The organism is Niallia sp. HCP3S3_B10, assembly GCF_052064465.1.
Lineage (GTDB): Bacteria > Bacillota > Bacilli > Bacillales > Cytobacillaceae > Niallia > Niallia hominis.
In genome coordinates this window covers 1-51,172 of the sequence record NZ_JBQHVO010000039.1, presented here as the reverse complement: position 1 = coordinate 51,172, position 51,172 = coordinate 1, and the positions used below count along the sequence as shown (strand labels likewise).

The following is a 51,172-nucleotide window of genomic DNA, read 5'->3' as shown; positions in this document are numbered from 1 at the left end:
CCTGAGCCAGGATCAAACTCTCCAATAAAGAGTTGATTAGCTCATTGCTAAACTCTAGCTTTTTTGTTACTTGTTGTCATTCTATAACATTTGTTATAAAAAAACGATTATTGTTGACGTTTGTTTGTTCAGTTTTCAAAGAGCAATTTGTTTGTTGCTATCAGAAGCAACTTTTATATCATACCAACCTTTGATGAATAAGTCAATTACTTTTTCAAAATAATTTTCTTTCTTGCTATCAATCAAAGTAACCAATAGCTTTCATAAGGCTGTTTTTATATAATAACATCTGTTTACATTTTCGTCAACAAAAAACGAATAAAATTATATCTTTTTAAATTAACTTTGTTAATATAGCTATTCCCTCTATATCTATCATCTATCCAAATTATTATTTCAATAAAGTGAAACTTCCATCAGTTGGTGCTTTTTCCCCCATACTGAAGTTTAAGAGTAGGATAAAATTAAGTATTACTTAACAAGTTATTACAATCCTTTAAACTCCAAGTAACCTTACTTCTCATTATTCCGTTTAACAATCGCTTTTTTCCCACAATCCCCCCCTTATATATAGAAAAAACCCGATCAAAAGACCGAGTTTCTTCTATATATATAATTACTTAGTAATCTTTACTACATCTTCTTCTTTTAGTTCCACATTACCAAGTTTATTAATTTGTACAGATTCACCCTCAGCTAAATTTGTAAATACAACAGGCGTAATAGTTGAAGTTGCATTTTCTTTAATATAGTCAAGGTTTACTTTCAATAGAGGTTGTCCTTGTTTCACTTGATCATTTTCCGAAACAAGCGTTTCAAAACCTTCCCCTTTTAACTTAACAGTATCAATACCAAAGTGAATAAGAATTTCTCGACCATTATCAGCCAAGATTCCAAGGGCATGTTTTGTTGGGAATAAGTTAACAATTTTCCCGTCAACAGGTGAAACAACTGTACCTTCTGAAGGAATAATCGCAAAACCGTCTCCCATCATTTTCCCCGCAAAAACTGCGTCAGGTACATCTGTTATAGCTACTAGCTCCCCTTTGATAGGAGCAACGAAAGAATCTTCACCAGTTACATTACCTTGTAATGCACTTGGGTTTACATCTTCAATTTGCTCTTTCACTTCTTTATCCATAGATGGTTGAGCAGTTGGGCGTGGTCTTTTCCCACTCATAATATCTCTCATTTGGCCTTTAATCGTTTCAGAACGAGGACCAAATATTGCTTGAATATTATTTCCAACTTCCAGTACTCCTGCTGCACCTAGTTTTTTCAGACGATCTTTATCAACAGATTTAATATCATTAACTGATACACGAAGACGCGTAATACATGCATCTAAATGCGCAATATTTTCTTGTCCACCCATCGCTTCTAATACATCATACGGAAGATCACTAGTTGTACCTTTAGCACTGCTTTCTGTTTCATCTGATTCATCTTCTCTACCTGGTGTTTTCAGGTTGAATTTTCGAATTGCAAAACGGAAACCGAAATAGTAGATTACAGCAAATACTAAACCAACAGGGATAATAATCCATGCATTTGTTTGTGGGTTAATAAGACCGAATAATACATAGTCGATTAAACCACCAGAGAATGTCATACCTACTTTTACATTTAATAAATGCATTGTCATAAATGATAAACCTGCAAAAACAGCATGAATACCGAACAATATTGGAGCTACGAATAAGAATGAGAATTCTAATGGCTCTGTAATACCTGTTAAGAAAGAAGTTAATGCTGCTGAAGCCATCAACCCACCAACAATCGCCTTTTTCTCAGGACGAGCCTCATGGTAAATAGCAAGAGCCGCAGCAGGTAATCCAAACATCATGAACGGGAATTTACCAGTCATAAATGTACCTGCAGTTAAGTTTTGAACACCATCTTTAATTTGGTTCATAAAGATAGCTTGGTCCCCTTTAACAATTGTTCCAGCATTCGTTGTATAACTACCAAACTCGAACCAGAAAGGAGAATAGAATATATGATGTAAACCAAATGGAATTAACGATCTTTCAATTAACCCGAAAATAAACGCAGATATTGTTAAATTAGCACCCAACATATTTTCAGAGAATACATTTAGACCATGTTGAATCGGCGGCCAAATAACAATCATAATTAAACCTAAAATAACAGCACATGCAGCTGTCACAATCGGAACAAAGCGTTTACCTGCAAAGAAACCTAAATAAGAAGGTAACTCAATTTCAAAGAAGCGATTATACATCGCGGCGGCGATAATACCGACAATGATACCACCGAACACACCCGTTTGAAGAGTAGGAATTCCTAAAACAGCTGCATATTCAGTACTTCCAACTAATGCATCAGCATCAATCCCTAAAACTGTTCCCATAGTAACGTTCATAATAAGGAATCCAATAATAGCAGCTAGACCTGCTACACCTTCACCGCCAGCTAAACCAACAGCAACCCCAACAGCAAATAGTAAGGAAAGGTTACCAAAGATGATATTTCCTGCATCCTCCATAACGGACGCAACCATTTCCACTCCACTATTATTCAAAAATGGAGCAATATCAAGAAGCGTTGGATTTTGCAACGCATTACCAAATGCAAGCAAGATACCCGCAGCTGGAAGAATAGCAACTGGTAACATAAGTGCTTTACCAACTTTTTGTAAAACACCAAACAACTTTTTAAACATTTTGTTGACCTCCTAAAGCAATTTTTCGGCTCAAAAAAGCGTTCTCAAACAAGAGTAAAAAACAAAAAAGGCATGAGCGTAGATAGATTGAAATAAACGCTAAGGTTAGGTTACCCTAAAACATTTAAATCAATCATCTTTTTCACTCATGCCTGATCGTATCAGTAACACGTTTATAAGATAATAACTATTTAATTTTTTTCTGAAGTCTTTGTAGATGCATCGTCAGATAAACTGCTTCTGCTTCAAAGACTGGCTTTTTCAATGCTTGTTGCATCACTTTTATGAGCTTCCATGCAAGATTATAGCACAGTGGATACTCACTCTTCAATAGCAAAATTATATTTTCTGGTTCTTCTACTTTTTCTCCTGAATTAACCCGTTCTATCGTAAAACGCAAATGTCTAACAAGACGCATATAGTCGATGCTATCTTTATCAATTTTTGTATCTAGTTGTTCCTCTATGAGATTCACAAGATGTGTAACTAATTGTGAATGCTGATTGACCTCTGATAAACTTTTGTTCATCATTGCACTATGAATATGCAATGCGATGAAACCGATTTCACCTACTGGTAATTGAAGCCCTGTTTGTTCTCCGATTAATTTCACAACCTCTTCAGCGATTGCATACTCAAACGGGTACAATGCCTTTGTTTCAATCAGAAATGGATTATTCAATACTAGCCCGTTTGTAACACGAGAGGCAGCAAACATAATATGATCCGTTAACGCTATATGGATATGCTCGTTAAGCTTTGTATTTGTCTTATTTTTAATTAACTCTATTGATGAAATAATTACATCCAACAACTCATTATCCACTTGTGGAAGAAGCTTCAAGTAATTGCTTTGTTCCTTTTCATCTTTTAGGACAAACAACTTTTCTACAACATTAACATCAATATAATCTCCACTTTTCTGATTAAAGCCTATTCCTTTCCCTATAAGCACTACTTCCCCATAGGATGGATGGTCTCCAATAAGCACATTATTATTCAGCGCTTTCTTTATTAGTAAATTAGGCATACTTATTTCCCCACTTCGACAGACTTCTCGGTACCTCAATGTTATTAAAGTCTTTATAGGAAGTCAACGAAAAAATGAGAAAAAGGACATCCAAAATGGACATCCCTTTTCTTCTTAGCAAAAAGACTTTTTCTCGCAACCCCAAAATAATACAATATAATATCGTTAACCCTTTATCACAATGAGTTATGAATCATCTTCCCTTCTATTGTAAGAAGATAAAGTACAATGCGAAGATGACAAAGAATATATACATAATTGGATTAATATCTTTAATACGACCTTTAACAATCATAACAATCGGGTAGAAGATAAACCCAACAGCTATACCTGTTGCAATACTATAAGTCAAAGGCATCGCAACGATAGTAAGGAATGCTGGAACGGCCACTTCAAACTTAGCCCACTCAATTTTCCCAAGGGATGAAACCATCAAAATACCAACCACAACTAAAGCTGGTGTTGTAACAGCTGATGTTACTACTTCCAACAGTGGGAAGAAGAATAAGGATAACAAGAAGAACCCTGCTGTAACAACTGCAGCAAATCCAGTACGAGCTCCAGCAGCAACACCTGCTGATGACTCAATATAAGAAGTCGTTGTAGATGTACCGAAAATAGAACCTACCATGGATGCAATAGAATCGGCAAATAACGCTTTTCCTGCTCTCGGTAATTTATTTTCTTTCATTAATCCAGCTTGGTTTGCAACTGCTACTAATGTACCAGCGTTATCAAAGAAATCAACAAACAAGAAAGTTAAAACAACAACTAACATACTTTGTGTATAAAATCCAGGATCCCCAAGCGCGGAGAACAATGATCCAAAAGTTGGCTCAATACTAGGAACGGTAGAAACCACTTTAGAAGGCGTATCAATTACTCCAAAAATCATTCCTACTACTGCTGTGATGATCATTCCGTAGAATACTCCACCGTGTATTCCTCTAACCATTAAAATAATCGTAACGAAAATACCAAAAATGGCTAGTAATGTACTTGGCTTGGTTAAATCACCAATATGAACAAGTGTCGCAGCGTTACCAACAATAATTTCGGAATTCTGCAATCCAATAAATGTTATAAATAATCCAATACCTGCGCCGACCGCAAGCTTTAATTCAACTGGTATCGCATTAATTAGTTTTTCACGAAGACCAGAAAGTGTTAGTAGTAAGAAAAATACACTTGAAATAAATACAGCTGCTAAAGCATATTGCCACGGATGTCCTTGTGTTAAAACAACGGTATATGCAAAGTATGCATTTAATCCTAAACCTGGAGCTAACGCAATTGGATAATTAGCAAATATCCCCATAATTAGAGATCCTACTGCTGCAGCAAGTGCTGTCGCCACAAACACCGCTCCATAATCCATTCTTAATGCATCCGGAAGATCAGCTACATCTCCTAATGTTAATGTAAATGGGTTTACTGCTAAAATATAAGCCATCGCAAGGAATGTAGTGAAACCACCTAAAAACTCTCTGCGGTAATTTGTGCCTAGTTCTTCAAATTTGAAAAACTTCTTCATTGATCTTTCCCCTCTCATAAATGCTTTAATAATCGACTAAAACAAAAAAACACTCCTACGATTAAAGGAGCGTTGACTAGGGTTTGTGAATACGAATAGGGAAACTTTCTCTTAAAATAAATATATAAATGAGTTCTCATTATTCCCTATTTACACTTACCTCGTAGTCAAGCTATTTACGGTAGCTCGGTAGAAACTTTTGGGCCGTATTCCCCAATATTATACGAGTAAAAAATATCTATCTCAGTTGTAAATCTAGTTTAACAGTTTAAAGAAAGCTCGTCAATACAAAAAGCGAACAATCGATAATAAAAATATACGATCGTTCGCTTTTTCTATAGAACTTATCTTTATAAAAGGAAAAGCTACTATTTTTTTCCTTTTACTCCCACTCAATCGTAGCAGGTGGCTTACTCGTAATGTCATACACTACGCGGTTAATATGGGCTACTTCATTAACGATTCTTGTAGAAATCACTTCTAGTACATCCCAAGGAAGTCTTGCCCAGTCAGAGGTCATTCCATCTATTGAAGTAACTGCGCGAATTCCGATAGTATAATCATAAGTACGCGCATCCCCCATTACCCCAACACTTCGGATATCAGGAAGAACTGTAAAGTATTGCCATACATCACGTTCTAAGCCCGCCTTTTTAATTTCTTCGCGTAAAATTGCGTCGGATTCACGCACAATTTCTAATTTTTCTTCTGAAATAGCACCTAATACCCGAATCCCTAAACCAGGACCTGGGAATGGTTGTCTCCATACGATATCATCAGCTATTCCTAATTCAGAACCTAGAGCACGTACTTCATCTTTAAATAGCGTATTTAAAGGTTCAATTAATTGGAATTGCATATCTTCAGGAAGCCCGCCAACATTATGATGGGACTTAATTGTTTGCGCAGTAGCTGTTCCACTCTCAATAATATCAGTGTAAAGAGTACCTTGTGCTAAGAAATCAATACCTTCTAGTTTAGCTGCTTCATCATCAAACACATAGATGAACTCATTTCCGATAATCTTACGTTTTTTCTCCGGATCACTTACGCCTTCTAGCTTAGACATAAAACGCTCTTTTGCATCAACTTTAATTACATTCATATTGAAGCCTTCTGTGAAAGTCTTCATAACCCCTTCCGCTTCCCCTTTACGAAGAAGTCCATGGTCTACAAAGATACATGTTAATTGGTCACCAATTGCTTTATGAATCAAAACAGCAACAACAGAAGAATCTACACCGCCACTAAGAGCACATAAAACTTTTTTGTCGCCAACTGTCTGACGAATTTTTTCCATTTCAATTTCAATGAAGTTTTCCATAGACCAGTCACCTTTGCATCCACAAACCCCAAACACAAAGTTTTTTAACAATTCGTTTCCATATACAGAATGACGAACCTCTGGATGGAATTGAACTGCATATAATCCTTTTTCTCCATTACTCATTGAAGCGATAGGACAAGAAGCACTTGTTGCATCAATTGTAAATCCAGCAGGAGCTTCTACAACTAAATCACCATGACTCATCCAAACGATTTGTTCTGTTGGAAGGTCAGCAAATAATTTCGAGTTATTTTCAATATTAATCGCTGCTTTTCCATATTCACGATGCTTTGCTTTTTCCACTTTTCCTGCAAAATGCTGTGTCATCAATTGCATACCATAACAAATACCAAAGATAGGAAGCCCTAAATCAAATATTTTCTCATCAACACCAAATGCATTTTCATCGTAAACACTGTTAGGGCCACCTGAGAAAATTATTCCTGAAGGGTTTAATTCCTTAATCTCTTCAGCAGTAATGGTATGTGGATGCAACTCACTGTATACTCCAAATTCTCTTATTCTTCTTGTAATCAATTGATTGTATTGACTACCAAAGTCTAGAACAACAATCATTTCCTGACCTTCTATATGCGCTTTCCCCATTCCTATTCACCCCAATTAATCTATTTGAATTTCTCTTATTACTATTGCCAAACACCTTCATCATTCATGCCTCTTATCTCCATTTCACCATCTTTTTTTAAGAAAAAAAGACTAGAATCGGCCTCAAATAAAAACGAAGGCAGAATTCTAGTCTTTTGGATTCCATGAAGAAGCTAAATTGGAAAGACTTATCTGCCTTCATAGTCAGATCATTTAAGGCGACCCGGTAGAGACTCTCGAACCATATCATCGAGGATATATGAAGGAATTATATATAGATGAGAATATTGTAACAACATGTCGAATCGATGGTCAAGCTGTTGTTTTTTTAATTAAATTTTCCCATAATTCCCTCAAATCTTCCCAGCTGCCTTTTTGCAATTGACCTTTATACAGATATTCCTCATATTTAGCAGTCAACAAGCTCATTTCATCACTTGAATAGATGTGATCAATTTGCTTCGCATACTCTCTTAAGGTAACTTCTTCCTTTTTCTTAAGGCCTGCTATTTCTAATAAATGCAACAATACGATATACGCTTTTGGAAAGTTATTTTCGCCAGTTGCATGTTTGAATTTCCAAATATAATAATAAGGCAACCATTTATATCGAAATTTATAAATAGCAACTCCTAACAACCCGATTAAAGCTAGTACAAAAGCAACCCATTGCCAGTTTCCTTTGACTGCAGCTGGATAATTACTCCACCCCTCCGTAGTTTGGGATGTTGGTTCTAACGTTTGTTCTTGCTCTTCCGGTTTGTTTTCAGGAGTTTCTTGCTGTTGTTCTTGTGCATCTGGTGTTTCGGATTCTGTATTATTAGAATTTGATTGATTTTCTATATCATTCATATACGTATTCGCATTGGAGAATCCTTGTGTTGGTTCAAAGGAAACCCAACCAACCTCTGGAAAATACACCTCTACCCAAGAATGGGTATTATTATTTGTTACTTCATAACGACGAATTTCACCATCTGTCTCTACAAAATCCCCTTCTGTAAAGCCCTTAACCCATCGAGAGGGAATGCCAATAGAACGCAGCAAGGTAACCATAGAAGTAGAATAGTTATCACAATACCCTAGTTTTGTTTCAAATAAGAATTGATCTACATAATCCTCCTCCCCATTCGGAATGGCAACATTACTTTGACTATAAACAAATCCATTAGAGGAGAAATAGGTTTCTATCGATCTTACTTTCGCAAACACATTTTCATCATTTTTCGTTATATCAACAGCAAGATCCTTCACTCTTTGCGGCAATGAATCTGGAAGTTGAAGATAACGATTCGCAATAGCTGGATTATCCATCACAAAGGCTTCCATGTCCGCCGTTGTTAATGCATCTAAGCTGTATTCCGGTATATCATATGTTACGGAATAACTTTCAACATAGCCATTAAATACCCCGCGCTCATTCCCACTTTCAATTTCCATATAAGAATTCGCAGCAGTCATTTCTTTTACTCCTAACGGATATAGGAAGTATGAAAAACCATTTGTAAATTGAACCGTGCTTTGCGATTCTGTCCGCTTCACATTTTCTCCATCAACAAAAGAAATAAACGGAATCTCTCCACCGTGATCTAATACTTCAAAGTTATCTCGGCTCAATTGCAAAGATTCCTCTGACTGCACCCAGCCTTTTCCTGTATACGTATCTTTTGTTTCTACTTTCCAATAATGGGGCTCTTCCACTTCTGCGACAAAAACCATGGAGGAATCACCAATAAAGTCCCCTCCTAATCTAGAATCATCTACACTATATCCAACCCGATGAACACCATCTTCTCCGGTGCTGCCTCCTTCGTTCTCTCCACCTTTATTCCCCATCGTTTGAATAAAAGGAACTGGATCTGGCCAAATAGGATCTGCCTTTGGTAATAAGTAGCCAATTCCAGCACTCCCTATTACAAATACGAGCAACGGGATCATCCATTTTATAGTTGAACGATGGTTATTCTCAGAGCCTTCTTTGTCATTTAATCGAAAGAATGTTAACATCCCCATTACTGTAAAACCAATGATTACCGTCCGAATAATAGCACTAGTAGCACTATATATTGTAAAGGTATCTAATACTGTAATATAGATAATCGTCAACAAAAAGAAAGTAAAAATCTTTCTTCGTTTAATTAGCCAGTAATCGATTAGGTAGGCCATTAGCCATAGTAAAATAAAGCAGAGACAGCTTTTAAACATATTGGTCATTTCCGACCAATTTGTATCAAACACTAATACTAGATTATCAATAAATTCAGTAACAAAAGGCTGGATCCATTGGAAGGTTAAAAAGGACTCCTCAAAATATAAAGATTGAAGAACAAAGATAATATAAACAGTCTTTAATGTTCCGCTTAACAAGCTTGGTGCTCTAAAAAAGGCTAGTAATAAAGAAAGCGCAAGAAATAGATTAAATACAATCACATTCTCTGTATTCGTCAACGCTTCCAGCGGTCTAAGCCATTCCCAAATTAATAAAAATCCTAAGATATACAATAGAAAATTGGATATTGTGATGTGCTTTTTGCTAAAAGATGAACTCATTTAAGCCATCACCTCCAAAAAAGCCTCTTTATATCTTCCTTCAGAAACATGGATAACGCGAATCCCTCTTTTTACAGCAAAAGCACTTAATGTTTTTTCCCCACTAGATAAGCCTTCATTTTTACCTGTAATGACAAACACCGCTATATTATACCTTTTGCTAGAAAGCCAGCCTGCTTTATCTACTAGCTCTTTCGTTAACATGGATGTAATCAGCATAACTGTAGCTTGTTGCTGCAACTGACTGCTTTCATTATCCAAAACCTCTGCAAGTGTTATCTCCTTTGTAGTGCGAATCTTTGCTAAATGATAGAGTAATAGTTGTTGTTGACTTTCTCCTCCTCTTATTGGAAAAATTGTTCGATCTGTATCAACTGATAAAAGCCCTACCTGAGCACCTTTTTTTAAAATGGCACGAATTACTGAAGCCGTAAAAGAAACTACTCCTTCAAATCTCTTATTCTCTTCGCAATCCACAACAATCATAATGTCATGGGTCTGCTTTTGTTCAAACTCTTTTGTCATCATATTATTCCGCCTTGCACTTGCCTTCCAGTTAATCCATGAGAAGCGGTCACCAGGCTGATACTCTCTTATTCCAACTGCCATTGTCGTATCTCTTTGCACTCGTTCCTTCGAAGAAGTCATCCCTTGTTCAAAATGATTTTCCAAAGGCTTGTAAACCATCTCTTCAAAAGGAGGATAGACAAGTATCCGATCAACTTGAATATAAACTTTCTCCTTTTCAACAAGACCTAAAGGATCTCCTATTTGCAGGAAAATCTGATCAAATACATGCTCTCCTCTCGACAACTCTTTTACCGTATATTTATAAGTAAGAGTACGTCTGAACCCAGGCATTAACAGCTTCTTTCCCATTATCTTTTCCCCTACAGTCGAGCTAAACGAATCTTCCACCATGACATAGAAAATAGGGAAGAATGTCTTTCTTTTTAATTCAATTTCTACATGCATTTCTTCTTTTGCACTGTACTCATATTTTTGAATTTTTCGTTTTACCTGCCAGTCTCTAATTGGGTAACCAGCAATCAGTAGTCCATATAAAGCAAAAGGTAAAAAACTATAGAATAAAAACCAGCTAACAAATCCTCCTTGGAACATAGCATAAGAAAAAACCATCGCTATTAATAAAAATAATAAAATTAGTTTCCAAATCCGATTTAATTTTTGCAAAAGTCTTTTCATTACTTCACTAACCTTTGCACCGGTACAGAGACTTCCCCAACAATTCGATTGATAATTTCCTCTGGCGATATTCCATCAAATTTTGTCTCTGATTTTAAAATAATTCGATGGGCAAATACAGCTTTCACTAAAAATTGAACATCATCAGGAATAACATAATTTCTTCCTTGAATAAAGGCATAGCTTTGTGATGCTCTCATTAATGCAATCGAACCTCTAGGGCTGACTCCTAAATAAATTCCCGCATGTTCTCTTGTTGCAGTAGCAAGCTCCACTATATATTTCTTTATTGTGTCATCCACATACACCTGTCTAACTTCATATTGAAGAGTAAGCAGTTCATCCAAGGTCACAACTGACTCTAACTTTTCAATAGGAGCAGCTACTTGGACTCTAGTTAACACTTCCATTTCTTCTGCCACGGTTGGATATCCCATCTGCATTTTTAATAAAAATCGATCTAGCTGAGCTTCAGGGAGAGGGTATGTTCCTTCATATTCAATTGGATTCTGGGTTGCCATAACAAAGAACGGCTTTTGTAAATGATGGGTAATTCCATCAATTGTTACACTACTCTCTTCCATCGCCTCCAAAAGGGCTGACTGTGTTTTGGGCGATGTTCGATTAATTTCATCTGCAAGAATGATATTTCCCATGATCGGCCCTGGCACAAATTGAAATTCCAGCTCTTTCGGATTATAAATGGAGACTCCTGTTACATCAGATGGTAAAAGGTCTGGGGTGAATTGAATTCTACGGAAATTAGCACCAACTGATTTCGCCAAAGCTCTTACCATCATTGTTTTCCCGACTCCAGGGACATCTTCTAATAAAACATGACCTTGGGCAAGTAATGCAATTAAACTAAGTTCTGCTACGTCTCTTTTCCCAATCATTACTTTTTCGATATTACCGATTATTCTGTCAATTACTAAACTATGATTTCCTGCCATCCTTCTCCTCCTGTTGTATTTCTATTAAAATGCACCTATACTCACCCGAGCAATGGGAGTTACTGATTTGACGGAATACAATAAAGAAAAACTTCCATCAGTAGAGAATTTCATCCCCTCCACTGATGATATGTTAAACCATTCCGACATTACGAAAAAGTAATCTCCCGCCTATCTTTCTTGTATACATATTTGCAAGAGATTTCTTTTAGACATTCTCTCCCAAACTATTCTATTAAAACTGGTCTTCTATTCTATTATGTCCTATTCTTAAGATAAAAATTCCTGTGGATTCAATCCTAATTCTCGGCATATTTCTGTCACTACTTGTTTTTCTCTGTGATCAAAATGACCGTCTGCATAGCCAATAGCAATGCAATACCGTGCTACTAGTCTTGCAACCTCTGGCTTTGATCGCACTTTCCCTAACGCTCGAAAACACTCTGTCTGACCAATAATTTGATCGTATTCTATTTTGCGAACAAAGTGATTAAATTGCTGAACGACTTTATTTGTATCAAAAACACGCAATTCTTCACTTTGATGGATAAACTCCATCATTTTTCGTTCTTCTGAAGGATCTAATCTTCCATCTGCCATCCCTACTAATGCACATGCAGCCACAACAGCGTCTAAAACTTCCGGATTTTTATATCGCATGAAGAGGTCCTTTGCCCGTTGCTTCTGCTGTCTCCCCCATTCAGCATAATCTGTCTGAGATGGAGACCAATTATAACCACAACTATTGCAGCTAATTTTTAATTGGCCTTTTCCAATAAAGCCACCCAGTAGTCCAACTGGTCCTAAAATTAACCCGCCTATAGCCGCTTTTCCAATTCCAAATCCTTTTTCACCTGTACGGACATTCGTGCTATGGCACCTAATACACTGGAAATGGTCACTAGAATGATGATTATGCTGAGAAGCTTGTCCATACATTTGCGGATTATTTGAATAAGCCGAATGACCGGTTGGCTGGTATGCCTCTCTATTAGAAGTGGGATACGTTTGTGTTTCAAACGACTGGAAAGGAGGTCTATTTGGTTCTTGATAGCCTTGTTGAATAGATGGAACAGGTGCTGTTGGTTCATCATCAACAGTTACCCCAAAATTGCGGCATAATGCAGCTAAACCACCTTGAAAGCCACTGCCAACAGCATTAAACTTCCATTCTCCATTATGGCGATATAGCTCTGCTGCGACTATTGCCGTTTCAATTGTATAGTCTCTTCCAAGATTAAAACGAAGAAGTTCTACTTGCTCTTCCTCATTATATACTCTGACATAGGCATTAGATATTTGTCCAAAATTTTGTCCTTTTTCATAAGCATCATGGATGGTAATGGTAAAAGCAATACGTTGAATACTGGATGGTACTTGAGATAAATTCACTCTAATTTGTTCATCGTCCAATCTACCATGACCCGTCCGGTTATCTCCACTGTATATTACAGATCCATTAGGACCAGATGGATTATTGTAAAAAATAAAATCATTATCGCTCCATACTTTATGATTTTCTCCCAACAAAAAAGCAGAAGCATCTAAATCATAGTTGGCACCCTGTTGATTGATATCCCAGCCTAAACCAATTACAACATTGCTTAATCCAGGATGAGCTTTTGTTAAATCTACCTTTTGACCTTTGCTTAGCATGACCCCCACAAAGAATCTCTCCTTTTACATTCATATTCTTCCAACCATGTATTACCTATTATTTTACAGCATTATCTAGGCATTTGTACGGATATTCATTTACATTTGTATTACAACTATACCTATTACGATACAGCACATCAAAAAGTTTCTAGTTTTCACCATTTTCTCTTTCCATTCCTTTCTATATTCACCTATTCCTCTAGCAAGCTGTAATGTTTTTTTGGTGATTGTCATAAAAAAGATAAAGAAGACATCTTTGTAATAGATTTGGTAGGTTCGTAACGGTTATTTAACCAAATATTACTGACCACTATTGTAGAATGGATAAGTAAAGGAGTTGTTACTTTTGTTATTTGGTTCACTTATATGCAAAATACGAAAATATCATAAATATAATTATTATTACAGTGGGATATGCATCACTTGTGGAGATGTAAGAAAAGAGTATGAGAGAAAACAAGAAGATACAGAAGCGGAACAAGTAGAGGAGAAAGATTCTACAGATCAATCAATTAACCAGTAATCATTTATTATATAAAAGTTTTCCAACTACTTCATTTTAATTATAAGGAGTCTAAAAACTTATTAGAGGAAAAAGAAGAGGCCGTTTAGATAGGCTTCTTCTTTTCTTTTGAAAAAAATAGTAGAGGAAAAGTTCTCGAAGAAATAGTGGCTGAAACGTAGATAGTATGGAATAGAATTCGTGATTCATAATATTTCCATATATATTTCTAGTCCTTGATGATGATGCTCATTCGTTTCTATAGGCAACTCATCATTTTTCAGCATATAAGAAAATCCTGTTAAAAGGATGAGTCCAAGACTTAAGGTAGCTGAAACGATTAAAAGATTGGAAGTGAATCTTCTTTTACTAGACTGATACTTCTTCACAATATGATAGATAACGAAACTACTTAGCAGAAAAATAGCATCTACCATAATTATTATTAAGACCGCATCTCCTTCATTCAGCATAACTCCTAACATTGCTCCCATTAAAGCCCCCATTAAACTGGCTGCCCCTGCTTCTATCATTGCAACTATTGTGCTTTTAATAAAAAGAAAAAGAATGAAGGAGAAACTTACAATGATGGAAAGAATTGTGGCCATTCCTAATTCATTGTGCATAATGGTACCAAATAAAACGCCGATGGCCACACTAGAAGACATACCATACAGCATAGGCAAGCATTTCGCTGTTATTTGATTTTCGGGTAGGTCTTGTATCTGTGAATAAATAAAGAAGCTAAAGCCAATAAGGATGAGTGCACTAAGAATCCAAAGCATATACTGCCTCCTCTATTCAGTTATTGATTTCCTTAACCTAAGGAATTACACATTGTATACCATATGACAATAGGGAATGATATATAACTAGTTCCAATAGATATGTTGATTAGGATGGGTGCGTTTAGAAGTATCTACCAAATCCCCCTAACTTTGCTACTACACCAATAACCACGAACCCAATTGTTGCAAATCAGCTTTATTCCTGGTTATAAACTGAATATTTGTTTTGCAGAATGTGATAGCTGTGCTGCTGTACTACCCATTACAGCTTCATTGAAAATAATTCGTGTCATTTTTTAAATTTTCAGCTTTTTTCACATAGAATCTTACCTAAACTTGAGGTATAATTATATAAACTATATCGTCTCACGATATATCGCAAGAAGATATAATAAAAAAGGGAAGTGATTTCTATTTCAGGACATAACACGAACCATGCATTATCAGAATCAACTTACTATATTCTACTCTCTCTTCTTGCTCCTCAACATGGTTATGGAATTATGCAGGATGTAAAAAAAATGAGTAATGGCCGTTTAACACTAGCTCCCGGCACACTTTATGGTGCCCTTAAAGCTCTCTTAGATAAAGGATGGATTGAATTTACGAATAATGATGTCTTGGAGAAAAGGAAGAAAGTATATATCCTGACTAACGAAGGCTATCAAGTAGTTCAATCTGAAATCGTCAGACTAAAGGAGTTGTATCAAAATGGATTAATAAGAATGGGGGACAACTAAATGATTAAAAAAGTAAAAAGAAGTGTATTTAAAGATTTCTTTATCAATATTGAAAAAGAAGAGGCTTGGATAAACAATATGTGTAAACAAGGCTATGCCCTACAAGAAATTACTGATGGATACTATGTTTTCGAAACAAGTACACCAAGTAAATATATATACCGTATTGAATTTCTTAAACAAGATGTTTTTCAAAAAGAAAAGGATGACTATTTAGCACTAATGAAGGAGTTTAGCGTGGATCAAGTTGCATCTATTAAAAGATGGCATTACTTTAGAAGAGATGCTTCCTTAGGTGAATTTAAAATCTATTCTGATATTGATTCCCAAATTGAACATTACCAAAGAATTAATTTCATCTGGTATATCATGGCTATTATCTTTATTTCTTCCGGGCTTTCTCAAGTCTTTCTCTTTAGAGACATCCATACTTTTGAAGTGATCCTAAATGCTGTTTTAGTTATAATAGGAATCTTCTTTCTTATTCTTGGATTTCCACTTACTAAAAAAATTTATGCATTAAAAAAGAGAAAAAAATTGTTTTAATGATTTTCTAAATCGCAAGGATTAGAGAGAGCGTCCATCCTGTTACAGCTTAAGTTTTCGATATATCAGCCAAAGCTATTGGGGTTTCAGCCAATCTTCTGCTTTATCAGCCAATACTGTTGGGGTTCCAGCCAATCTTCTGTTTATCAGCCAATACTGTTGGGGTTCCAGCCAATCTTCTATTTTATCAGCCAAACATACTAGGATATCAGCCAAACCAACCTGCATACCTAGACGCTTCTTCTCTAATTAATCTTTATAATCCCCCACTGCCTCCGCAATCGTCGTTTCACCAGAAACTATATCAAAAGCTTTATTAAACACGTTCGACTCCTGTAGTGAGGCAATTACCGTCTTTGCTACATCCTCTCGCGGAATCATCCCTCTTTCAAGATTCTCCCCAATCGTTACCTTTCCAGTTCCATCTTCATTCAAAAGGCCACCTGGACGAATAATCGTATACGTTAATCCGCTTTCCATGAGGATTCGATCTGCATAATGCTTTGCTACATAGTAGGGCTTAAGTTGTTCATTCCAGTTTTTTCGATTATGTGCTTGTAGTGCGCTAACCATTACAAATCGCTTGATTCCCATATTTTTTGATGCTTCGATCATTTTAACCGCACCATCAAGATCAATTAGCAACGTTTTATCATACCCGGTTTTCCCGCCTGAACCTGCAGTAAAAATGACTGCCTCACAGTCTCGAACAACACTCTCTAGCTGCTCAACCGTCTCCTCCAAATTGCCCATCACTGCCTCTACTCCGCTTTGTTCAAATGCTTTTAGCTGATCTTCTGTTCTGACTAATGCCCTAACAGAGTATACATGGCTCGCTTGTAATAACATTACTAACTGTTTGCCTATTTGCCCATTCGCTCCAACCACTAATACCTTCATTGTAAAAACTCCTTTCCGTTCCATCTTCTCCTACTATTATTTCATTTAAGAATATCTATTTCAAATAAGGCGCCTAACTAAAAAAGGCTTTCGCTCGACATAAGAACGAGCGAAAACCTTTATATATTTAATCAAAGTATCTTTCTATCTCCATTATTACTTCTTTTATCTCATTTACTATCCGATTTCGTTGTCTAATGAAAAAGGTACTGATAAACAGGAAATCTTCTTGTGTTGTATTGCTTCGATAGACGTCCTTCACTTTGGCTAAGCCAGGATAAGGCTGAAAAGGATACGTGTTATCATAATCATATCTACTGGAATAAGAGAACTTAAGTCTATTGAGTTTTCCACCAATCGATTTTAAAAGCTTATTATAGGAAGTTTTATCTGATTCTTCCTTTTCCAAAAGCTCTCCCGCCATTATCGAAACCCTTTCAAAGATTTGATGAATTTTAGTGAAATCGAAAGCTTCATCAGAATGATTGTCTAGATCTTTTATAATCTCCTTACTTTTTGCTAAAAAGCGAAGAAGGTTAATTGGCAAGATCGGTACATTCACCAAGTGATTCACTAGATCTATGTGCATCCCTGTATCTCTCTTCAATAAATCACAATCCACTTTATCAACGAGATCCTCTTCTGTATGCCACCACCAGTTCCCTCCTGGTGTTTGATATCTTTTTTCTTGATCGAGTGGTTCATACTTTAGCATTAGATGGATAGGAATATTCGTTCCCCAAAAGGATTGATCCGCTCCCCGAGGCAAATAATCTGTTCGAGATGGTTCCTTCTTTGTATAATCTCGAATAATATCGGTTAAAAGTTCTTCCTTTTCCATCGCTGTTGATCTTGGAACTACTTGAACATTTCCTTTTGTCCCTGGAAAATCAATATTAATATGTGCTACACACTTCTCATTGATTTCCTCCCAAAATTGATCACAATACCAGGCAGACCCTGCATATCTACCATTTGAATGTCCTGGCCACCAAGCTATTTTAATGCTTCGTTTACTTTGTTGAGTAGAAAATATCCGGGCCATCTCCAGCATCAAAGAATTGGCTGTTGCATTATCTGTTGCCCCTTTATGCCAGGAATCATAATGTCCAGATACCAAAATATACTCTTCTAGTTCCCCGCGAATAGTAGCAACTGGTAAACTAGTCTTTTTAACAGAATTTCTCACCTCTGTTTTCAATACGACTTCTACAGAATGCTCCTCTTTTATCCACTTAAGCAACTTGCTCCCATCTTCATGGTTTATGCCAACGACAGGAATTTTCGTCAGTTGGTCCACAGTTCCCATCGTAGGGGTACCCCAAATTGTTCCCACCGTTTCTTCATGAAGCGCCTTTTCCTTAGATGGCCATATATGAATAAGCCCTATTGCTCCTGCACTTTCTATTTTTTTCACATAATCCTCGTAATAGTTCCAGCTGATAATAATTTTGTCTTTCATCTTTTCATAACGCTCGACTGGTCCGCTTATCCCTGTTGAGTGTTCACTAAAGAAATCATATAGAAGATTTCCCTTTACCCCATTCGGAAGATTGGCACCAAATGATCTTGCTTTTGCGCGAATAGCCAGTTTCATAGGTGCTGTTACAAACACTGCCCCATGAATAGGATCACTAAAGTATCCATCGAATTGGTAACGATTATATGAAATATGATGCTGTTGCAAATTTCCCACTATATAATCTACCGCTCTTTCAGCTTCTTCCTCTCCTGTTAACCGTTCATATGCAGAAAGTTCCTTAACATGTTGATTTAAAAGTTCCTTATCCATTAATTCAATAAGCTGGGGGTTCATCATTACTCATCCTCTTCATCAATAGTGAATAATATCTGCGACGATGACAAAAACTCCGCCAATAACAAGCCATATCACCAATAATGGCCAGAAAAACTTTACCCATTCTTGATACTTTATTTTTGACACCGCTAAGCTTCCCATTAACATGGCAGAGGTAGGCAGGATACAATTAGATAACCCATCTCCTAGCTGATAGGCTAGAACAGCTGTTTGTCTAGTAACATCAATTAAATCAGCTAATGGAACCATAATCGGCATTGTTGTTGCAGCAAGTCCTGTTCCAGAAGTGATAAAGACATTCATAATCGTTTGAAAGAAGTACATGCCGAGAACCTGAATGTAACTTGGCAGATGGTCAACCATTATCGCTAATCCATTTACAACCGAATCAATAACATGTCCTTGCTCTAAAACAATAACGATTCCTTTTGCTAATCCGACAATAAAGGCACCAAAAGTGATATCTTTTGCCCCTGCCACAAATTCACTTGCAATTTTGCTAGGCCCATATTTAGATAGAAACCCTACTATAATACCTAACGCTAGAAAAAACGCAGCTAATTCTTGCATCCACCATCCCTTTTCTGAAACTCCCCAGATAAGGAAACCAAATCCTGCTAATATAGCAATGATTGTTAAATAGTGATTGACCTTCATGGATGATAATGAAGTCATATCGATATTTTTATGCCCTTCTTCTTTTTCAAGCTGGACAACAATACTTGATGATGGATTCTTTTTCACCTTTTTTGCATAACGTATAATATAAAAACTAGTAGCGATTAGCAGCACAACTAAAATAATCGCACGTAGCCACATTCCTGAAAACATTGGAATTTCAGCAATTGATTGGGCAATTCCAACATTAAAAGGATTTAGTAACCCTGCTGTAAAACCTGTCGCTGCACCTAACATAACCATGGCTGTCCCAGTTAACGCATCATATCCTAATGCTCTAGCAATCGCGATTCCAATAGGTACAAACGCCATTACCTCTGCTGACATCCCAATTGTAAAGCCACCGAATGAAAACAGGGTCAAGAAAATTGGAATAATAACTAGACCACGGTTCATAAAGGTTTTTCCAACTCTTCCAGCAACTGCTTCAATCGTTCCTGTAGAATTGATAATTTGGAAAACACCACCAACGATAAAGATAAAAAAGACTGTATCGCTTGCACTTACCAAACCTTGTACAACTGCTAGTGGCAGATTAAATAGACTAATAGGATTTTGTTCAACATGTTGGTAAGAATCCTGTACTACTACTGTATTTCCTGAGTTTGCATCTTCTACCCGTTCAAATTCTCCTGCCGGGAGTATGTAAGTAAGTACAGCTGCAAATAACACCATACATAAAATGATGACAAATGTATGTGGCATTCGAAGTTTCTTTCCCTTATTTGTTACTGGAGATGCCACATTGGACGCTAGCTTATTCGTTTTCAACCTATTCACCCTTTACTTTTTTATTCATCTATTATTTCACTTGCTGTTTGCTTCTTTTCCATTCCTCGAACTCACTGCGAATCGCTTTTAGGGATTGTTCGTTTGTGCATAGATCAAACGCTGTGAGCGCCAATGCTTTTGCAGCTTTATTTAGTCCTTTCATCCCTTCTTCTGAACCAGCAGCATCTACAAACTCTGGAGTGTGTGTATTGGCTGAATCCGTGATTTTAATATAAGGATGAATGGTTGCTGTCACTTGACCAACATTGCCAATATCAGAGGAACCGATTCCGCCTTTTTTAGGAGGATCACTTACTTCTTCATCCAAAAGCTCCAAATTGTCTTTGAATAAATGGGCAAGGGCATGATTATTGTTTCTTTCGGCATAGATAAGTCCCTCTTCAATCTCTAAAGCGGCCCCTACTGCCTCTGCAGAATATCGAGCAGCAGCATATACTTTTTCTCGAACTAATTCCAGCTGCTCTACGTTTTCCGCCCTTAGTAAAAATTCGGCTTCACAGTAAGCGGGCACTACATTTGTAGCCTCTCCACCTTTTGTGATAATCCCGTGAATTCTCACATCATCCTTAAAAAACTGACGCAAAGAGTTAACCGCAACAAATGTATGGATGACTGCATCCAATGCACTGATTCCTTGTTCAGGACTAGCAGCTGCATGGGCTGCCTTGCCATAATATTTAAATGTTGCATCTACACAAGCCAATCCTCCCCGCAAAACCATCGATTTCTTATGGGGATGACACATCATGGCAGCATCCACTTGATCAAAAACACCTTGTTCCACCATTATAATTTTTCCGCCACCTAGCTCTTCTGCCGGTGTTCCAAGAACAACGATTTTTCCTTTTAAATTTGGCATTGTCTCCTTTAGCGCTATTGCCGCACCTACAGCTGAGGTTCCGATAATATTGTGTCCACAGCCATGCCCTAATCCTGCCAACGCATCATATTCTGCAAGTAACGCAATCGTTGGACCACCAGGTGTACCTTCCCAAGTCGCTCTAAACGACGTTTCTAATGTCGCAATCCCTTTTTCTATGACAAACCCCGCCTCTTCAAGTGGTTCTGTCAACCAGTTCATCGCTTGTTGTTCTTGAAAACTCACTTCTGGATTCTGATGAATCTTTAATGCTAATTCGCGTAATTGGTTATCCATCGCATCTACCTTATCGATAAGTGCTAGTTTTTCTCCCGCCTTCTCCACATACATAAATATACAACCTCCGAAATATTCTGAACAATGATAATTATATTCACCATTGTAATACCCCTGTATAAATAAGTAAAATCAAGCTTTTTTTCGTTATTCATAAAAATTTTTTATGGATAACAGCTATTTTTCATAAACAAAAATTTATAATTATACAAATATGACAAAAAAAAGAGAATCACATAGTCATTCTCTTTCTACGATTTTTTCATATACCGAACAAACTCAGCTACTGTCGCGAGACTCATCGATTCTTCTCTATAATACATCCACGTTCTTCTTTTCATTTCCTGACCATTTTTAAAAATAAGCGGAGCATTATATAAATCGTCCGTCTGCTTTAAAAAAACACTAGGGATAATCGCATAACCAAGCCCTTTTTTCACCATTTCCTTACACGTTTCATAGCTATCCACTTGCATCGTTACTATAGGTGGTTCAATAAACCTTTGATTCCACCAATATTCAACGCTTTGCTCGAAAGGATTATATGGACTTGTCTTATACTTCAGAAGTACTTTAGGCTCTTTTCTATTAATCATCGGCATCTGAGGAAGCTTTTTTACATCAATCGGTTCGTTTGCAATAATACAGACATTTTCTTCGCTAAGTAGGTATTTCCCATCTGACCAGTTATAATCTCCTCTTACAATCGCCACATCAATTTGCCCATCTACTAGTAAATCCATCATTTCCGTACTAAATCCAGTATCTACATTCAATTCGACTTTCGGAAACATCTTTATATAATCCTTTAAAATCGACGGCAAATTATACAAACCAAAGTGACTATTCACACCAATTTTCAAACTTCCAATCAGTTCATTTTCCAAATTTAGCAGAAATTCTTTCGTCTTGCGCAAATCGCTAAGAATTCTTTTTGCATACTCTACTAAATGTTCGCCAGCTGGTGTCAGTCTTATATTTTTCCCATTTTTAGAGAGGATTTCAACCTGAAATTCCTTTTCAAGTTGCCGTATGCGATAGGTCAAGGCAGGCTGTGTCATAAACAGATGTTCCGCTGCTTTCGTTATATTTTGCTCCTTCTGTAAATAGAAGAGCAGCAAGCAATCCTTCTCATTCATTTCGTTTCCCCACCTGTTTCTTAGATTATCTCCTATTTAAGCATAGAGGAATAATATTGACTAGACCCTCTTTCTCCTCATTAAAACAAACTTGTTTTCCCATAACTCTATTTTCTTTCTTATAATAGAGAAACTAAATATGATAAAATGGATGAATGACTAAAAATGAGTGCATACATTTAGCTAACGCTTAATATAACATCCATCTTTTACTTATAGTAACTTAGGAGTGTACTTAGAATGAACAAAAAAGATATAGCAAACATTCGAAAACAATTCAAAATGAACAACGATCTACTTAGAATTACAGACATGTTTAATGTCTATGTCATGAAAGAATCGAGTGATATATTCCATTATCAAAGCCAACCATTCGGAATGCTTGACCAAGACCAACAAGAGTTATTTTTGCATAACTTTAAAAAATTACTTGCCGGCAATTTAGATGAAAAACTCTTTGAATTAAAGTTTCAAAGGGATGCAGAGAATAATAGCCAGCTTATTTTACATAAAGGATTACTTAGCTCTGAAGTAGAAGATTGGAAAGACCAAATGCTGCAGATAGTGGAAAAGATGCTTAATAGCAGGCAATATGAAAAAGATATTGTCATTACATTCATTCGCGGAGAATATTTAAAGCCAAAGAAACGCCGCAATGCAGAGTCCGAAGAAAGTGAAAGAGATACGGTTTTCTCCCATCCTTTCATTTTATGCAGCATCAATAACACACAAGAGCCAAAAAAAGAATTGCTATTTGATTATGTAGAGAAAGAATTTAAATACAATATTGTTGTTGACCCCATTATTAATCTGAATGCACCCATGGGGGGATTTCTTTTCCCAAGCTTCACAGATAATGCGGCAGATGTTAATCATATTCTCTATGCTGCGGGCAAGATTCATGAGCCGGATTATCAATTTATCGAAGAAGTGCTCAACGGCGAAGAAATGATGACTGCTCAAGATGATAAAATCGTGTTTGAAGAAATAATTAAGGACGTAACTGGAGATCAGCTAAGCACCTCTACTCTTTCCAATGTTTATGAAGAAATTAACCGGATGATTGTAGAAAATGAAGAGGAAGAAGTTCCAAAATTAGATTCCAAAGACGTCGAACAAGTCTTAAAAATGAGTGGCGTGGAGGATATTAATCCAGAAAAAGTTGAATTTGCTTTCAAAAAGATCATTGATGATGATAAGTACGAGTTAAAAGCAAGTAATATCTTGCCAAAATTCACATCAAAGTCGATTAAAATCAGCACAAAAATTGCCAATATCGCAATAAGTCCACCAGACTTACGATATGTAAAACAAATCGAATTTAGCGGAAAAAGGTACTTGATGATCGAAGTCGAAGAAGACACCGTAATCGAAGGATTTACAATGATTCCCGAAGCTTTTGGCGGAAGTTCAGAAGAAGAATAAGATTCAAAGAGAGGTTGGGACAAAAGCATTTCAACCAACAACAAACACGAACTATAATGTAATTAATTTACAAAAAGTTCGTGTTTGTTTTTTAGAAAAAGGTTTAAAAACGAAGTGTAATGGAGCGGAAGACGCTCGACTCCTGCGGGAAATAGAGGAAAGACTGAGACCCCGCAGCGCATGCGAGGAGGCTCAGCTTCCTCCCCGCGGAAAGCGAGCATCTGTAGCGCAATGGAACGACTTAGTTTTTAAACTTAACTATATTAAAAAACATAGATAACCATCATGAGAAAGTAGCTTTATTTAAGAGCTAAATTAAAGATTGTTCGTCTTTAAAGACTAGTTATTTACTTATGTCCCAGCCTCAATATATCTTCCATACCAATTTTCAACTTACTGCTCTAGTCGCCACTAACACCTTTATTGACTAGGTTATTTACTTTTATGTTTTTCGCGAATAATCCTGTATAAATAAGAACAGTCCCCACCATCACAATAATGCCAATGTAGACAGACATCATCGTTGGAATTAAAAATGCCCCGATAATAATACTAGCTCTTGCAATTAAATCTGCTCCACTAAATGACAAGTTGGAAAAAGCAGAGTAAGATCCACGTTTATCGCTTGGAATCATATTCGCCTGCTCTGCATTTCGAATCGGTGAATAAATTAATTCGCCTATCGTTGCTATCAAATTAAATAAAACAAGCATATACCACGTGTTTGACGAAGTAACAGTCGCATATCCAATTCCATATAGAATAAGACCTGTTATTAAAGCATTCTTTTTATTCATCTTATCTGTGAACCGATTGATAATAAAAGTAAAACAAACTACAAGCAGCATATTTTCTATATTTAATATACTTAGCATTCGTACCCCAACAATTTCAAAGCTTCCAATACGAACTGCTTCAAAAGTTTCAGCAAGGCGAATCCCAATATAACTATTTAATGAAAATTCAGCTGCAAAAATAAAGGTGGAGCCTGCAACCACTTTTACAAAGGCTACATCTTTAAACGCCACTTTATAATTGCTAATTAAGTCAACCAAGACATTCTTGTGCTTTTTGTGTAACTGATTTGTGAACTTGTCCTGCAGCCAAATCCCATAGGCAATTGGAATCATTGTAGATGTACAAGTCAGCATGATGAATAATTCTTTCTGATGATTCAAATATAAAAGTCCTCCAATTGCTGCCCCAATAGCCATCGATAAATTCACTAGCCAGTAATCCAGTGTATAAACGGCCTTTCTATTTTCTGGTGTTGTGGAATCAATAATAATCGCATGCATTGCAGGTCTCCCTAGACTGCTTGTAATAATAAATCCAACATACGCCAAAGCAAACAAGACAATTACTTTATTGGTCGGAAATAGACTGATCGTCATGATTAAAAAGAAGAGTGCATTCAGCCAGGATGTTATCATTAAAACCTTTTTTCTGGGAAAGCGGTCAGAAATGTATCCTCCAACTAAATTAATCATAAATCCGATAACCACAGTACTAATCAAAAATAACCCCGCCCAAATTTTGTTTAATTCCTGTGCAAAGAATAAAGCCATAAATGGCATAACAGCTGATGAAACCGCCCGATTAAAGAAAGAGGTAATCATCCTAACTTTGATATTTCTCGGTAATTCCTTCCATTTCATGTTGTCTCCCCCTTGTTATTACTGTATATTAAACTAGACGAATAATTCTAAAAATAGACAATTAATAAAACAACGTCCCCTTTTAGGAGGAAAAAGGATGGATAACAAATTACTTACACTTTGGAGATATTATCCTTCAGGCAGTATTCGAATGGAGGAAATTTCTGAAACCTTGCAATTGAGCTCGAAACAAACAACACGTTATTTAAAAAAATGGATGGAGGAAGGCTGGCTATCCTTTACACCCGGACGAGGACGCGGAAACATTTCAACATTGGTATGGAAAAAAGAGGTGGAAAGTTCTTACGAAAAAGAGGTTTTAAAGCGAATTGATCTGGAACCAGTAGAACAAACAAGCAAATACTTAATGTATAATTGGTCCACAAACAGCAAAATGAGGTTAATGAATAAATTTCATACAAAACTTGGCTTTGTCCAAGAGTCGAATGATAAATTAATCGTACCAAAAAGATATCCATTCCATTCCACCCATCCACTTGAAGCTGGGGATGTCTTCAGTGCCCATTTAGTGGCAAACGTGTTTAATCGGCTTGTCACTCATACAGAAGAAGGGAAAGTATTACCTGAAATTGCCCATAGTTGGGATAGCACCACTTCTAAACTAAGACTCTATTTAAAAAAGGATATTAAATTTCATGACGGTTCCGTTTTGACAGCAAATGATGTGGCCGAATGCCTTGAAAAACTTCGGACACATGCTTATTACAAAGATTTATGGACACCTGTCAAAAGTATCGAAGTAAAGTCTCCACTTATACTGGATATTATCCATCCCAATGGATGCACCTATATCCTTCCTATGCTTAGTATGATGTGTGCAAGCATCTATAGAGAGACGAATGAAAAAATATTGGGCACCGGTTACTTCATCCTTCAACAAAACATCGATAAAAAAACAACTTTAACTGCTTTTCAAGATCATTTTCGAGAGAGGCCATTAATTGATGTAGTAGAATTCATTCAAGTTCCTGAGGATTTTAAAGGAATCTATCATTCTCCTATGGAAAAGGATACCTCTTCCTCCATCGAAGTAGAAAGCGACTCGGGGTTTGGTATCATCGTAATGAACTCCTGTAGAAATTCTGCTATTAGACAGAAGCGAGTAAGAGATTACCTCCATTGGATTATCGCTAAAAATCGTCACACAATTGGTGACCTAAGTTCAAGACTAATACCGAATGATAAGAGTATAATAGTCGGTCAAAATCAACAGCTGACTATTTCTGAAGTAGAACGGCCAACATTTTCTAAACCCATTGTGATAAGAGGTGCTAGACATACTGCTAATACCACACAATGGCTTGCAGAAATATTCGCAAAAGAAAAAATCCCTATAGATATTCAATGGTTTTCCTTTGCTGATATATTAACAAAGCATCCTAAGACATTAGATGTAGATCTTTTCGTACATGGAGAAGTTTTTGAATTCAATCAAGATTTTTCCTTTTACTATTTTTTAATGAATGGGTTTTCTCCTCTTTCCCAAATGATAGCAAACAATGGAACACTTACAAACTTAATGGGAAAATATAAGGATACACCATTTGAACAATGGACAGCTTTAAACCTAGAAATCGAAAAAAAATTGATTAATCAATCGATTATGATTCCACTTTATTATCAAAAGCGATATATTCCATTTTCAACCGATATAAGCAATATTAAAATTAGCCATTTTGGCTATGTAGATTTTTCAAAAGTATGGGTTCGGCCGAAAGAATGAGTGGTATAGGAAAGACACAATCTCAGGATTTTTTTAATGAAATGCATTATTAACTTAGTAAAACAGCACATAGAGTTCCAGAAGATATGGCAATATAAAAAGATACACTGCTGGACTCTATGGAAAGGAACTAAACAGATGAAGATTCGCTTTGGCTATGTGGCAAATGCATTAGGATTATGGGATGCAAGTCCTTCAAAGGCTTTAACCTTCTCTCGATATTCAGCCCTTCCTAAACAGGAAGCCACAGAAAAGCTACTTGCTGTTACGGCTCAAAATTTAAAAAATACGAAAAGAATTCTCTACTATAATGCCGCCAATGAGATTTCATTGTATCGGTTATCCAGTTCGTTAGTGCCATTAGCAACTCATCCAGAGTTAGAATGGGATTTCATTACTCCCTTTAAAGAGCAATGGAGAGAACTTGGCCAATTAATTAGACAATTTAAACTTCGGGTTAGTTTTCATCCCAATCAATTTACACTTTTTACTAGCCCTAGAGAAGAAGTAACCATAAATGCTGTAAAGGATATGGAATTTCATTATAAAATGCTAAAAGCCATGGATGTACTCGATACTAGTATCATTAATATTCATATTGGTGGGGCATATGGAGATAAAAATACTTCTTTACGTCGATTTCATCAGAATATAAAACAATTGCCTGTAGAAATCAAAAATCAAATGACGCTTGAAAATGACGATAAAACGTATAACGTGAAAGAAACACTGATAACTTGTGAACAAGAAAACATTCCGATGATTCTTGATTATCATCATCATATGGCAAATAACGAGGATATAGATTTATCTCTTTATTTAGAAAGAATTTTTAACACATGGAATAACAAAAAAATGGTCCCTAAAGTACATATTTCTTCACCAAAATCGATCCAAGCCTTTCGTTCTCATGCTGACTTTGTTTCCATTGACTTTGTACTCCCCTTTTTAAAAATGGCAAAAAATCTTAAACAGGATTTTGACATTATGATAGAAGCAAAACAAAAAAACCTTGCCATGTTGAAGCTGATTGAGGACATCGCATCTATTAGAGGAGTAAAACAGACTTCTGGTGGAACGATAGAATGGTAGGAATGACTTTTGAATTATATATTAAGAGGTGACATCTATTGACCATTGTCCGACTTGGATACGTTGCGATGAGCATGATTGTAAAAAATTCATCCCCATCAAAAACAATGACATATACTCAATTTCAGAAAATCGAGGATCGGGAAGCAGCACTCCGTAAGTTAGAACGGATTGCCTTACAAAACCTCCAGAATACCCTTCGCCTCTTAAGGCACACTGCAGCTTCCGATATACATTTTTATCGTTTAACTTCAAGGCTTATTCCGTTGGCAAACCATGAGGAACTTCTTGATTGGGATTATATGAAACCACTAAAGGAACCTATAGGAGAATTGGGGGCATTTGCAAGAAAACACAAAATGAGAATCGATTTTCATCCTGATCACTTTGTTCTCCTTAATTCGCCTCAGAAGCATATTTTGAAAAACTCGATTAAAACGTTAAAATTGCACTATTTATTATTAAAAGGGATGGGCATAGATACAATGCATCGATGTGTCATGCATGTTGGAGGAAATTACAAGGACACAGAAGAGTCTTTAGAACGCTTTATCGAAAATTGGATGCTTGTCCCAAGATCACTTCAAACCATGATTATGCTTGAAAATGATGATACCTCCTTCACTTTTGAGAATACACTTTACTTATGTGAAAAATTAGGAATTCCGCTTGTATTTGATTATCACCACCATCTTGCTCACCATTCTAATAATCCCCATTGGGAAAGTAACTGGGACCGGGTCATCCAAACATGGAGAGATTCTCCTCTCCCCATTAAAATGCATATTTCGAGCCCAAAAAGTGATAAACTTTTTCGGTACCATGCCGATTATATCGATATAAATATGTTCTTCAATTTTCTAAAAAAGATTAACGGAAGTGTAAGCCAAATCGACTGTATGATTGAAGCGAAAAAGAAGGATGTGGCACTTTTTAAACTTATGGAAGAAGTTAAATTACGAGGGGACGTGGAGATTATGGATGGCTCTTCTTTCCGACTAAAATAAAAGGAAAGAAGAGTCTGTTGAGTGATTCATTCATTTTCTAACAATAACTCTTGGGGCGGTTCACCGTGCATATTTAAAATCCGAACCACTTCAGGAGTTATTTGGAGATATACATAGTTTGGATCTTCAGGCCCTTCAAACCATTCTTGAAAAGAGTCATCCCAAAACTGTTTTTTTAATGTTTCTGTATTGTTAATAGCAGACTTCCCAGTTATTTCAATATACGTATCACTTTGTCCCTTTTCTTCATATCCTAACAATACAGAAACGTACGGATTTTTTTCGATTTCCTCTATCTTTTCTGTGTCCATTTGAGTTGGTGTATATAATGTTAAATCATCATTGTAATATGTCATATATCGTGAGTGGGGTTTATTATTTTCAACAGATGAAAGTATTCCTGTCCTATGACCTGAGATAATTTTAATAGCCTGATTTTTTATGTCTTGATTTGTCATATTCTGTTCTGCTCCTATTTTATTGTTAATTTTCTACTTCTATTAGTGCTCTAATCGATTTAATTCCTGAATGCATTCTTGAACTAGTGTAACCCCTTGACTCATAGTTGCTCCGCCTCCAAATGCAGCAGTTACGCCCACAGCTTCTAAGATTTCCTGTTCGGAACAGCCTTGATCCAAACATCCCTTTGTATGATAAATAATACAGTACTCATCCTGCGAATAAAGGCTGATTCCTAAAGCAATTAATTGCTTTTGTTTTTGAGATAAAGCTCCTTCTCCAAAACATGCTTCTGTAAAAGCATTAAATCTACTTGCAAATTCAGGCATCTTCCCAGTAAAATCACCAAGCCCTTTTTTATACGTTAACAGTGTAGTTTCGATTGAATTTCTAGCTTCCATTTCTTAAACGCTCCTTTTTGTCATAGTGTACATCAGCATTATTATGAGCAAAAATAGAACGATTATAAGCGGATTTCACTTCCCATCACTTCCAAAAAAAGTAATACATAATTAAAGAATCCAAGGTGAAAAATCTTAATAGATTGAATGTAGAAAGTGAGTGAATGACACTGTATAGCGAAAACCAAACTTTTCAAGCCGGAGACATCGTCTATGTATTTTATAGAAACCCACATACCCAAGATGTAGCTAATATTCAAGCTGCAGCTATAGTTAAAAATCCTGACGATTCCAATCAATTATCTTTATTTTTATATGAAAATTACTATCCTCTCTCAAACGAAGTCGCGGTATACACGACAGAAGAAGAAGCTCAACAAGCTTATTCTTACTATTATGGAGATGATTCGGAAGGGAGATTGGAATGATTAAGCCCTTCACTCCAAAGCTGGTCTATTTTGAACCAGAAGCATTAGAGTATCCATTAGGAAAAGAACTGCTCGAAAAGTTTGAAAAAATGAATGTAGAAATTCGGCACACTACTTCCCATAATCAAGTTAGAAACCTTCCTGGAGACAATGATTTCCAGCGTTACCGGGTAGCAAAATCAACCCTTGTTGTCGGTATTCGCAAGACGCTCAAATTTGACACCTCCAAGCCTTCTGCTGAATACGCCATTCCTTTTGCAACCGGCTGTATGGGACATTGTCACTATTGCTATTTGCAAACAACGATGGGAAGTAAACCTTACATCCGTACCTATGTAAATGTTGACGAAATTTTAGAAGCTGCCGATAAATACATGCAAGAGCGCGCTCCAGAATTTACTCGATTCGAAGCATCCTGTACATCCGATATTGTCGGCATTGATCATTTAACCCATACCCTTAAACGTGCGATTGAGTATTTTGGACAATCAGAGTACGGAAAATTGAGGTTCGTAACAAAGTTTCATCATGTTGATCACTTACTTGATGCCAAACATAATGGAAAAACCCGCTTTCGTTTTAGTGTAAATGCTGATTATGTCATCAAGCATTTCGAGCCTGGGACCTCTCCTCTAGTAAAAAGAATCGAAGCTGCTGGAAAAGTCGCAAGAGCTGGATATCCCCTTGGATTTATTGTGGCACCAATTTATCTCCATGAAGGCTGGGAAGAAGGATATCTTCACATGTTCGAACGACTAGATGCTGAGTTGCCTGCCGAAGCAAAAAAAGATTTAACATTCGAGTTTATCCAGCACCGTTTTACAAAACCAGCCAAAAGAGTCATTCAAAAAAATTATCCGATGACAAAATTAGAGCTAGATGAAGATAAACGAAGGTATAAATGGGGTAAATACGGGATTGGAAAATATATTTATCAAAAAGAGGAAGAAGAAGATATTAAAGATCATCTTCATTCCTATATGAAAAAATTCTTTCCTGATGCTAAACTAGAATATTTCACGTAACTAGTGTTACTGAAATGGTTACTTGATATAAAGATGTTTAAAGTTGCCACTTCACTTTAAACATAGCGGCAACTTTCTAAATATTTTATTCAAAAATAAGCAATTCTTTTTAAATGGCTGTTTTCTAAAAGAGTGTTTCTTTTTCTTAGAAATAACAAATTAAATAGAAATGCTGAACTTTTGACTCCATATGGTAAGCAAAGTGGATTCATAGTAACAAACTTTACGAAAACAGCCTTTTAAATAGATTACTTTTTCTTATTCCATCTCATTCATCTTCTTCCAGCCAATCTAAAGAATAATAAATAGCACAAATATCATCATGATAACCCCATCCAATTCCATCTGTTTCACTGACAATCAAATAAAGACGATCTTTAAAAATGTTGTAAAATTCCTCGCTCTTATTGCATTCATTCACTACTTTGTTATACATTGAAACCATACTATTATAGAATTTTTCCTCTATATCACCATATGTATTGGTAAATTCTGTTCCAGTTTCAACAAAGTACAACATCAAATCTATTGTTTTACCATCATCAGAGGAAAGTTTCTTAAAATTTGAAATCGCATCTCTTGCTACTCCCAATCGCATTTTCGCAAAACCGCGCTCTGGAAAGAATTCATCTCTCACTATCTTTTTGGTTCTCTCATACAAGTCTTTAATGGCTTCTTCTCCTATAAACTTATTGGACAAATACTGCTGAACATCTTTATTAATTTTATACATCTCTGAAATTAACTGAATTAATTCATTTTGTTCCAACTGTTTTAGTTCTTTTTTTAGTTGATTTAGTTTTAATAATGCCATTTGTCCACCGTTCCTTTTCTATAAATTATTGCAAATGCAAATAGAATTTTCCAAAAGTGTTCTTCCTAAAAAACGTAAAAAGCTTTACTTTTATTTAAAGCAAAGCTTCACTAAAATGCAATTAAATTTCTCTATAAACAACACTATAATTTATCTAGATGCTAAGGAACCATATTACCAAACCACGCTAGAATCTGAGGATCTTCTATCTCCACACTCCCAATCGGAAAAGGATTTCGTGATTCTGGACCATGAAAATCACTTCCTCCAGAAATAAGAAGATTCCTTTCGACCGCTAATTTTCTCCAACAGTCTTGATCCTCCTTAGAATGTTTGGAGTGATAGACTTCGATTCCATCCAATCCAGAATCGATCAAGTGCTGAACATTAAATTCATGCTTATAAATTCCAGGATGAGCAAGAAAGGCAAGACCACCAGCCTCATGGATTAGCTTAATGGCATCCACTGCGGAAAAACTCCCTCTTTCCTCAAAGCCAGGTTTCCCCTTTTTTAAAAGTTCTTCATACGCCTGTTTACTGCTGTGAAAGTATCCTGCTTCCACTAACTCATCTGCAATATGTGTTCTAACAAGAACTCCCTTTCCCACACGTGCAAGGCAATTTTCAAAAGAAATGTTAAATCCAAGCGTCTTTAATTTTGCTACAATTCTTTTTCCCCATTGCAACCGATCTGCCACTCTCCAAGAGACATGTTCTCTTAAGCTTGGATTCTCTGGATCAAAGTTGTAGCCTAAAATATGAAGTTCTCCTAAAAGACCATCTGTATTTAGTTCAATGCCCGGAATAATTTTCAAGCTATTAACATTATGGGATATTGCCTCTTCATATCCAACTAAAACATCATGATCGGTAATCGAAATGATTTTTATTCCCTTTTTTATACTATCTTCTACTATCTCACGAGGGGTCCAGGCACCATCTGAGTATTCAGAGTGAATATGTAAATCAATCATTCTATTTCCTCCCTACCTGCTACCTACTAAAACAGCTTTTTGGGCTGTGCCAGTATATATTTTTAATGAAACAGAGTCACCTGGTAGAAACCTTTTTTCAAAAACAGAAGCATAAACATTAATCGTCTCTTCACCTGATTGAATACTATAATGAATTTCATTCCCTTGGAACTGGGCAAATTGAACAATTCCTATCATCTGATTCTGCTCCACCTCCCCAAGCTTCCATTGCTCCGGGCGAACAGGATAAAGATTTTGAGCTTTTAATTCCTTTGAAATGCCTATGTCTGACCAAGAAACAGCAGGGAAATCAGCTGGAATAAATCTATCCTCATCCACCCACTCCCCTTTTATTAGATTGCTTTTCCCAACAAAAGTGGACACAAATACAGACTCCGGAGCGTTATAAATACTTTCAGGTGTACCTATCTGCTCTATCTTCCCATGATTCATCACAACAATTCTATCAGCCATCGCCAATGCTTCCCCTTGATCATGGGTGACATAGATAATCGTTGTACCCATTTTTCGGTGAATCGCGCCAATCTCTCTTCTCATTTCCATGCGAAGCTCTGCATCAAGCGCACTTAACGGCTCATCCATCAAGAGAAGAGATGGCTTTGGAACGATTGCCCGAGCTAATGCAACACGTTGTTTTTGCCCACCGGAAAGTTCAGCAGGATAACGATCTTTCAAATGAGAAAGGCCGACCAATGCCAATGCATCAGAGACCCTTTTTGCCTGCTCCTCCTTGGCATTTGTTTTGCCAAATCGATGATGCTTAAGCGGAAATCGAATATGCTCTTCTACTGTCATATGTGGCCATAATGCAAAGGATTGAAACACCATACTAATATTTCGTTTTTCGGGTGGCACGAGTTTACTGGAGCTTGCTGCTATTTCATCGTCTATGGAGATTGTTCCTTCTGTTGGTTTCATAAATCCTGCCAAAAGCCGTAGCAATGTCGTCTTCCCGCATCCAGAAGGACCAAGAATAGCGATAAATTCTCCGTTCAATAGTTCCAAATCAATATTCTCTAGAGCTGTATAATTGCCATAATTCTTTTTTAACCCATCAATTCGAATCACTCTTCATCACCTTCTTCTTCCATATTTTTTCAAATAGAACAAACAGAATCCCCATTGTTATTACAGCTGTTACGATTAATGTTGAAAATGCAGTGGAATAAGTGGAGTATCCAGCTTGCTCAAAACTAAAGATGACAACACCAATCGTTTCCGAACCACTTGACCATAAAAGACTTGAAACAGTAAGCTCCGTAAGGGCAGTCAAAAACACCAGAGCGGCACCACTTAATACTCCCGGCAAAAGCAGCGGAAAAAGAATGCTTTTCCATTTAACATAGGCCCTTGCTCCAGAAGTTCTTGCTGCTTCCTCCATAGAAGGATCTATTTGCGAAAAGGCAGTCAGACTTCCTCGCATTTGCAGCACGGTAAAACGGGTTATATAAGCAATCAGTAAAATCCATATCGTTCCATAAACTCCTGGTTGAAAGCCTGGGAACGGCTGAAGCCACATTAAAATAATAGCCAAAGCAAATACCGTTCCTGGCAAAGCATACGGAATGGTGACAATGATTTCCGAAGCCTTCACAAAAAAGGATGGCTTTTTAAAGCGAATATAGGCAATCGCTGTTCCGATAACCATACAGATCAACATAGTAGCAAGTGCGAGGGTTACACTATTTCCTATTGCTGAACCGGTTTTAGCATCTTCAAATAGCAGGTAGCGGTAATTTTTCAAAGAAAGATTTTCCCATGAAAGCGATAATCCATATGCCCTGATAAAGGAGGTAGAAGCCATAACAATCAACGGCACAAGGGTTGTGAGCAATAAGAAGACCCATAATGCCAGCTCTGCTACATTCCTCCAGCCTCTCGTGAGATAATATCTTGGCTCTGTATCTCTTGCAGTTGTTTCACTTACATTGCTTTTTCTAATTATTGCCCACTGAACTACAGTACCAATTAACGCAATCACGCCAAGAATAACCGAAAGTACAGCTGCTCTGGAAAAGGCAGATGGTCCATATCCAATGATTTGTTCATAAATATACGTACTTAATACGCGAATATTTGCAGGAATACCAAGGAAAGCTGGAATGCCAAAGTTATCAATATTAGATAGAAAAGCAAGAATACCACCACTAGCGATTCCTGGCAGTGCCATTGGAAGAATAACTTTTCGAAAAACAACTCGACCAGATGCTCCGGAAGTGCTAGCAGCATATTTGAGTTCTCTTGGAATACGACGAAATACCTCCACACTCATCAAATAAACAAGAGGATAATGAGAAAGCCCAAGTACAAAAATGATTCCTCCCATGCTGTACAAATTAACAGATTCATTAAATAGAAACTGAATGGGACCATTTCCTCCAAAAAACTGAACCCAAGCAAGTGTTGATATATAGGAGGGGATTAAAAACGGTAAAAAGATAAGCAGTTGCAGCCATTTTTTTGCCCGGATATTTACATAAGCCATTGTAAAGGCAAGCCCTACTCCTAAAACTAAGGAAAGCAATGTACTGGCAATTGTAATAATAATCGTATTTTGAATCGTCCTCCATGTTGCCTTTTCTAACAGTACTTCCTGATAAAGCATAAGACCAACTTCTTCTCCATTGGCTACACTCAGCCAAACAAGACGACAAACAGGAAGTAAAAATACAAAGATAAGCAACAGAAAACCGGAAACGCCCCACCAATTACGGGTAAAATAAGAAAAGGAGAACGGAGATAAAGCGTCCGTTTTCCTTTCTGAACTCTGAACTTGTGAGTTCATTCTGTCCACTCCTTCTTAAAAAGTGTTCTATTCGCTGATAACTGTTTCAAATTCCTTTTTATCAGCATCTCTTGTCTTATACAATTCCTGAACATTTGCCGAAATGACCTTTATTTCATCAATCGTTTTTAGTCCTTCAGGAGCTTCTACCCCTTTGCGAATTGGAGTATAGCCAAGCTCTGAAGCAAGCTTTTGCCCCTCTTCAGAAAGAACAAAGTCAACAAAAGCCTTTGCTGCCTCTAGATTTTGAGCATCCTTCATGATTCCAATTGGTTCCGTAATAACTGGCACACCCTCATCAGGATAAACAAGTTCAACTGGAGATCCTTCTGCCTTAGCACGTGTAACAAGATAATCAACAATCATTCCATAGTCTGCTTCTCCACCAGCAACTCCTTTAAGTACATCTCCATTTCCTTTAGTTACCGTTACATCGTTTGCAGCAATATTGTTGTAGAAATCCCAGCCAAATGTATCTTGACGCGTAAACACGCCTAAATTATAAGCAGCAGCACCTGAGTATAACGGACTTGGCATAATAATTTTCCCTTTTGCCTCTTTAGAAGTCAGTACATTCCAGCTCGTAGGCATATCTTTTACATTTTCGGTATTTACAACTAAGCCGGTTGCCATAACCTTTGTTCCAAAGTAAGTATAATCTGGGTCAATAAGGTCGGAAGGGATTTCAGCAGCTTCTTCTGTTTCATATGCTTGAAGCATATCTTCTTCCTTTAAGCTTTCAAATGTTACTGCATCCGCAACCAACAGTACATCTGCCTGAATCTTCCCAGCCATTTTTTCCGCTTTAATTTTTGAGATTACTTCTTCCGTACCTGAGCGAAAGGTTTCTACCTTTACATCAGGATATTTAGCTTGAAATTCTTCTACCAATTTGGCAGCATCTGCATCCGGCTGAGAAGTATAAAAATGGAGAGTGCCCTCTACCTTTGCGTCTGTAGTATCCGTATCTTCTGAAGCATTACTTGTCTCACGGCTTTCCTTACTACCGCACCCTGCAGCAAAGGCCATCAAGATTCCAATTATTAAAACAAGCATCCATTTACGCATAATCTATTTCCTCCTCATCTGTACTAGTAAAATTTAAATGGGCAAACCATCTTTCAATTTGTTCTTGTTTTCTTTTATGAAACGTTCTAAACTCAATCGGTGATACAGTGACAAACCCGTTTCTTAGTAAAAAGTAATCACTATCTGTCTCAAAATCTTTCATATTATGTAGCTGATCCTTCAACCAGTAATAGACTTGTCCATGTGGATCATTTAAGCCTACATAGGAATAGCGGGCAACTTTCATATCAAGTGGAATAATGCGGACTCCCTTACACATTTCCCTTGATAAATAAGGTAGATTTACGTTCAAGAAAACCCCCTTTGGAATCTTGTTCTGTAGAAGCACCTCCATAAGAGGATAAAATAGCCTTTTTACCTTTTCATAATTAATGTCCTTGTCAGAAAAGGCATTTAATGATACTGCCACAGCAGGAATGCCGTAAAGTAATCCTTCTATAGCCCCAGCCATTGTTCCTGAGTAATAAAGGTCACGACCTAGATTTGGTCCAAGATTTATTCCGGAAATAACAAAGTCAGGCTGCTGTTTCATTAATACTTCCATCCCCAGCTTCACACAATCTGCTGGTGTTCCATTAACTGCCCAACAACCTTTTACACCAGGAAATAGGGGAAGTGGCTTTGCCTTTAAAGGCACTCTCAACGTAATCGAATGACTGACTGCGCTTCTTTCCTGATCTGGACAGACCACATATACATCAGCAAAATGCTGCAACACTTCAACCAGCGCCTGAAGACCAGGAGCAAAAATGCCATCATCGTTTGTCACTAGAATCTTCATTGAGGCACCTCCTTCTGTATTTCCAGGCTTTTTAAATAGTGAAGATTATGCTTCCACCAATTTAGATTTTCCGATGCATCGAAACCTTCGACCACTACGGGGAGAGATGTGATAGCAAAAAACTCTCTCAGCATATTACGATCTAGTATGCCAGTACCAAGGGGAACATGTAGCTGACTTTCGGTATTATCACTAACATGAATTTTGTCCACATTTATTAAGTCGGCAAAGGCACGCCCGGGAGCTCCCTCCGAAATATGAGCAACATCAAAGGTTGTTTTCAGTTCCGGTATAAAGCTTGCAATCAATCGATTCATCGTATTAGGGCTTGTCACAAATTCCTTTGCTTTTACCTCCATTAATTCTATGCTAAGGGTTTTCTTATACTGCTTCGCTGTTTCTATTAAAGTAAAAATAGATTCCATCATTAAAGTCTCATATATTTCCTGTTTCATTTGGGGAAGAGTCAGCCTCCCTGGGTGGAATGTAATAGAGTCTGCACCTATCTCATCTGCTAGCTTAATGGAATGTTGAATTTGCCTTACAGAGCTTTCTCTTATTTCTTTTTCTATAGAGCAAATGTTCAAGTCCCAGCTTGCGGCATGCATAGTCAGGTTGATAGACTGATCTAGATTCGCTTTACGGATTTTTTCTGGATTTGTTCCGTGAAACCATACCTGCTCTGCCCAAACCTCCAATCCTGATAATTCATTCTTTTTGGCAATCTGTACCACTTCGTCTACTGGATAAGCCCAAGCTAACGTTGAAGCAAAATGCATAAAACTCCCTCACTCCTTTGATAGAATTATTAACAATGTTGTTTCTTCTATAATTAAATTCTAGAAAATAAATATAAAGGTACTTTGGGGAGTAATGTAAAATTATTATTAATAAGGCGCAGGAGATTTTTTGAGAGATGTTTGATTTATCAATAAAAACGATATCTTTTGTAAAGTGAAAGTAAACTTTTTACATTACGTTAAAATGCACGACTAATTATGAGAATGATTATTTACAGCATTTTTTAAATCTAGATATTTACAGCGGAAAAGAAGCAAATTTTTCACAATGTAAAAAATCCTCCTGCTATGGCAGAGGGATTTAAATCTAACTTTATATTCAAGAACAATTCTTATATTCCCTTTTAATAAACAACTACCTTTTTCATTTTCAAGAAAAATTCAATATGCTCTCTTAAAAATTCAACATAACGATCTACCTCTTCCATCGTTGAATAAGGAGAGATTGTGAAAAACTTATGTGCATATATAGATACTCGCTTATTGGAATCGGCTGCTTCTACAAGACGCTGTTTTTTTGTATTTCCAAAGAAGACGGTATCTCGTTCAGCACCAATTATTTCGGCAAACTCGTCATTAAATTGATTAATTTCATTTATTTCTTCCACTGTTAAAAGTCCACCTGATTCATCCTTCCATTTAGAAGTTTCAGGATAAAAGCGGAATGTTGTAATCGGCGAAACTTCATTCGTAATTGCCACATTTGAAATTTCCCTTGTTAACGTCTCTCTAAATTTCATATTAACGCGAAGATAGTTGGCTAGAAGCTTTTGATACCCTTCCATCCCAAATGCTAATAAAGATGCATAGATGGAAAGAGCACTTCCCATTCGCGAACATTCTAATGTGTAGCCTGTATGATAGCTTCCATAGCCACGATTCCCAACATACGGAGTTTCCTCTTCGTCTAAATCAACATACTTCAGATTCTCTCTATTTTTAATTAAAAATAAACTCGTAATATACGGAGTTTGACCTAGCTTATGAAAATCAAAGACCATACTATCTGCAAGCTTGATCTGCTTAAACTTCTGCTGGTAGGATTTCAATACTACCTTAACATTGTCTTCCAATTGAAGTGGGTTATTATCAAAGCCGTACGCATTAAAGAAGGTGTACAATCCTCCCATTGCTGAGTCGGCATGAATATAGATGGGGCTAAGACCATGCTTGCGCTCTAGCTCTTCCGCTAGATGCTTCATGGCCTCTATATCATCAATCCCAAATGTATCAGTTGTTCCCATTGTTGCAAGTATATAAAGTGGAACACCGCCTTTTGAAATTACCTGCTCCATTTTTTCTTTTAAATCTTGGAGATTCATAGAATGATCCTGATTCACCTTCACACGAATCATGTTTTCTACCCCAATCCCCGTTGCTTCTACAGATTTATACAAGCTGTAGTGGGATAACTCTGAACAGAAGCAATAAAGATTTTTCGGAATCCCCTTTTGATTAGAGGAAGGTGCATAACGGGCAATTGCAAGGCGTAAAGAATTAAACACCGCTCCTTGTCCTCCCCAAGTTGTATATCCAGCACTTAGATTTTCATCATAGCCAATTAGCTTGGACAGCATACTTGTTATTTCGACCTCCGCTGTAGCGGCCGCCGGACCTTCTACATCCCAAAGGTTGTTCCCATTGACAAGCACCATAACTAAATTCCCAATGATACTAGCAATATTCGGAAGGGGCGCCGCATTGGCTACATAGTTTCGATTTACATATCGATGTCCTTCCACTAATTTTAGAAGCTTCTGCATCACTTCCTCCATGGATACACCCATTTTCGGAACATCTGCCTTTTCAATAACACGATTATAGTAGTCCTCTGTGTATTCTGGCATTTCTCCTAGAGTTAGTTTGTTAGGATCCTTTAATTCATCTATTTTCGTTAAAATGGTTTTAAAGTAGGACAATAATTCCTCTCTTTGAAAGTTGTTCCCGTCCATGCTTGGGAATAATTGTTGTATTTCCTTCATTATTTGACCTCCGTGATGTTCTTGCTAGAAGTAGCTTTTATTTAAACAAAGCTATAATCCAATCTGATAATCCTGCCGCATCTAAGAAAACGACAATAATCGCAATGGGAACGATGTACTTCAACAGAAAATAACAAATGGAAAAGAATGTGTATCTTACATTCGATCCTTGCTTTAATTCCGCAAATAAATCTTCTCTTGGAATTTTTCGCGATACAAAAATCGCGATTAATAAGGCACCTAATGGCATTAAAATATTACTAACCGTGTAATCCATCAAATCAAAAATAGTCTTATTAAAAAGATGGACATCTGCAAGTACACCATAAGATAGACAGGATGGAACACCAACAATAAAAATCAGCATCCCAATTATCCATGTACTTTTCTTCCGTTTACTTGCATCATTTTTCGTAACTGCTGATACTATAATTTCAATCATAGAGAATGCTGAAGTGAAAGCGGCAAATAAGAATAATAGTAAAAATGCCAAGAAGAAAAGCATCCCAAAAGGCATATGGGCAAACACTGCAGGTAAAACCGAGAATATTAAAACCGGCCCTGCATTCGGTTCCATGCCAAAGGAGAAAACACCTGGAAAAATAGCTAATCCCGCTAATAAAGCTATAACAATATTTAAGATAATAATAGAAATAGCTGATTGAGGTAGATTTTGTGTTTTAGGTAAATAAGAAGCATATGTAAGCATAACCGAAACACCTAAAGATAATGTGAAAAATGCTTGCCCAAGGGCAAATAGGATACTCTCAGATGTCAGCTTTGAAAAATCTGGTACAAGTAAAAATTTCACACCCTCCATTGCTCCATCCAAGCTTAAAGAACGAATCACTAGTATTAAAAACAAAAGCAATAACGCTGGCATCATCACTTTACTTGCTAACTCAATCCCTTTTTGAATCCCTTGAGCAACGACAAGGATTGTGACAAGCATAAATACAAGCTGTGCCGCAATAGTCGGATATGGGTTAGAAATAATGTCGCCAAAAAGCTCTCCATATTGATCCTGAGTCAATCCAGCTAATCCACCGCTCAAAAGCTTCACAATGTATAAAATAATCCAGCCACCAACAACGCTATAAAATGATAGCAGTAAAAAGCTTGTAAAAACACCGAGTTTCCCGATAAAGTTCCACTTTGGATTTAATGCTAGCTTGCCATATGTTTGAACCGGATTACTTTGTCCCATTCTCCCAATCATAAATTCTCCTAATAATAAGGGCATTCCCAATACTAATGTAAAAACTAAAAATAATAAGAGAAAGGCTCCGCCGCCACCTGTTCCAGCTACATAAGGGAATTTCCATATAGCTCCTAATCCTATCGCTGATCCAGCTGCAGCTAAAACAAATCCTATTTTTGATTTCCATTGCTCTTGTTGTGCCATTTCTACTCCCTTTCCTTTTGAATACTATCCTTCTGCTACGATAGACAAATCCAAATAAAAAAAGTCCACACCAAGGAGGACGTAAAAAAGCAATATATTGCTTGATTAGTAACTATCCAACCTTTTCGGCAACCCGGCTACCATAGAAGTACTTCTTTAGGCCCGCAGCTTTGCGTCCTCATCTTTCAATGAGTTTGCTATTTTCGAAGGAATATTACAAAATACTTTATTAAAATAAATTATTTCAATTAATCTACAAATGAAAGCTTCTCACAAGTTTAATCACCTATGAGAAGCAGTTTCCAACTTAACTGGCTACACTACCCTTACCTTCAATTTGTTGACCCACTTCTGTTTCAACACCCTGATTCCACGTAGAAAGTAGTTTGTCTACATCATTTTTCAATTCCAAAAGATTCTCCGCTTCCTGAACTAGTTTTTGAATCGTTTGTAGCTCTCCATCACTAATCCCGATTAATTCCTCAAACATTTCAACAGATTCTCGCGAAATAGCCGCTATCTGAACAATCGTTGTCATGATTTGTTGAGAAGCCGAGGATAATTCTTCTGTGCTCGCAGAAGAATTTTCATTATTTTCAGCAATGACCTTTGTAGTAGAGAGAATTTGTTCGAACATCGTACCAACTTCTAAAATATTCGTGTTCGTGTCTTTAAACTCTTCTGTACCCTGCTGCATTGAATTCACAACTATCCCTGTTTCCTCTTGGATATTTCTTACAATATTTGATACTTCAGAAGATGATTGACGGGACTGTTCAGCCAGTTTTCGCACCTCATCAGCTACGACTGCAAAACCTTTACCATGTTCCCCCGCACGAGCTGCTTCTATTGCCGCATTCAATGCCAATAAGTTAATTTGCTCAGATATTCCTGTAATTACCTTTACAATTGTACCAATTTCTTGAGACTTTTCTCCAAGCTTATTAATGGCATGAAAGGTTGTATTGATTGTTTGGTTAAATTGCTCCATTTTTTCTAAAGAGTCCTTAAGCTTTACATTTCCTTCTTGCGTCAATTCTAAAGTAGTATTAGACTGTTCCGAAATTTGATTGGACCTTATCGATAAATCTTCGATGGCCTGGGCCATTTCTTCCATTGATAGGGCGCTTTCCTCTGTTGCTACTAATTGTTTTTGTAATCCTCTACCTACCTCATCGATTGCTGCTCGGACAATATCAGCTTTCTCCATAGCATTTTCACCAATTCCAGCTAGATTTTCTCCTTTTGTATGGACATTTTTTGAAAAAGAAAAAAACTTTTCCCTTACACGATCTAAAAACGCAATTAGTTCATTAAATGTAATATGATAAGAACTTGTCCCATCTACTTTGCCACTTCTATTTCCTGCAGCTATTTCTTTCATCCCGTTTATTATTTCTTTGTTAATAGATGGATGATGTTTCAGCGAAAAATATCGGTAAGCAAAATACACTGTTGTTCCCAATAAGATAACAATAATAGCTAATAATATAGCCTCCATAATAAATAACTCTCCTATTTATAAAATTTAATTAGACTGCTGAAAGTTTAAATTTCTTTAATAATTATATAAGTGCCGTCAGCAATCGTTGTAGGAATATCTTTTAATCTACTATTCTCTTGATATTTATGAACAATATAATTTCCTTCTACATCTTTATATTTTTCCATCTCGTAATATTTCTCCATCACACGTATAGATTTAGGATTTGTCGCTTCTGCTAAAACAGCCTTCAATCCTTGTGAAGAGGCTTTCGTTATTAGTGTGCTTCCTAATTGCTTAATAACATCGTGACGTTCCTGTTCGGCAGTTACACCTAACATGAATAAATGCAATATTTCTCCATCCTTTAGCTCTCTTCCATTTCGTTCTTTATAATCTGCTAGGAAACGTTTATCTACATCTTCTAAAACATGTAGAATAACATTCATATCAGAAAAAGAACCTTCAAACACATCTTCTCCAATAATCTCTGGCGCATTTATATCTCCAGCTAGAACACCAACAACCTGTTGATTACTATCTAAAGCGACTGCACAATATCCTTGCTCCACAGTAGATTCTATATATTCTTTCGTAAACTGATAAAAATCTTCATAATCTATATTTAAAAGACCTACCATTGGCTCTTGAACCAACTTCCCTGCTATATTCAATCCTATAAATGAGCTTGCAAGACAGTCAGCTGCCTTTTCAATCAAAGCCGTTTGTCCTTTTGATAGAATTTCATATGTATATAACGTTTGTACTTGTTGCACTTGATGACTCCCTTTTCAATTAAAATATATAACTCTCTTAAAATAATTTATACCTAACTTACATAGAGTGAGATACTTGATCAATAATTTTACCTGCGAACTCAATTCTTTCTAAGGCATTTCTAATTTGCACTTGGGCAATTTTAGAAGAAGGCTTTACAACAAGAACTTCCTTAAAACCTAAGCCAGAGTAAAATTGCATCGTTTGTTCCAATTGTGGTACAACTTTTGATGGGACTGGTGTTTGGTGAGTAGCATCCACAACAAAGGTATAATCTCGTCTTGACACTTTATTAATCGTCTCTTGCAAATCCACCATATATTCCTCTGCGTCTTCCTCTCTCATCAATCCATGAACCTGTACATGGATTTCTTTCGAGCCTTCATTAATCGCCATTTTATACTTCTTTTTGTCTACTACAATCATATCTATTCTCCTTTTCCTTATATCCATGTTTTCATCTTTTTTCCAAGAAGTCCAAAATAAATAAAGCTATCCCAGGAATAGACAGGGATAGCCAAATAATCGTTGGTGGTTATTTCTGGCAACCCGACTATCATTATCCAGAAGGATTTTAGACTCGTAGCTTTGCGTCCTTACCTTTCGATAAGTTTGCCTTTTTCAATTTTAGAAAACTTCAGTACTATTTTCACGAATACAAATCACTACTTCATTATAAAGAACTTGTCATTTTTTGTCGATACTAGTATTTTTTATTCATATCAAATATACAAAAATAGTACTAATTACTCTATTCCGTTTCGCAACCACAAAATAAAAACCCCTTCCTCCTAAAATGTCGAAAATACGACAATTACTAGGAGGAACAGGCCAATATAGATTACTAATCTATTATTATGTCATTAAACATTTGCCCAAATACCGACACTCTTTATCTCCTTATACTCAGGCTGCCAAACAGCATCGACCACGGCTTTTGGAATATCTGTAAGCTCCACTCTTGCTATCCCTTCGTTTAGAGCAGCCTTTGCTACTTCTATTGCAACATAGATAGATACATCATGTAATTTCTCAACCGAAGGAAGCAAGGAAGCTCCAGGTTGGTTGGGTTCACACATCTCAGCAACTGCATTTGCTGCTGCCGCAAACATTCCTTTTGAAATAACTTGCGCTTTTGAAACAATGGCTCCAAGCCCTAGTCCTGGGAACACAAATGCGTTATTTGACTGACCGATCTCATAGCAAACACCGTTATATTCTACATTGGCAAAGGGGCTTCCTGTGGCAATTAGCGCCTTACCATCCGTCCATTTAATCAAATTTTCTGGAACTGCTTCCGCAAGTTGTGTAGGGTTGGACATTGGCATGATAATTGGACGTTCCACATGCTTTGCCATCTCTTTCACAATTTCCTCCGAAAAAGCTCCCCCTTGGCCGGAAGTACCAATGAGGATGGTTGGTTTCACCCTTTTCACCACTTCCAATAATGAAATGATTCCGTCCTCATTTTGATCCCACTCCTTTACTTCCTCCGCTTTTCTTACATAAGGCATTTGGAAATTCAGTACATCTGGTGTTTCATCTGTCAGTAGCCCTCGATAGTCAATAGCCCAAAAATGATCATAAGCCTCTTTTTTTGTTAATCCTTGATTTTCCATGGCATCAACTATTTGGTCTGCGTTACCGAGACCACCAGCACCCGGTCCAAAGACAATAATACGTTGATCCTTCAGAGAATCTCCTGTAACTTTTAACGCAGACATAACAGCAGCAAGTGTCACAGCACCTGTTCCTTGGATGTCATCATTAAAGGTAAGGATTTTGTCACCATATTTATCCAAGATATTTCGTGCATTTACATTTCCAAGATCCTCCCAATGAAGAAGTACTTCTGGGAAAAACTTTCTTGAAGTATGAACAAATAAATCAATGAAATCATCGTAACGCTCACCACGGACACGAGGGAACTTATTACCAATATAGATAGGGTCTTCAATTAAAGACTGATTGTTCGTACCAACATCCAATACAACCGGCAGAACACGGCTTGGATCAATACCAGCTGCCGCTGTATATACTGCTAGTTTACCTATTGCAATATTAATACCGCCTACTCCTTGATCCCCTATACCGAGGATACTTTCAGAGTCCGTAACAACGATTAAGTCAATGTCATTTCTGGACTTCCCTAGATTATAAAATGCTTTTTCAACCCCTTCAGGGTGATCAATGGAAAGATACAATCCATCTGGACGATGGTAGCTATGAGAGTATGACTGGATAGCATCACCGACAGTTGGGGTATAAACGATTGGAAGCATCTCTGCTAAGTGTTCTTTTAAAAATCGATAATACAAAACGACATTTCGATTATATAAATCGTTAAGCAAGCCGTATTTAAAAAGATTGGTGGTCCGCATCGAATATTGCTCATAGATTCTGTTTACTTGTTCTTCAAGTGTAAGTACTTGTGGCGGCAATAGACCATCAAGTCCCAGATTTTCTCTTTCCTCTTTCGTAAAAGCAACACCTTTATTTAAAAAGGGATTGGAGAGAATTTCTTTTCCTTTTAATGTTGTGATAATTACATTTTCAGACACACTCATAGTGGTAGATCCTTCTTTCTATATGAAATTAAACTATTAACCTTACATTCTCAAAAACAAATTTCTTCCTTCTCATATTAATACTGATTGCTATTTTCCACTAGGATATTTAATTTAAATTCATTATTTTGTAACGAACAATGCAGCAAGTAACCAGGATTGCTTTCCTCTTTATTTCATTCCCTATCCTTATTTATGCTGCTGGTACAATCGAATTCTTAGCTTTTTTCTTTTCCGATCTTTTATAAACATAGCTAACAATAATTGGACAGATGATTGCAGATACTACGCATGCTGCTGCAACTTGGGCAGTAGCTGCTGGTGCTATAGAAGCTAATGTTGGGTCTGCAGCTGCAACAACTGCTGGTGTAGCTACAGCATTTCCTGCAGTTGATCCTGTTGCTAAACCAACGATAGGATTTTCTTTAAATAACTTTAAAAGGAAGTAAGCCCCAATTCCAGTGAATGCAGCTATCAATCCTAGTAATAAGCCAGGGCCTCCCGCTTCTATTATCGTCCTAAGATCCATTCCTGCTCCTAATGGGAAGGAGAAGAATGGGATTAATAATAATTTACTGCTTCCTAGAAACTTTCTCATATCAGGATCAATATTTCCTAAAATCATTCCTATTAATATTGGGATTAATACTCCTACAAGCGCATGAAATGGAATGGAAGCAAGACCAGAAGCTCCTAATGCAACTAATGTAAAAAATGGACCGTCTTTTAAAGAAAATAACGCATATGCTCCTACATCCGTTTCATCACCATAGGAGGAAGCAAGTGATGCGTACAAACCACCATTAGCATTTAATAACGCTGCAAGAATGGCTAAAGGGGATAATCCTAGAATTCCAGCTGGCCCAAAGATTATGGCTACTGCAATCCCTATACCTGCCCCTACTATAAATTTTCCTGATAGTAAGATTGCCCCTTTTTTAATTGCCTTTGGAGCTAATTTAAAATTAATTTGCGAGCCAATTAAAAACATAAAACATGCCAAAATGGTCGATGATGCTTCTTTACTAAATAATGCCGTAGTAAAATGATCAATTTCTAAAAATTGCGGGAAAAATGTGTTCGTTAATACCCCTAAGAATAATGGAACAACCATCATCCCACCTGGAATTTTATCAAGCGTTTTCTTAATCGGAATATGCATACTTTATCCTCCTAAAAAAAGTTTATATTATTACTTGTGAGGAAGCGATCTAAACATTTTGATTGGACCACGAATCCCCTTTTGTTTTTACATGTTCATCATACCCTCCGGTTAAACGCTTTCATAGTTTGTGTAAGTTTAATCATTCTTTTTGTAAATAAAAAAGTAAGCGGTTTCCAAACCTGCTTACAAAAAGTTTTTTATTAAGTGTTCCTTCCAGTAATTATATTCATGTTGATAAACAGGCCTTCCAATCGTTCCATAGATAACCTTCACTTCAAGTATTCCTAAATCCTTTAGGAAATTAAGATACTTTCTAGCAGATACTCTTGATATTCCAACAACATTTGCTACATCATCCCTTGAGAAAGGTGCTTCCTTTAATTTCTGAATCGCATCCCATATTTGCTTCAGGGTATCTTTTGTTAACCCTTTTGGCAGTTCCTCTACAATAACAGCCTCTTCTCTATGTAAAAGGAAGGAATCCAGTTCTTGTTGACTAATAGAATCCCGCTTATCCGTCATCCTAGTTTGCTCAAGGTAAGTAGTGAGAGCAGCATTAAACCTTTCAAACTCAAAAGGCTTAATTAAATAGTCGACAATACCCTGCCTTAAGGCTTTCTTAATTCGTTCAAAATCCGAGGCTGCCGATATAATGATAACATCAATTTCAAGTTCATTTTTTCTAAGATAGGCTAACAGTTCTAATCCGAGCTTGCCTGGCATAAAAATATCTAAAAGAATCAGCTGTACTTTTTCTTTTTTCAATAAAGCGATCGCTTCATCTACTGAATTAGCTGTTTGTGCCAATTGAAATCCATCTATTTGCGAAAGGTATCGTTTATTTATTTCTGCTACCATCGGATCATCTTCTACAATCATTACATTAATCATTTCTCCTCACCTCCGCTTTATAAGGTATATACACGGCAAAAGTTGTCCCCTTTCCAGGCTTTGACGAAATAATGAGATCCCCTTCCAATCTTTCTACTGCTTGCGTTAAAAGAAACAAGCCAAATCCTCGATTATTTCCTTTAGTAGAGAAACCTTTATCAAGAATTTTATTTTGAAGGGAATTCGTCATTCCCATCCCTGTATCTTTGACTTCAATGGTCAAAATCTCTTCTGCATAATCCAATTTAAGATCTACCTTTTTGTTTATACTATCTACACTCGCCTCAATAGCATTATCAAGGATATTCCCAATAATCGTGATTAGTTCATGGGTAATTTCCGGGTTTGCAGGCTTTGGAAGTTTATTTTCACAATCAAAGTAGAGCGAAACTCCAGATTCTCTGGCAAAGCTTAACTTACCAATCAGAAACCCAGCAAGAACAGGATCTTCGACTTTCTTCGTAACAAAGCCAACTTCTGTTTCCCGATGATTTACCGTTTCACTTACATAATTAGCAAGTGTATCGTATTGTTCCGTCCGAACGAGACCAAGGATAACATGAAGTTTATTCATAAATTCATGTGCTTGGGCACGGAGAGCATCCGCATAATTACGTACACCTGTCAATTGTTCAGCCAATTGCTGGACCTCTAATTTTTCACGGAATGTTGCAATAGCACCCACTACTTGATTTTCCACAACTACTGGTACCCGGTTTACTAAAATAGTCACACCATGCAAGTTCTGCTCTTGGTCCAAATCCATTTCAGCCGATTTTATAATGCGTGTTAACCGAGTATCTGGCAAATAATCTTCAATATTTTTACCAATAGCATTCTCATCAAGACCCGCTTTTTGAAAAAGCTTACTAGCTGCCTTATTAACAAGGGTGATTTTGCCCTCCTGATCTATTGCTATAATTCCCTCGCGTACAGACTGAAGCATAGAACTACGCTCTTCTAGAAGCTTAGCAATAGCAAAAGGCTCAAGTCCTAACAGAATTTTTTTGAAGTATCTTGCCAGAGACACGGCCCCAATTACACCAATCAAAGTCCCAATCAATGTTCCCATAAAGATGCCCATCCGTCCTTTATGGACAGCCTCTGTCACACTCTTTAAAGAAATTCCTACAGCAACTGCGCCGATTTGTTCTCCTTCTTCGTTCTTGATAGGAGTAAACGCTCGCATGGAATGGCCAAGCGTTCCCTTAGAAATGGAAACATACTCCTTTCCCTCCAGCACTGGACCTTCATCTCCTCCGCTGAAGTGCTTCCCCACTTTACTAGGTTCCGGGTGGGATAGACGATTTCCGTCCATATCCATCACAACAACAAAGTTAACATTTGTTTGTTCTTTTATTTCATTTGCAAAAGCTTGAATTTCTGTCTGGCTACCTTTTCCTTCGAGAACCTCTTTCGCCTGTGGAGTAACGGCCACCATCCTTGCAACATCCAATGCCTTCTCTTCCTGTGTTCCTTCTACACTGGAGGTTATTCCTTTACTTATAATCAAATCGGTTATTAAAAGGGATAACACAACAACAATACATACAAAAATAATAATAATGACTTGTAAGTATGAGTAAAATGTTTGTGGGAGAATAAATATCCTTTTTGTCTAGTTGGGGGACGCGTCCCCCAACTAGACAAAAAGGCCACCAAGCGAGAGCGCGGTAGCTGGAAAAAATGAAGCATTAAAAAAGAGAGCTTCCTTTTGTAAAGTAGAATTTGGCGAAAACTACGAAAAGGAGAGGCTCTCATGAATCAATGTAACACAAAAATGCCATC

43 protein-coding genes and 4 riboswitches are annotated in these 51,172 nt (G+C 36.9%); of the genes, 9 read left to right on the top strand and 34 right to left on the bottom strand.

What is annotated here, in order from left to right:
* Nucleotides 1-616: 616 nt before the first annotated feature.
* The 8 genes from ptsG to ACTNDN_RS16285 form a co-directional block, all read right to left on the bottom strand.
* Nucleotides 617-2,686 carry a glucose-specific PTS transporter subunit IIBC gene (gene ptsG / locus ACTNDN_RS16320; protein ID WP_048718080.1) on the bottom strand — a complete coding sequence of 690 codons (2,070 nt, stop codon included), beginning with the start codon at nucleotides 2,684-2,686 and terminating at the stop codon, nucleotides 617-619.
* A 187-nt stretch (nucleotides 2,687-2,873) separates the two neighbouring features.
* Entirely contained in the window at nucleotides 2,874-3,716 is an 843-nt protein-coding gene (gene glcT / locus ACTNDN_RS16315; RefSeq protein WP_031539103.1) for a glucose PTS transporter transcription antiterminator GlcT, read from the bottom strand.
* Between the two features lie 205 nt (nucleotides 3,717-3,921).
* Entirely contained in the window at nucleotides 3,922-5,250 is a 1,329-nt protein-coding gene (locus ACTNDN_RS16310) for an NCS2 family permease (RefSeq protein ID WP_031539104.1), read from the bottom strand.
* Between the two features lie 144 nt (nucleotides 5,251-5,394).
* Nucleotides 5,395-5,497: riboswitch (purine riboswitch) on the bottom strand.
* Between the two features lie 135 nt (nucleotides 5,498-5,632).
* Nucleotides 5,633-7,183: a glutamine-hydrolyzing GMP synthase gene (gene guaA, locus ACTNDN_RS16305; RefSeq protein WP_048718082.1), complete on the bottom strand. Its 1,551-nt coding sequence runs from the start codon at nucleotides 7,181-7,183 to the stop codon at nucleotides 5,633-5,635.
* 181 nt (nucleotides 7,184-7,364) lie between these two features.
* Nucleotides 7,365-7,466, bottom strand: a riboswitch (purine riboswitch).
* Between the two features lie 29 nt (nucleotides 7,467-7,495).
* The gene (locus tag ACTNDN_RS16300; protein WP_441131536.1) at nucleotides 7,496-9,733 is read right to left on the bottom strand and encodes a DUF4129 domain-containing transglutaminase family protein; all 2,238 of its coding nucleotides are present in this window, start codon (nucleotides 9,731-9,733) and stop codon (nucleotides 7,496-7,498) included.
* Nucleotides 9,734-10,939, bottom strand: coding sequence for a DUF58 domain-containing protein (locus ACTNDN_RS16295; protein WP_048718086.1), 1,206 nt, complete (start codon nucleotides 10,937-10,939; stop codon nucleotides 9,734-9,736).
* On the bottom strand, nucleotides 10,939-11,892 hold the full coding sequence (locus tag ACTNDN_RS16290; RefSeq protein WP_235251861.1) for an AAA family ATPase: 954 nt from the start codon (nucleotides 11,890-11,892) through the stop codon (nucleotides 10,939-10,941). The genes ACTNDN_RS16295 and ACTNDN_RS16290 overlap by 1 nt, the downstream gene beginning before the upstream one ends.
* A gap of 270 nt (nucleotides 11,893-12,162) precedes the next feature.
* Nucleotides 12,163-13,557 carry a TerD family protein gene (locus tag ACTNDN_RS16285; protein WP_419181469.1) on the bottom strand — a complete coding sequence of 465 codons (1,395 nt, stop codon included), beginning with the start codon at nucleotides 13,555-13,557 and terminating at the stop codon, nucleotides 12,163-12,165.
* A 340-nt stretch (nucleotides 13,558-13,897) separates the two neighbouring features.
* Here ACTNDN_RS16285 and ACTNDN_RS16280 point away from each other — a divergent pair, with 340 nt between their 5' ends.
* Entirely contained in the window at nucleotides 13,898-14,074 is a 177-nt protein-coding gene (locus ACTNDN_RS16280) for a hypothetical protein (protein ID WP_160314258.1), read from the top strand.
* 185 nt (nucleotides 14,075-14,259) lie between these two features.
* On the opposite strand, the gene ACTNDN_RS16275 is transcribed toward ACTNDN_RS16280, so the two are convergent.
* Nucleotides 14,260-14,838, bottom strand: a complete 579-nt coding sequence (locus ACTNDN_RS16275; protein WP_441131532.1) for a hypothetical protein — start codon at nucleotides 14,836-14,838, stop codon at nucleotides 14,260-14,262.
* Between the two features lie 407 nt (nucleotides 14,839-15,245).
* Between ACTNDN_RS16275 and ACTNDN_RS16270 the strand changes: the two genes are divergently transcribed.
* Nucleotides 15,246-15,581 (top strand): PadR family transcriptional regulator, encoded by a 336-nt coding sequence (locus ACTNDN_RS16270; protein WP_202908300.1) that lies wholly within the window; start codon nucleotides 15,246-15,248, stop codon nucleotides 15,579-15,581.
* The gene (locus ACTNDN_RS16265; RefSeq protein ID WP_441131530.1) at nucleotides 15,582-16,127 is read left to right on the top strand and encodes a DUF2812 domain-containing protein; all 546 of its coding nucleotides are present in this window, start codon (nucleotides 15,582-15,584) and stop codon (nucleotides 16,125-16,127) included. It begins immediately after the preceding gene.
* Nucleotides 16,128-16,202: 75 nt separating this feature from the next.
* On the opposite strand, the gene ACTNDN_RS16260 is transcribed toward ACTNDN_RS16265, so the two are convergent.
* From ACTNDN_RS16260 to ACTNDN_RS16235, 6 genes are all read right to left on the bottom strand, one after another.
* Complete coding sequence (locus ACTNDN_RS16260) at nucleotides 16,203-16,355, bottom strand: hypothetical protein (protein ID WP_441131528.1); 153 nt, start codon at nucleotides 16,353-16,355, stop codon at nucleotides 16,203-16,205.
* 21 nt (nucleotides 16,356-16,376) lie between these two features.
* Complete coding sequence (locus ACTNDN_RS16255) at nucleotides 16,377-17,027, bottom strand: SDR family oxidoreductase (protein WP_235251858.1); 651 nt, start codon at nucleotides 17,025-17,027, stop codon at nucleotides 16,377-16,379.
* A gap of 127 nt (nucleotides 17,028-17,154) precedes the next feature.
* The gene (locus ACTNDN_RS16250; RefSeq protein WP_441131526.1) at nucleotides 17,155-18,846 is read right to left on the bottom strand and encodes a M28 family peptidase; all 1,692 of its coding nucleotides are present in this window, start codon (nucleotides 18,844-18,846) and stop codon (nucleotides 17,155-17,157) included.
* A gap of 15 nt (nucleotides 18,847-18,861) precedes the next feature.
* On the bottom strand, nucleotides 18,862-20,295 hold the full coding sequence (locus ACTNDN_RS16245) for a YfcC family protein (RefSeq protein ID WP_231512586.1): 1,434 nt from the start codon (nucleotides 20,293-20,295) through the stop codon (nucleotides 18,862-18,864).
* Nucleotides 20,296-20,326: 31 nt separating this feature from the next.
* On the bottom strand, nucleotides 20,327-21,526 hold the full coding sequence (locus ACTNDN_RS16240; protein ID WP_235251855.1) for a M20 family metallopeptidase: 1,200 nt from the start codon (nucleotides 21,524-21,526) through the stop codon (nucleotides 20,327-20,329).
* 197 nt (nucleotides 21,527-21,723) lie between these two features.
* Nucleotides 21,724-22,611: a LysR family transcriptional regulator gene (locus ACTNDN_RS16235; RefSeq protein WP_441131523.1), complete on the bottom strand. Its 888-nt coding sequence runs from the start codon at nucleotides 22,609-22,611 to the stop codon at nucleotides 21,724-21,726.
* Between the two features lie 240 nt (nucleotides 22,612-22,851).
* Between ACTNDN_RS16235 and ACTNDN_RS16230 the strand changes: the two genes are divergently transcribed.
* A complete protein-coding gene (locus ACTNDN_RS16230) occupies nucleotides 22,852-24,036 on the top strand; it encodes a DUF4317 domain-containing protein (RefSeq protein WP_048718098.1) in 1,185 nt (394 codons plus the stop codon).
* A gap of 401 nt (nucleotides 24,037-24,437) precedes the next feature.
* Here ACTNDN_RS16230 and ACTNDN_RS16225 read toward each other — a convergent pair whose 3' ends face one another.
* Nucleotides 24,438-25,694 carry an MDR family MFS transporter gene (locus ACTNDN_RS16225; RefSeq protein ID WP_235251854.1) on the bottom strand — a complete coding sequence of 419 codons (1,257 nt, stop codon included), beginning with the start codon at nucleotides 25,692-25,694 and terminating at the stop codon, nucleotides 24,438-24,440.
* Between the two features lie 97 nt (nucleotides 25,695-25,791).
* Between ACTNDN_RS16225 and ACTNDN_RS16220 the strand changes: the two genes are divergently transcribed.
* The 3 genes from ACTNDN_RS16220 to uvsE (ACTNDN_RS16210) all read left to right on the top strand — a co-directional run bounded on the left by ACTNDN_RS16220 (nucleotide 25,792) and on the right by uvsE (ACTNDN_RS16210) (nucleotide 29,537).
* Nucleotides 25,792-27,438 carry an ABC transporter substrate-binding protein gene (locus ACTNDN_RS16220; protein WP_031538974.1) on the top strand — a complete coding sequence of 549 codons (1,647 nt, stop codon included), beginning with the start codon at nucleotides 25,792-25,794 and terminating at the stop codon, nucleotides 27,436-27,438.
* A 138-nt stretch (nucleotides 27,439-27,576) separates the two neighbouring features.
* Nucleotides 27,577-28,530 (top strand): UV DNA damage repair endonuclease UvsE, encoded by a 954-nt coding sequence (gene uvsE, locus ACTNDN_RS16215; protein WP_031538976.1) that lies wholly within the window; start codon nucleotides 27,577-27,579, stop codon nucleotides 28,528-28,530.
* A gap of 38 nt (nucleotides 28,531-28,568) precedes the next feature.
* Nucleotides 28,569-29,537: a UV DNA damage repair endonuclease UvsE gene (gene uvsE, locus ACTNDN_RS16210; RefSeq protein WP_441131519.1), complete on the top strand. Its 969-nt coding sequence runs from the start codon at nucleotides 28,569-28,571 to the stop codon at nucleotides 29,535-29,537.
* Nucleotides 29,538-29,563: 26 nt separating this feature from the next.
* On the opposite strand, the gene ACTNDN_RS16205 is transcribed toward uvsE (ACTNDN_RS16210), so the two are convergent.
* Both ACTNDN_RS16205 and ACTNDN_RS16200 read right to left on the bottom strand, forming a co-directional pair.
* Nucleotides 29,564-29,995: a pyridoxamine 5'-phosphate oxidase family protein gene (locus ACTNDN_RS16205; RefSeq protein ID WP_441131517.1), complete on the bottom strand. Its 432-nt coding sequence runs from the start codon at nucleotides 29,993-29,995 to the stop codon at nucleotides 29,564-29,566.
* 42 nt (nucleotides 29,996-30,037) lie between these two features.
* Entirely contained in the window at nucleotides 30,038-30,397 is a 360-nt protein-coding gene (locus ACTNDN_RS16200; protein WP_441131515.1) for a carboxymuconolactone decarboxylase family protein, read from the bottom strand.
* Between the two features lie 164 nt (nucleotides 30,398-30,561).
* On the opposite strand from ACTNDN_RS16200, the gene ACTNDN_RS16195 reads away from it, so the two are divergent.
* Both ACTNDN_RS16195 and splB read left to right on the top strand, forming a co-directional pair.
* On the top strand, nucleotides 30,562-30,825 hold the full coding sequence (locus ACTNDN_RS16195) for a transcriptional regulator SplA domain-containing protein (protein ID WP_441131513.1): 264 nt from the start codon (nucleotides 30,562-30,564) through the stop codon (nucleotides 30,823-30,825).
* On the top strand, nucleotides 30,822-31,850 hold the full coding sequence (splB, locus tag ACTNDN_RS16190) for a spore photoproduct lyase (RefSeq protein WP_441131511.1): 1,029 nt from the start codon (nucleotides 30,822-30,824) through the stop codon (nucleotides 31,848-31,850). Before ACTNDN_RS16195 ends, splB begins: the two co-directional genes overlap by 4 nt.
* A gap of 268 nt (nucleotides 31,851-32,118) precedes the next feature.
* Here splB and ACTNDN_RS16185 read toward each other — a convergent pair whose 3' ends face one another.
* From ACTNDN_RS16185 to dcuS, 16 genes are all read right to left on the bottom strand, one after another.
* The gene (locus tag ACTNDN_RS16185) at nucleotides 32,119-32,664 is read right to left on the bottom strand and encodes a DUF6155 family protein (RefSeq protein ID WP_441131509.1); all 546 of its coding nucleotides are present in this window, start codon (nucleotides 32,662-32,664) and stop codon (nucleotides 32,119-32,121) included.
* Nucleotides 32,665-32,825: 161 nt separating this feature from the next.
* Complete coding sequence (locus ACTNDN_RS16180) at nucleotides 32,826-33,638, bottom strand: PHP domain-containing protein (protein WP_441131507.1); 813 nt, start codon at nucleotides 33,636-33,638, stop codon at nucleotides 32,826-32,828.
* A 12-nt stretch (nucleotides 33,639-33,650) separates the two neighbouring features.
* Nucleotides 33,651-34,727 (bottom strand): ABC transporter ATP-binding protein, encoded by a 1,077-nt coding sequence (locus tag ACTNDN_RS16175; protein ID WP_441131505.1) that lies wholly within the window; start codon nucleotides 34,725-34,727, stop codon nucleotides 33,651-33,653.
* Entirely contained in the window at nucleotides 34,714-36,444 is a 1,731-nt protein-coding gene (locus ACTNDN_RS16170; protein WP_441131503.1) for an ABC transporter permease, read from the bottom strand. Before ACTNDN_RS16170 ends, ACTNDN_RS16175 begins: the two co-directional genes overlap by 14 nt.
* A 27-nt stretch (nucleotides 36,445-36,471) precedes the next feature.
* Nucleotides 36,472-37,512, bottom strand: coding sequence for an ABC transporter substrate-binding protein (locus ACTNDN_RS16165; protein ID WP_441131501.1), 1,041 nt, complete (start codon nucleotides 37,510-37,512; stop codon nucleotides 36,472-36,474).
* Nucleotides 37,505-38,314 carry a 5'/3'-nucleotidase SurE gene (surE, locus tag ACTNDN_RS16160; protein ID WP_441131499.1) on the bottom strand — a complete coding sequence of 270 codons (810 nt, stop codon included), beginning with the start codon at nucleotides 38,312-38,314 and terminating at the stop codon, nucleotides 37,505-37,507. Before surE ends, ACTNDN_RS16165 begins: the two co-directional genes overlap by 8 nt.
* A complete protein-coding gene (locus ACTNDN_RS16155) occupies nucleotides 38,311-39,093 on the bottom strand; it encodes a sugar phosphate isomerase/epimerase family protein (RefSeq protein ID WP_441131497.1) in 783 nt (260 codons plus the stop codon). The genes surE and ACTNDN_RS16155 overlap by 4 nt, the downstream gene beginning before the upstream one ends.
* A 365-nt stretch (nucleotides 39,094-39,458) precedes the next feature.
* The gene (locus ACTNDN_RS16150; RefSeq protein ID WP_031538996.1) at nucleotides 39,459-41,096 is read right to left on the bottom strand and encodes a pyridoxal phosphate-dependent decarboxylase family protein; all 1,638 of its coding nucleotides are present in this window, start codon (nucleotides 41,094-41,096) and stop codon (nucleotides 39,459-39,461) included.
* A gap of 37 nt (nucleotides 41,097-41,133) precedes the next feature.
* The gene (locus tag ACTNDN_RS16145; RefSeq protein ID WP_031538997.1) at nucleotides 41,134-42,501 is read right to left on the bottom strand and encodes a sodium-dependent transporter; all 1,368 of its coding nucleotides are present in this window, start codon (nucleotides 42,499-42,501) and stop codon (nucleotides 41,134-41,136) included.
* A gap of 124 nt (nucleotides 42,502-42,625) precedes the next feature.
* A riboswitch (cyclic di-GMP riboswitch) is annotated at nucleotides 42,626-42,710 on the bottom strand.
* Nucleotides 42,711-42,808: 98 nt separating this feature from the next.
* Nucleotides 42,809-44,002, bottom strand: a complete 1,194-nt coding sequence (locus ACTNDN_RS16140; protein ID WP_048716385.1) for a methyl-accepting chemotaxis protein — start codon at nucleotides 44,000-44,002, stop codon at nucleotides 42,809-42,811.
* A gap of 47 nt (nucleotides 44,003-44,049) precedes the next feature.
* Nucleotides 44,050-44,760: a hypothetical protein gene (locus ACTNDN_RS16135; RefSeq protein WP_031538999.1), complete on the bottom strand. Its 711-nt coding sequence runs from the start codon at nucleotides 44,758-44,760 to the stop codon at nucleotides 44,050-44,052.
* A gap of 58 nt (nucleotides 44,761-44,818) precedes the next feature.
* Nucleotides 44,819-45,187, bottom strand: coding sequence for a hypothetical protein (locus tag ACTNDN_RS16130; protein ID WP_441131494.1), 369 nt, complete (start codon nucleotides 45,185-45,187; stop codon nucleotides 44,819-44,821).
* Between the two features lie 114 nt (nucleotides 45,188-45,301).
* Nucleotides 45,302-45,388, bottom strand: a riboswitch (cyclic di-GMP riboswitch).
* 236 nt (nucleotides 45,389-45,624) lie between these two features.
* Nucleotides 45,625-47,328, bottom strand: a complete 1,704-nt coding sequence (locus ACTNDN_RS16125; protein WP_048716382.1) for an NAD-dependent malic enzyme — start codon at nucleotides 47,326-47,328, stop codon at nucleotides 45,625-45,627.
* A 193-nt stretch (nucleotides 47,329-47,521) separates the two neighbouring features.
* The gene (locus tag ACTNDN_RS16120; protein ID WP_031539004.1) at nucleotides 47,522-48,490 is read right to left on the bottom strand and encodes a 2-keto-3-deoxygluconate permease; all 969 of its coding nucleotides are present in this window, start codon (nucleotides 48,488-48,490) and stop codon (nucleotides 47,522-47,524) included.
* A gap of 186 nt (nucleotides 48,491-48,676) precedes the next feature.
* Entirely contained in the window at nucleotides 48,677-49,384 is a 708-nt protein-coding gene (locus tag ACTNDN_RS16115; protein WP_441131491.1) for a response regulator, read from the bottom strand.
* Complete coding sequence (gene dcuS, locus ACTNDN_RS16110) at nucleotides 49,377-50,987, bottom strand: DcuS/MalK family sensor histidine kinase (protein WP_441131539.1); 1,611 nt, start codon at nucleotides 50,985-50,987, stop codon at nucleotides 49,377-49,379. The genes ACTNDN_RS16115 and dcuS overlap by 8 nt, the downstream gene beginning before the upstream one ends.
* Nucleotides 50,988-51,172: the final 185 nt, after the last annotated feature.

Bases quoted from the DNA above. Each gene is read 5' to 3' on its own strand.
- ptsG (WP_048718080.1), bottom strand. From the start codon at position 2,686: ATGTTTAAAAAGTTGTTTGGTGTTTTACAAAAAGTTGGTAAAGCACTT.
- glcT (WP_031539103.1), bottom strand. From the start codon at position 3,716: ATGCCTAATTTACTAATAAAGAAAGCGCTGAATAATAATGTGCTTATT.
- ACTNDN_RS16310 (WP_031539104.1), bottom strand. From the start codon at position 5,250: ATGAAGAAGTTTTTCAAATTTGAAGAACTAGGCACAAATTACCGCAGA.
- guaA (WP_048718082.1), bottom strand. From the start codon at position 7,183: ATGGGGAAAGCGCATATAGAAGGTCAGGAAATGATTGTTGTTCTAGAC.
- ACTNDN_RS16300 (WP_441131536.1), bottom strand. From the start codon at position 9,733: ATGAGTTCATCTTTTAGCAAAAAGCACATCACAATATCCAATTTTCTA.
- ACTNDN_RS16295 (WP_048718086.1), bottom strand. From the start codon at position 10,939: ATGAAAAGACTTTTGCAAAAATTAAATCGGATTTGGAAACTAATTTTA.
- ACTNDN_RS16290 (WP_235251861.1), bottom strand. From the start codon at position 11,892: ATGGCAGGAAATCATAGTTTAGTAATTGACAGAATAATCGGTAATATC.
- ACTNDN_RS16275 (WP_441131532.1), bottom strand. From the start codon at position 14,838: ATGCTTTGGATTCTTAGTGCACTCATCCTTATTGGCTTTAGCTTCTTT.
- ACTNDN_RS16265 (WP_441131530.1), top strand. From the start codon at position 15,582: ATGATTAAAAAAGTAAAAAGAAGTGTATTTAAAGATTTCTTTATCAAT.
- ACTNDN_RS16260 (WP_441131528.1), bottom strand. From the start codon at position 16,355: ATGCAGGTTGGTTTGGCTGATATCCTAGTATGTTTGGCTGATAAAATA.
- ACTNDN_RS16255 (WP_235251858.1), bottom strand. From the start codon at position 17,027: ATGAAGGTATTAGTGGTTGGAGCGAATGGGCAAATAGGCAAACAGTTA.
- ACTNDN_RS16250 (WP_441131526.1), bottom strand. From the start codon at position 18,846: ATGATGAACCCCCAGCTTATTGAATTAATGGATAAGGAACTTTTAAAT.
- ACTNDN_RS16240 (WP_235251855.1), bottom strand. From the start codon at position 21,526: ATGTATGTGGAGAAGGCGGGAGAAAAACTAGCACTTATCGATAAGGTA.
- ACTNDN_RS16235 (WP_441131523.1), bottom strand. From the start codon at position 22,611: ATGAATGAGAAGGATTGCTTGCTGCTCTTCTATTTACAGAAGGAGCAA.
- ACTNDN_RS16230 (WP_048718098.1), top strand. From the start codon at position 22,852: ATGAACAAAAAAGATATAGCAAACATTCGAAAACAATTCAAAATGAAC.
- ACTNDN_RS16225 (WP_235251854.1), bottom strand. From the start codon at position 25,694: ATGAAATGGAAGGAATTACCGAGAAATATCAAAGTTAGGATGATTACC.
- ACTNDN_RS16220 (WP_031538974.1), top strand. From the start codon at position 25,792: ATGGATAACAAATTACTTACACTTTGGAGATATTATCCTTCAGGCAGT.
- uvsE (WP_031538976.1), top strand. From the start codon at position 27,577: ATGAAGATTCGCTTTGGCTATGTGGCAAATGCATTAGGATTATGGGAT.
- ACTNDN_RS16205 (WP_441131517.1), bottom strand. From the start codon at position 29,995: ATGACAAATCAAGACATAAAAAATCAGGCTATTAAAATTATCTCAGGT.
- ACTNDN_RS16200 (WP_441131515.1), bottom strand. From the start codon at position 30,397: ATGGAAGCTAGAAATTCAATCGAAACTACACTGTTAACGTATAAAAAA.
- ACTNDN_RS16195 (WP_441131513.1), top strand. From the start codon at position 30,562: ATGACACTGTATAGCGAAAACCAAACTTTTCAAGCCGGAGACATCGTC.
- splB (WP_441131511.1), top strand. From the start codon at position 30,822: ATGATTAAGCCCTTCACTCCAAAGCTGGTCTATTTTGAACCAGAAGCA.
- ACTNDN_RS16185 (WP_441131509.1), bottom strand. From the start codon at position 32,664: ATGGCATTATTAAAACTAAATCAACTAAAAAAAGAACTAAAACAGTTG.
- ACTNDN_RS16180 (WP_441131507.1), bottom strand. From the start codon at position 33,638: ATGATTGATTTACATATTCACTCTGAATACTCAGATGGTGCCTGGACC.
- ACTNDN_RS16170 (WP_441131503.1), bottom strand. From the start codon at position 36,444: ATGAACTCACAAGTTCAGAGTTCAGAAAGGAAAACGGACGCTTTATCT.
- ACTNDN_RS16165 (WP_441131501.1), bottom strand. From the start codon at position 37,512: ATGCGTAAATGGATGCTTGTTTTAATAATTGGAATCTTGATGGCCTTT.
- surE (WP_441131499.1), bottom strand. From the start codon at position 38,314: ATGAAGATTCTAGTGACAAACGATGATGGCATTTTTGCTCCTGGTCTT.
- ACTNDN_RS16155 (WP_441131497.1), bottom strand. From the start codon at position 39,093: ATGCATTTTGCTTCAACGTTAGCTTGGGCTTATCCAGTAGACGAAGTG.
- ACTNDN_RS16150 (WP_031538996.1), bottom strand. From the start codon at position 41,096: ATGAAGGAAATACAACAATTATTCCCAAGCATGGACGGGAACAACTTT.
- ACTNDN_RS16145 (WP_031538997.1), bottom strand. From the start codon at position 42,501: ATGGCACAACAAGAGCAATGGAAATCAAAAATAGGATTTGTTTTAGCT.
- ACTNDN_RS16140 (WP_048716385.1), bottom strand. From the start codon at position 44,002: ATGGAGGCTATATTATTAGCTATTATTGTTATCTTATTGGGAACAACA.
- ACTNDN_RS16130 (WP_441131494.1), bottom strand. From the start codon at position 45,187: ATGATTGTAGTAGACAAAAAGAAGTATAAAATGGCGATTAATGAAGGC.
- ACTNDN_RS16125 (WP_048716382.1), bottom strand. From the start codon at position 47,328: ATGAGTGTGTCTGAAAATGTAATTATCACAACATTAAAAGGAAAAGAA.
- ACTNDN_RS16120 (WP_031539004.1), bottom strand. From the start codon at position 48,490: ATGCATATTCCGATTAAGAAAACGCTTGATAAAATTCCAGGTGGGATG.
- ACTNDN_RS16115 (WP_441131491.1), bottom strand. From the start codon at position 49,384: ATGATTAATGTAATGATTGTAGAAGATGATCCGATGGTAGCAGAAATA.